A 56,589-nucleotide genomic window follows, 5' to 3' on the forward strand; every position below is an offset into this window, starting at 1 on the left:
TTAGCGACGCGGTGAACCTAGCGGGGGTGGATGGTCACCGAGAGTCTGCCCTGCGCCTGGGCCTGGGCGAGCCCGGCGGCCTGGGCGGGAGTGGTGGCCAGCACCAGCAGTCCGCCGCCGTCCGCGGAATCCGGCGGCCGGGCGATCACCCGCACTTCCTGGGCGACCGTCCGGGCCTCGAAGGGGCCGTCCTCGTAGGCCGCCAGGACGTCGATCACATCTCCTGGCGACAGCAGGCGGGCGGCGCCCGGGTCCGCGATCCGGACCGGCGTCGCGACCGACTCCGGTGATCCGGAGAAGCGGAACAGGCCCGGGCCGAGGAGGCGCGCGTCGGTGAGCGGCTCGCCCCGGCGCAGCGGGCCCGCGACCACCCTGCCGGTCACCGGGGAGCCGGCCGCGTACGCCCCGGCGGGCACGGCGTCGGGCGGCAGCCGCACGACCATCACGTCGGAGGCGGCGAGCCTGCCTCCGGCGAGGTCGCGGGCGGCGGCGAGGACCTCCACGCCCCGCGGCGCCCGTACGGCCGAGAGCGCGCACGCCGCCGCGAGCCCGGCGAGGACCGCGGCGACCGCGCGGCGCCGGCGCACGGGAAGCCGTTTCAGGGCGCGCATGACGACCTGACCATCAGGGGAGATCGATCGGGAGCTTGATGCCGTCGAGGGCGTTGCCGCAGGGGCAGGTTCGGTCCTCCGGCAGGGCCTCGACCACCTGGGAGACCAGCGTGCGCATCCGCTCCACATTGGCCGCGAAGAAGGCCAGCACCTCGTCGTGGGTGACCCCCTCGCCCGCCTCGACACCGGCGTCGTGGTCGGTGACGAGGGAGAGCGTCGTGTAGCAGAGAGCCAGCTCACGGGCGAGGACGGCCTCGGGGTGCCCGGTCATGCCGATGATCGACCAGCCCGCGCCCGCGTACCACTGCGACTCGGCGCGGGTGGAGAAGCGGGGGCCCTGGATCACGACCAGCGTGCCGCCGTCGACCGTGTCCCAGCCTGCCTCGCGTGCCGTGGCTGTCGCGGCGGCCCGGCCGGAGGGGCAGTAGGGGTCGGCGAACGACACGTGGACGGCGCCCGCGTCGAAGAAGGTCTGCTCGCGTCCCTGGGTGCGGTCCACGATCTGGTCGGGGATCACGAGGGCGCCCGGGCCGATCTCGGGGCGCAGGGACCCGACCGCGCTGGGCGCGAGGATCTGCCGGACACCGAGGGACCGCAGGGCCCACATGTTCGCCCGGAAGGGGATGCGGTGCGGAGGGTACGTGTGGCCGCGGCCGTGCCGCGGGATGAACGCGACGGATCTGCCGCCGATGCGGCCCACGGAGATCGAGTCACTGGGCGGGCCGTACGGCGTCGTCACGTCGACCTCGTGGGCGTCCTCCAGCAGGGAGTAGAGCCCGGATCCGCCGATGACCCCGATGTCTGCGCGATTGACCATGGGGCCGACCCTAGCGAACGGCGCCGTGCCTCCGGCGCGGTCCGGCGGCCCCTGTGGACAACATCAGACCCCTGTGGACGACCTCAGTGACCTCAGGCGGCGGCGGTCGATCCCGACGAGGAGGTGCTCGTCGACGTGCTGGTCGAGGCGGTCTCCTTCTTCCCGGAATCGCCGGAGCCGTTGGAGCTCCCCGAGCCGGCGGAGTCGGCCGACTTCGACGGCGTCGTCGTGGTCGACGTGGTCGTCGACGAGCTCGACGAACGGCTGTCGGTCCGGTAGAAGCCGGAGCCCTTGAACACGATGCCGACGGCGGAGAACACCTTGCGCAGCTTGCCCTGGCAGGCCGGGCACTCCGTGAGCGGGTCGTCAGAGAACTTCTGAACGGCCTCCAGCTGCTCCCCGCAAGCGGTACAGGCGTACTGGTAGGTGGGCACTCGCTCCTCCTGGGACTGGCACTCGACCGGGTCGACTGCTAATGGTAGTCAGTCAAGAAGCGCAAACGCCACTCCAGCCCGGTTTATTGCCCCCCGGTGTCCCGTTCGCCCGCAACCCCTACAGCAGGTCAGCCGCCGCGTTCGCCGTACCAGCCGGCCAGCTTGCCCTTGCGGCTGACCGCGCGCAGGCGGCGCTCGACCGTCTCCCGCTGCGCGGCCGTGGTGACGACGAGAAGCTGGTCGCCCACCAGAAGCTGGGTCGTCGGCCCGGGCACGAACGACCGCCCGTTCCGTACGACGAGGGTGACCATGGTGTCGGTCGGCAGCCGCAGCTCGAAGATCTCCACGCCGTGCATGAGCGACCCGCGCGGGATGCGGACCTGCAGCAGGTCGGCCTTCAGCTCCTCCAGCGGCGCGGCCTCCACGTCGAGGTCGCGCGCCTCGCCCTCGGCGGCCAGGCCGAGCACCCGCGCGAGGTACGGCAGCGTCGGCCCCTGCAGCAGCGTGAACACGATCACGATGACGAAGACGTCGTTGAACAGGCCCTTCGCCCCCGGCACCCCCGCGCTCCAGGGGATCGTGGCGAGCACGATCGGGACCGCGCCGCGCAGCCCGGCCCACGACAGGAAGATCTGTTCCCGCCACGGCATCGACCCGAGACGCAGCAGCCGTACGACCACGCTGGACACCAGGACCGACGCCGGCCGGGCGACCAGGACGAGCAGCACCCCCGACACCAGGGCGGGCACGATCACGACGGGCAGTTCCGCGGGGTCGGCCAGGATGCCGAGCATCACGAACAGCCCGATCTGGGCGAGCCACGCAGCGCCCTCCGCGAAGCCGCGGGTCGCGGCGCGGTGGGGGAGGCGGGTGTTGCCGAGGATCAGCGTCGCCACGTACACCGCGAGGAAGCCGCTGCCGTGCAGGAGCGCCGCCCCGCTGTAGGCGACGAACGCCAGCGCCAGCACCGCGATGGGATAGAGGCCGGAGGCGGGCAGGGCCACCCGGCGCAGCGCGTACGCCCCGGCCGGGCCGACCGCGAGGCCGACGGTCGCGCCGATGGCGAGTTCGGCGGTGGTCTCCAGCAGGGTGACCGGCAGCGAGGGCGTCAGCGTCGTGCCCACGCTCAGCGTCATCACGAGGATGACGGCGGGCGCGTCGTTGAAGCCTGACTCGGCCTCCAGGATCCCGGCGAGCCGGGGTGGCAGCGGCAGCCGCCGCAGCACCGAGAACACGGCCGCCGCGTCGGTGGAGGCCAGCACGGCGCCGAGCAGGAACGCCGACCGCCAGTCCAGGCCGAGCAGGGGCGCGACGGTCGCGGCGAGCACGGCGACGCTGACCGCGATGCCCACCGTGGCGAGCACGAGCGCGCTCGGCACGGCGTCGCGTACGTGACTCCAGTTGGTGGTCAGGCCGCCTTCGGCCAGGATCACCGCGAGTGCGATCAGGCCGAGTTCCTGGGCGAGGTGCGCGTTGCCGAAGTGGATGCCGCCGAGGCCGCGCTCACCGAGCAGCAGGCCGAGGCAGAGGTAGATGAGCAGGGTGGGCAGGCCGGTGCGGTGCGCGATCCGTACGGACGCGATGGCCGCGATGACGACGGCGGCGGACAGCAGCAGCCAGACGTTCAGACCCACCGCTCCCTTCGCCGCGCGTGCGCCAATCTTGTCACATCTGCACCAACCGGACGATTCCGCTTGGAAGGGCAGCGAACCGTACATGCTGATCGTGTGGCTCCGCGGGCACGCCCTCCATCAGCTCGCCCTCGTGCAGCAGCGCCACCGTCGGGACGTTCGGTCCGACGCGGGTCAGCGCCCGGTCGTAGAAGCCGCCGCCCCGGCCGAGCCGTACGCCCGTCACCCGGTCGACGGCGAGGGCAGGGACGAGGACCAGCGCGGCCGTCCTGATCGCGTCCACCCCGCGCCGGACGTCGACCGGCTCCATCACCCCGTACGGCCCCGGGGCGAGCGAGTCCGGGCCGTCGTACACCGCCCAGTCGAGCTCGCCGTCGGGCCGCTGCACCGGCAGGATCACTGTCGCGCCGTGCTTCCACATGGCCAGGATCAGCCCGTGCGTGGACGGCTCGGCCCCGATCGACCAGTAGCAGGCGACGAGCCCGGCCATCTGCACCCACGGCTGGTCGAGGAGCGTCTCACGGACCGCGGCCGAGGACGCGCGCAGCGTGCGTTCGTCGAGCTCCGACCGGTCGCGGAGGATACGGCGACGCAGGTTCAGCTTGTCCACAGCCCGCTCCGTTAGTGTTCAACCATGGCTGACTTCGATCCCGTGACCAAAGCCGTTGTGCCCGCCGCGGGTCTGGGCACCCGCTTCCTTCCCGCGACGAAGGCGACCCCCAAGGAGATGCTGCCCATCGTCGACAAACCGGCCATCCAGTATGTGGTGGAGGAGGCCGTCTCCGCCGGGCTGCTCGATGTCCTGATGGTGACCGGCCGCAACAAGCGTTCGATCGAGGATCACTTCGACGTAGCGTACGAGCTTGAGGACGCGCTGCGCGCCAAGGGCGACGAGGAGCGGCTCAACCAGGTGAAGGAGCCGGTGGACCTCGCCACCATGCACTACGTGCGGCAGGGCGAGCCGAAGGGCCTCGGCCACGCCGTCCTGTGCGCCAAGCAGCACGTCGGCGACGAGCCGTTCGCCTGCCTGCTCGGCGACGACCTCATCGACCCCCGTGACCCGCTGCTCAGGCGCATGATCGAGGTGCGCGCGACGTACGGCGGCAGCGTCGTCGCGCTGATGGAGGTGCCGCGCGAGCACGTCTCCCTGTACGGCGCCGCCGCCATCGAGCCGACCGACGAGGACGACGTCGTCCGCGTCACCGACCTCGTGGAGAAGCCCCCGGCCGACGAGGCCCCCTCCAACTGGGCGATCATCGGCCGGTACGTGATCGACCCGGCCGTGTTCGAGGTGCTGGAGCGGACCCCGCCGGGGCGTGGCGGCGAGATCCAGCTCACCGACGCGCTGCGCACGCTGGCCGCGACGGCCCCCGGCGAGGGCGGGCCGGTGCACGGCGTGCTGTTCCGGGGCCGCCGCTACGACACCGGCAACAAGCTGGAATATCTCCAGACCGTGGTGCAGTTCGCCGCGAACCGGGGCGATCTCGCGCCCGAGTTCCTGCCCTGGCTCCGGCAGTTCCTCGACACGATCGAGTCCTGAGCGACATGAAGCCCGTCGACCGCCATCTCGCCGACATCCTCGCGGTGGTGCGCCCGCTCGCCCCGCTGGAGGTCGAGATCGACGCCGCCCTCGGCGCCGTGCTGGCCGAGGACGTCGCCTCGCCCGTGCCGCTGCCGCCGTTCGACAACTCGGCGATGGACGGCTACGCCGTACGGGCCGAGGACGTCGCCGGCGCGCCCGTCACGCTGCCCGTGATCGGGGACGTGGCGGCGGGCGACGGCGGGCTGAACGCCGTCGGGCCCGGCCTGGTCGCCCGCGTCATGACCGGGGCGCCGATGCCGGCCGGGGCCGACGCCGTCGTCCCGGTCGAGTGGACGGACGGCGGCACCGCCCGCGTACGGATCGACAGGCCGGCCCCGCCGGGCAACGCGATCCGGCGGGCGGGAGAGGACGTCCTCGCGGGGGAGACGGTGCTCCGCGAGGGCGCCCGGATCGGCGCCGCCCAGGTCGGGATCCTCGCCGGAGCCGGCCGGCGGCGGGTGCGGGTGCGGCCCCGGCCGAGGGTCGTCGTGCTGTCCACGGGTGCCGAGCTCGCCGAGCCCGGCACCCCGCTGGGCGCGGGCCAGATCTGGGAGTCCAACAGCTTCATGCTGACGGCCGCCGTACGGGAGGCCGGAGCGGAGGCGTTCCGGGCCGGTTCGGTCTCCGACGACCCCAAGGAGTTCCTGGACGTCCTGGACGCCCAGCTCCTGCGGGCCGACGCAGTGATCACCAGCGGCGGCGTCTCGATGGGGGCGTACGAGCCGGTCAAGGAGGCCCTGTCCCCGCTGGGCACGGTCGCCTTCGAGAAGGTCGCGATGCAGCCGGGGATGCCGCAGGGCTTCGGCGTCGTCGGGCCCGACCGCGTGCCGATCTTCACGCTGCCCGGCAACCCGGTGTCGTCGTTCGTGTCGTTCGTGCTCTTCGTGAGGCCGGCCCTGCGGGCCATGCAGGGGCTCCCGGTGGGGCCGCCGGAGGCCGTGCGGGCCACCGTGACGGCGCCGCTGCGGTCGCCCGCCGGGAAGCGGTCCTATCTGCGGGCCGTGCTGACCGGGCGGACCGTCGCGCCGGTCACCGGCCAGGGCTCGCATCAACTGGCCGCGCTGGCCGCGGCGAACGCGCTGATCGTGGTTCCGGAGGACGTGACCTCGCTGCCCGAGGGCGCCGAGGTGGAGGTGATCCCGCTGTGAAGCTGACCCACGTCGACGAGACCGGCGCCGCCCGGATGGTCGACGTCTCGGAGAAGGACGTGACCGCCCGTACGGCCGTCGCGACCGGCCGCGTCCTGCTGTCGCCGGAGGCGGTGGCGGTGCTGCGGGCGGGCGACGTGCCCAAGGGCGACGCGCTGGGGGTGGCGCGCATCGCCGGGATCATGGGGGCCAAGCGCACCCCCGACCTGGTGCCGCTCTGCCACCCGATCGCCCTGACCGGCGTCAAGGTCGACCTGTCCGTCGTGGACGAGGGCGTGGAGATCACCGCCCGGGTCCGTACGGCCGACCGCACGGGCGTCGAGATGGAGGCCCTCACGGCCGTCACCGTTGCGGCGCTCGCCCTGGTCGACATGATCAAGGCGGTGGACCCGGCGGCGGTGATCAGCGACGTCCGGGTGGAGGAGAAGATCGGCGGCAAGACCGGCCACTGGGACCGCGACACCGGTGACACCCGCGATGCCCGCGACGCCCGTGACAGTCTCGACCGGAAGTGAGGGCGGCGTGCGCGCGCTGGTGGTGACCGTCTCCAACCGGGCGTCCGCGGGCGTGTACGAGGACCGATCCGGGCCGCTGCTGGCCTCCCTCCTCGAGGAGGCGGGCTGCGACCGGGTGGACGGCCCGCGGGTGGTCCCGGACGGCGAGCCCGTCGAGGCGGCGCTGCGCGAGGGAGTCGGCGAGGGGTACGACGTGATCGTGACCACCGGCGGCACCGGCGTCACACCCCTGGACCTCACGCCCGAGATGACCCGCCGCGTCCTGGACCGGGAGATCCCCGGCATAGCCGAGGCCGTACGGCAGGTGAACCGCGAGAAGGTGCCGACGTCGATCCTGTCCCGCGGCCTCGCCGGGCAGGCGGGCCGGACGCTGGTGGTCAACCTCCCGGGGTCGTCCGGCGGCGTACGGGACGGCATGGCCGTGCTGGCCCCGATCCTGGCCCATGTGGTGGACCAGATCCGCGGCGGCGACCATGCCCGCTGACCGCTCGATATCGGGCGCCCCCACGTGGCGCGTTGACCGTTCTCCGGTGGATGATTGACGGATGGATCGACTTCGCGGCTGGCCGGTGTCCCTGACCGAGGGGCCCGTGGGGCTGCGGCCGCTGCGCCTGCGTGACGTCCGTGACTGGCGCGACACCCGGCTGCGCAACGCCGAGTGGCTCCGTCCGTGGGAGCCGAGCAACCCGGAGACCCCGCTGTTCCGCACCGGTCTCGGGCCGTACGTCTCGATGGTCGGCACGCTGCGCCGCGAGGCCCGCCAGGGGATGGCCATGCCCTGGGTCGTCACGTACGAAGGGCGGTTCGCCGGGCAGCTCACCGTGGGGGCGATCGTGTGGGGATCGGCCCGGTCCGCCCAGGTGGGCTACTGGGTGGACGGCCGGCTGGCCGGGCGGGGCATCATCCCGACCGCGCTCGCCATGGCCGTGGACCACTGCTTCTTCACCACCGGTTTACACCGTCTGGAGGCCAACATCCGGCCGGAGAACCAGGCCAGCCGCCGGGTCGTGGAGAAGCTCGGCTTCCGCGAGGAGGGCATCCGCCGGCGTCAGCTGCACATCGACGGCGCCTGGCGCGACCACATCTGCTACGCGCTGACCGTGGAGGACGTGCCTCGCGGGCTGCTCGTGCAGTGGCGCCGCACGATGAACTCGGCCGCCCGCCGCAGCGAGCCCAGCCCCGGTTAGGCGCCGGCGGCTGTGCCTCGCCGCCGTCACAACCGAGACACAAGTGGATCACCAGTGGACCCCGTGATGCTTCTTGGCCGTAAGCGAAACCGCATCACGGGGAGACATCCGTATGAGGAAAAAGGCGTTATCCGCCGCGGCGGCCGCCCTGACCGCTCTGGCCGCCTCGGCGGCCGTGGCCGCGGCGGCTCCCGCACCCGCGTCCGCCGCGGCGGTGAAGATCGAGGTCGTGCCCGCCTACAGCGAGACCGTGCTGGAGCCGTGGGACCCGGTCACCTGCCCGACGAACATGGTGCTCACCGGCCGCTCTCACTATGGCGACGAGGAAGCCCTCACCACTTACACCTGCAGCTTCGTCCTCATCAACGGTGAGCAGGCCCGGGTGTACCTCAGCGAATGGAGCGCTCGCCAGAAGGAGAGCAGGGCCGACTTCAGCGCGCCCGACCACCGGGCGGTCGCCGCCAGGTGGCACGAAGGCGACGAGAACGGCTACACGCGATACCGCACCGCCACGATGTACTGGCGAGGGCAGCAGGTGCTGCTGGCCAACGGCGAAGTCAGCGATCCGTACAGGGAGAGCAGCCACGACTGGCAGGCTCCGGCCAACACGGTCATGACCGGCCGTAAGCACACCGGGGACGAGAACGGCACCAGCTACTACCGGTTCGCCACTGTAACCGTCGCGGGCTGACTAGAGAGGCACCGAATACCATGAGAACGCTTGGCAAGGCGTTATCCGTCGTCGCCGTGGCCGCCGCTCTGTCGGCCACCACCATGGCATCTCCCGCTTCGGCGGCCGTGACGATCAAAGTGGAGAGCGTTTACACCCGGACCGTGTGGGAGGGGGCCGGCACCCAGTTCACCTGCCCGACGAACCAGGTGATCACCGGCCGCTCCCACTTCGGCGACGAGGGAGATCAGACCACCTACTACTGCAGCCGGATCCTGATCAACGACGAGGTGGTCGAGGTACACGCCGGAGACTGGACCGCTGCGCAGAGGGAGAGCAGGTCCGACTACAGCGCCCCGGACCACCAGGTGGTCGTCGGCAGGTGGCACAAGGGCGACGAGAACGGCGAGACCCGGTACCGCAGCGCCGCGCTGTACTGGCAGGGGCGGCAGGTATGGCTGGCCAACGGGGACGTGACCGGTCAGTACACGGAGAGCAACCACAAGTGGCAGGCGAAGGCCGGCACGGTCATGACCGGTCGCACGCATTACGGGGACGAGAACGGCAAGACCACGTACCGGTTCGCCACCGTGTACTTCGAGGGCTGATCTCCTCCGGCGCATAGGCCCGCGTACCGTCAGTGCCCTGGTGCGGCTGAGGCACTGATCGTCCGGGCCGGGACGGCCGGCCGGGAACGCCGCGAAACCACCGCGACCCGGTCGGCGGGCCAGGAATCCGCGTGGTCCGTCGGGACCACGCGGCTTCCGCGGGATCGAATTACATGAACAGCTTTGACGATCTCGCGACACACCGGACCGAATGCTCGTCATTCATCGACACGCGGTCCTACGGTGCGTGACGTGAACACCTCTCAGACGACACGAGCGCAGGGACGTGTTCACCATGCCCCCGGACCCGCCCGAACGGCGTTCCGGAGGCTGATCCGGAGGTGGGCGCGTGGGTAGCGCCGTGCTCTACCTCGCCATCGTCGTCATGTGGCTCAGCGTCCTGCTGCCCATGTGGCTGCGCCGCGACCGGTACAACGACGACGACCTGTTCGAGGACCAGGCGGCGGAGGCGACGACGCTGTCCGAGCGGCCCGCCGCCGGCCCCGAATCCGAACTCGAAGCCGGCCCCGAAGACGACTCCGCTTCGGGCGCCGCGATCGAGGACGGTTCCGCTCCGGGCGCCGAGGAGACCGACGCCGACACGGTCGTCACCCCGCCTGCAAGGGTCACCTCGACCGCCTCGGCATCCGCGGCTCCCGCCGGCTCCGCGGACCAGGCCACCGCGGACCAGGTGGCGGCCGAAAGGCACGCGCGGGCCCGCAGGATGGCCGCTCACCGCCGCGCCCGGATCCTCGCGCGGCGCCGCAGGCGCCTTTTGTGGAGCGTTCTGCTCGTCCTGGCCTCCGTGGTCACCGCAGCCGTCCACGTGATGCCCTGGTGGGCGGTCGCGCCCTCCGGCGTGCTCCTCGTCGGCTACCTCGCCGTGCTGCGCGTGGCCGTCCGCGCGGACCGGGAGCAGCGGGAGAAGGCCGCGCGTGCACGGGCGGCGTACCTGCGTCGGCAGCGGGAGCGCCGCCGCGCCCTGGCCGCCCTGACCCGCGAGGCGGAGATCATCAAATTCGAGGCGCGCAAGCGTTCGCAGGTCTTCGACCAGTACGCCGACGGGCGGCGCGCGGCCGGAGACTGATCCGGTGGCGCGAACACCCCGCGGAGTTTGCTAATCTAGTCGAGGTCGTTGGGGCTATAGCGCAGTCCGGTAGCGCACTTCGTTCGCATCGAAGGGGTCTGGGGTTCAAATCCCCATAGCTCCACCACGACGAGGGCCCGTCAGGTGATCCACCTGGCGGGCCTTTTCGCTGCTCGCAGACGTTTCGCTACGTGCCGGGCCGTTCGCCGTCGAGTCCGGTCGGTGCGGACACCGTGGCGCGCTGGCTAGTCTGCCGTCCATGATCCCCCTCGCGAGGCAGCGCCTGACCCCCGCCGAAACCGGTCCGGCGCTGCGCGCGCTGTGCGAGTGGACGCCGGGCGACGCCCCGGGCGGCGGCCTCCATCCCGGAGACGTGGGGTGGCACCTGCGGTTCGACGACGCGGCCGTTCTTCTCTGGACCGATGATGTGGCGCCGGTTGCCGTCGGCCTCCTCGACGGCCCTGTGCTGCGCGTGACCGCCGCGCCCGGCGCCGATCTCGGGGCGCTCGCGGCCGACGCCGAGGAACTGCTCGAGCCCGGCAACGATCGGTCCGACGGTCTGCCTGTGCCCGGGTGGGAGCTCGACCAGGAGGAGCCCTGGCTCGTCATGTCGTGGCACCCGCGGCCCGTGTCGAGCCGTGCCGAGCCGGTCGGTGCGGCCGGTGCCGCCGACCGGGTGCTGGTGCAGCGGTCCGCCTTCGCGGGGTCCACGTTCACCGTCGAGCGCTGGCGCACGATGAAGCGGTCGTCGGCCGGCGGGCTGGCCGTGGAGGCGCTCGTACGCACGCCCGCGGGGGAGCCCGCAGCCGCCGCGACCGGATGGTTCGCGGGTGCGGGCAGGTGCGGGCTGCTGGAGCCGGTCGGCACCCATCCGGACCATCGAGGGCACGGATACGGGCGCGATGCCGTGCTGGGCGCGTGCGCGGCTCTCGCCCATCGGGGCGCGAGCGCGGTCGCCGTCGCGACGCCGTCCGCGAACGACGCCGCGGTGGCGCTCTACCGATCGGCCGGGTTCACCGTTGTGCGCGAGGATCGCCACTGGGTTCGTCCTCGACGAGCGTGAACAGCGCCGTCACCTCGCCCGCAAGCGCTCCACGCGCCGTAGCGGGTTGAGATCCCCGGCCGGGAGCTTCGTCGATCGATCAGGACGTGATGGTCAGGAGGAGGCGGCTATCAGGCCGACCACGATCAGCACCAGGGACAGGGCGGCGACCGCCGATCCCGCGATCACGGCGGTCCTGCGGCCCCGTCTGATCTTGAAGACGTACAGCAGGACGTAGGGCAGGAAGGCCAGCGCCGCGAGACCGGTGGCGGGAAGCGCCATGGCCCGCAGGACGCCCTTCGTGCCGGACGGCAGCGCCCGGTCACCCTCGGGGGTGAGCTGGGCCCGCGTCACGTCCCCCGCCTCCGAGTCGGGCGAGGCGGCCACCGCGACCGCGTCTCCGCCGCCGTCGGGGACGAACTCGCCCTTGCAGTCGTACCGTCCCTGGCCGAGGGAGACGCAGGAGACGACGGTGAGGGTGCCGGGAGTGCCGATCTTCCCGGTCGCGAGCCGGAAGTCCGGCACCGCGACCACGAACGGCAGCACGCCGAGTGCGAGCCAGCAGATCAGGAGGATGCCCATCCCGATCTTGCCCGGCATGCGGCGCCCCGGGGTCACGGTCGTGGTGAGTCCCTCGAAAGCCTCGGTCAGGTCCATGACGCCAGCATGGCGCCGCGCACTTGGGACTGACCTGGAACAGGCTTGCCAGGCCGAGCCGACCCGGTACGAGCGACGAGCCGAAAAAACAATTGACGGAGTGAGTGCTCACTCCGCACTATTGATCGCATGACAGAGATGACGACACCACGCCGGAGAGCGCCGGCGATGAGCACGGAGCAACGCAGAGAGATGATCGTGGCCGCGGCGCTTCCCCTGGTCGCCGACCACGGCGCCGCGGTCACCACCAGCCAGATCGCCCGCGCGGCCGGCATCGGGGAGGGCACGATCTTCCGGGTCTTCACCGACAAGGACGAGCTCCTCGACGCGTGTCTCGTCGAGGCGATGAACCCCGGCCACGTGCTGCGCGAACTGGCCTCGATCTCCCTCGACGAACCGCTGGCCGATCGGCTGACGCAGGCGGCGGAGGCGCTGCGCGCCCACCTGGGCCGCATGGGAACCGTGATCGGCGCCCTGCACGGCACCACCGGACACCGCCGTGAGCGAGGTTCCGGAGAGCGGCAGGCGCCCGGCGGCAGGGAGGCGTCGATGAAGGCGACCCACGAGGCGATCGTCGAGTTGATCGAGCCCGACCGGGCGGCGCTGCGCCTGGAGCCCGGAAAAGTCGCATCGGTCTTCCTGGGGATGCTCTTCACCCGGCCCCTTCCCGCGTCCGGCGACCTGGGCTCGTCTCCTGGGGAGCTCGTCGACGTCCTGCTGCACGGCATTCTCGGGGCCCCTGGGAGCGGGGCATGACCATCACGTTGAACCACACCATCGTCCCCGCCGCGGACAACCGCGAGGCGGCCCGCTTCTTCGCCTCGATCATGGGTCTGGAGGAGATGCCGCCCGCCGGCTGCGACGGCCACTTCGCGCCCGTACGGGTGAACGACACGCTGACCCTGGACTTCATGACCGTGGACGACCCCGTCGGCGTGCATCTGGCCTTCGACGTGGACCCGGCCACGTTCGACCGGATCCTGGCCCGGCTGCGGGAGGCCCGGGTGCCCTACGGCAGCGATCCGGCCCATCCCGGCAACGGCCGGATCGACCACCCGCTGTGTCCGCGCGGGCTGTTCTTCGTCGATTCGGCGCGCAACCTCTACGAGGTCATGTCCCCCGCCTGACCGCGGCCGGTGATGCGGACGGGGGACTCCGGATGAAAGTTGCAGGGCCGTGCGCCGTTCGTCCCGCGCGTACGGCCCCACGCGCCCGCGTTTCATTGACCACGAGTCCACATTCGCGGACGATCCGGGGCAAGGGGGCCGGCCGACACGAGGAGTGGGGATGACACGGAGCAGAACGGGGACGGGCGCCTGGATCACGGCGGCCCTGCTGGCGGGGGCCGCGATCGTCGCGCCCGCGGCGGCCCGCGCGACCGCCGGGACCACGGTGGCCTACACGACGTTTCCGCCGAGCCCGTCGCCGACGGCGAGTCCCACTGCCTGCCCGGCGATTCAGCCTCCGTCGGAGCAGAACACGCCGCCGACCGCCCCGGGAGCGCCGACGGACGTCCAGGTCTTCATGACGCAGGTCCTCCTGCGCTGGGCGCCCGCCAGCGACGCGGACGGCATCGCCTGCTACCAGGTCCGCGAGGTGTGGAACGGCGCTGAAAGGGTCGTGGGCACCTTCGCGGGCACGGTCACCTCGGGCTCCGTCTACCTGCCGTGGCCGCCCTACGGGGTCCCGTCCCAGGTCCACCAGCTGTACGTCGTGGCGGTGGACACGAAGGGGGCGGTCAGCCCGCCGTCCGGCTCGGTCTCCGTGACGATCTACAACGACATCGTCACCCCGCCCTCGCCCTCGGTCTCACCGGCCGTGGTCACCTGCCGGGTGGCGGTCAGCTCCTCCGACTGGTGGAGCGGGATGAGCACGAGCATCACGATCACCAACGCGACCGAGACGCCCGTGAGCGGATGGCGCCTCAAGTTCGTCTTCCCCGACCCCGGGCAGAAGCTGACCACGGGCTGGTCGGCCACCTGGTCGCAGGCCGGCTCCGAGGTGACGGCGGTGAACCTCGACTGGAACAAGACCATCGCGCCGGGCAAGTCCGTGACCATCGGCTTCCTCGGCAGCCACACCGGCTCGAACCCGTCGCCGACGAGGTACACCCTCAACGGCGCCTCCTGCGCCTCCTGACCGGCTTCGGGTTCCCGCCGTCCCTCGCCCGAAGGGACGGCGGGAACCCGGGCGAGGCTCAGCCGAGGCCGGCGTACTGGCGGGGGCGCAGCGCCTGCGCGCGCAGCGCGGCCAGCGCGGCGCGGCGGCCCGTGCCGGTGAGCCGCCAGACGTACGCGTCCCGGGCGGCCGGCCCTGAGCCGCCCGAAGCGCCGCCCGAGAGGCCGAGGGCGTCGAGACGGTGCCGGAGCCGGGCCAGCGGATGGGAGAGGTCGACGCCGGTGACACGTCCGCCGTCGGCCGAACGCCAGCCCTCGCCGTTGACCACCTCGGCGACCCGCTCGCGCAGGTCGCCGTCCGGTTCGGCGTCGCCGTCCACCAGGATCATCAAAGCGGACTCGCGGATGGAGATCTCGAAGTCGTGTTCGCCGGGGGCGGGGACGAGCAGGGTGGCCGCGGCGGCCTCCCACAGGGCGGCGGGATCGTCCAGGAGGTTCCGGCCGGTGGTCGTGAGCACCAGCCTCCTCCCACTGCGCCGCAGCGCCCCGAGGTCGTGGACGGCGATCCGCCTGAGCTCGGTCATGGCGGGCACGTCGGCCTCGCCGCGCACCGCCCGCGACTCCGCGCCCGGCCTCGTAGGGGCGGCCCAGCCGAAGCGGTCCGCCGCCTCGGCCGCCACGGCCCGCCCGACGTTGAGCCGTTCGGTCAGGCGGACGCCGGTGCGGGCCAGGTCGAGCAGCCAGCGCAGCGGCTCCAGGTGGGGCTCGGCCGGTGCCTCGATGGGCGCGTGCAGCCGTACCTCGAAGGGCTGGGCGAGCTCGCGGCGGGCGGTGCCGCGCCCGAGCACCCAGCGGTTCAGCCGCTCGCCGTGCACCCGGTGCAGCCAGCAGTCGCCGCCCAGCTCGGCCCGGGGGGCGGTGAGCCAGCGGCGGGTCAGCTCCTCGCGGTCCACCGGATCGCCGGCGACGATGGCGAGCTCCAGCGCGGCGGCGCAGGCGACGTGCGCCCCCAGCTCCTCCGGGCCCATGATGGAGCTCCAGGACAGCTCGGGGACGTCCGGGGGCAGCACCCCCGTCGACTCCAGCTCACGGTGGTAGGCCGAGGTGCCGGCCTCCTCGCCCTCCCTGGCGTACGTGAGCAGGATCCGGGCGGTGGCGGGGGAGTCGCACAGGGCGGCGTACCGCTCCATCCCGGCGAGCCGGAGCAGCTTGCCGAGCGCGCGTGCGATGGTCGCCGGGTCGCCCGGGACCTTGATCGGCAACGTGTACCAGAGGAACTCGCACACGTCGAACTGGCTGATCGTCTCCAGCGCCTCGCCGCCGGCGAGCCATTCCACCGCGACACGGGCGGGCTCGGCGATGTCCGGTTCGGAGCGCTCCAGTTGGACCAGGAGCGCGGCGACGTCAGGTGCGGGCATGACCCGCAGTCTGCCGTATCGACCCCATCGTTGACGACGACCCGGTAACACTGACGACCACCCCCTCTGGGCGCAACGGTACGGCCCAACCATACGGGGGTGTCAGATCCAGGAGTCGAACAGCATCCTCGCGTGCCAGGAGTCGTACGGGATGACCTCGGCCGCGATGACCGGATAGAGCCAGCCGAAGTTCACCAACGCGAGGAGGACGAACGCGCCGACGACGGCGGTGCCGACCACGCGGCGGTTCGGCCGGGCCGGGTCGGCTCGCCCCATGATGAGGCCGCAGCCCAGCACGATCGCCAGGATCATGAACGGCACCATCGGCATCGCGTAGAACGCGAACATCGTCCGGTTGTCGGAGATGGAGAAGTAGAACCACGGCAGCCATCCGGCGGCGTAGCCGAGCAGCACCGAGCCCGCGCGCCAGTCCCGGGTCGCGACGTACCAGGCGATCATGCCGATCAGCGCGAGGAGCCCGGCGAACCAGATGATCGGCGTGCCGGTGCCGAGGATCGAGTAGGAGCAGCTGGGCGCGCCGCACGTGGTGGGCGACTCGTAGAAGAACGCCACCGGGCGCAGCAGCATCGGCCACTGCCAGGGCCTCGACTGGTACGGGTGGGTCTGTGCGAGGCCGGTGTGGAAGCTGAGCACCTGGTGCTGGTAGTCGAACCACGACCGGAGCGAGTCGATGACGAAGTAGGCGGGGCCGTTGGCGGTGGCCTGCTCCCAGTTGCGCCCGTAGCCCTTGTCGGTGACGAACCATCCCGTGAACGAGACGAGGTAGGTGAGGGCCGGGACGACGGCCATCCAGGCCGCCGCGAGCGGCAGATCGCGCACGACGACGCCGCGGAAGGGGCGAGGCACCCCGGCGGTCCGCCGCGCGCCCAGGTCCCACAGCAGCACCATGACCGCGAACGCGGCGATGTAGAAGGCCGCGGTCCACTTGGTGGCGAGGGCCGCGCCCAGGCAGAGCCCGGCGCCGAGGAGCCAGGGCCGCAGGCCCGTCCGCGGGCCGTCGTCCGGCGAACCCGCCTCGTGCCAGGAGACCAGCCGGGAGCGGAACCAGTCGCGGTCGGCGACCAGGCAGGCGAACCCGGCGACCACCCAGAACATCAGGAAGATGTCCAGCAGGGCCGTACGGGACAGCACGAAGTGGAGGGCGTCGAGGGAGAGCAGCAGACCGGCCACGCAGCCGAGGAGCGTCGAACGGGTCATCCTGCGGGCCGTGCGGGCGAGGATCAGGATCGACAGCGAGCCGAGCAGCGCGGCGGCGAACCGCCAGCCGTACGGGTTCGGGCCGAAGAAGACCTCGCCGAGGCCGATCATCCACTTGCCGAGGGGCGGATGCACCACGTACGAGGCGCACTCGCCGACGGTCGGGCACTGCTTGAAGATGTGGTCGTTCCCGGCGAGCAGGAGCTTGTCCGCGCCGTCCACGAACTGCCGCTCGGCGCCGTACCTGACCGTCGCCCAGGAGTCCTTGGCGTAGTAGGTCTCGTCGAAGACGACCGCGTGGGGCGTGCCCAGCCGGAAGAAGCGCAGGAACGCGCCGAACAGGGCGATCACGATGGGGCCGACCCAGCCCCACATGACGCTGCCGGGCATGGGCGGCACCAGCCGGTCGCGAAGGGACACCGCGGGAGCTTCGCCCTCAGGTTCCTCTTCCGGCTGCTCGAACGCCTTGTGGGAATAGTCGGTCACGGCCACCCCGACAGATTACTGGTGAGTCCCCGCGGAGGACACGATTCGCGCTGGGATCGGGGCCTGCGAGCCTCTCACCGTGAATGTTTCACACCCTGGGCGGACGAGGGACGTCGCGGGGCCGCCGCGCGCCGGTCATAGGGTGGACGGGTGCTCGTTCTCGCCGCGGCGCCCATCGGCCAGCCCAAAGACGCCTCCCCCCGGCTCCGCGAGGTGCTCGCGACGGCCGACGTGATCGCGGCGGAGGACACCCGCCGGCTGCGGCGGCTCACGGCCGACCTGGAGGTGACCCCGGCGGGCCGGGTGGTGTCCTACTACGACGCGAACGAGAGCGCGCGGGCCGCCGAACTGCTGGAGGCGCTGCGCGAGGGGCGCACCGTCGTCGTGATCACCGACGCGGGCATGCCCGGGGTGTCCGACCCCGGCTACCGGCTGACCCGCCTCGCGGTCGAGGCCGGCCTGCCGGTGACGGCGCTGCCCGGTCCGTCGGCGGTGACGACGGCACTCGCCGTGTCCGGGCTGCCGAGCGACCGGTTCTGCTTCGAGGGCTTCCCGCCGCGCAAGCCGGGGGAGCGGGCCCGGCGGCTCGCCTCGCTGGCCGCCGAAGAGCGCACGATGGTCTTCTTCGAGGCGCCGCACCGCCTGCGGGCGACCCTGGAGGCGATGGCGGAGGCCTTCGGCCCCGGACGGCCCGCCGCCGTCTGCCGCGAGCTGACCAAGACGTACGAGGAGGTGCGGCGCGGCGGCCTGGGCGAGCTGGCCGGATGGGCGGCCGGCGAGGTCAGGGGAGAGATCACGCTCGTCGTGGCCGGACGGACGGCCGAGGAGGCCGCGCCCGGCATCGACGAGCTGGTCGAGGAGGTGGCCCGGCGCGAGACCGCGGGAGTCCCCCGCAAGCAGGCCATCGTCGAGGTGGCCAAGGCCGCGGGCGTCTCCAGGCGCGACCTCTACAACGCCGTCCACACCTCCTCCCCCTGACCGCTCTCCCCCTGGTCGCTCCGCCGCTCCGCCCGCGCTCCGGCCCGGCGCCGTACGAGGTCACGCACGGTTATGGCGGCGGCGAGGCAGGCGAGCGGGACGGCGGGCAGCAGGTAGCGGTAGTCGAACTCGGCGGTCGCCGCCGGCGCCAGGATCAGACCGGCCGACGCCAGCCAGGGCAGCAGCACGGGCCCGCCGAGCTCGCGCCAGCGCCGCACCACGCCGTACAGGCCGAACAGCAGCAGCAGCCCCAGCACGAGGCCCGGCAGCCGGACGACCTTCTGGTAGGCGATCATGAAGTTCGACCAGGGCGAGACGATTCGCGTCGCGGCAGGCCCGTTCTCGTACGCCTCGGCGTCCTTGTCGGTGGTGCTGTGGTAGGAGCTCCACTTGGGCAGCTTGCGCGTGTACTCGTTGGAGAACTCGTACTGCTTGTAGGTCTTGGCATCCGGGAAGCGCGGGCGGCCCCAGTGGAAGGCGCGGAAGAAGTCCTTGGCCACCGCCGCGAGGTAGTCGCCGGGCTGCGACAGGATCGCCTTCTTGGCGAACGCGCTCGCGTTCGCGTTGATCTCCGGGGTGAACTTCATGCCCGAGCCGAACACGTGGAGCTGGTTCTGGTCGTCCCACCACAGGTACGCCTGGGAGTAAGGACCGCGTTTGTCCGGCGGCGTGTTGATGCACAGCAAGGCCAGTTCCAGCTCACGCCGCTCGTCGAGGTCCATCTTGTGGCAGTCGGCGAACAGTGACGTCCGCATGTAGAGGATGACCCCGTCGCTGTTGGTCATCGCGAACTGCCCGTTCACCGCCTTGAACCAGCCCATGTACGCCAGGACGGGCAGCGCGCAGGCGACGACCATGGCGGCGATCGGCCGCCACCCGGCCCGCTTGATCACCAGGTACGCGACGACGAGCGCGAGGATCGGCAGGCCGATGCTCCGGGTCAGCGCGGTCACCGCGAGCAGCAGCCCGACGGCGGTCCCGCCGCGCCAGGTCATCCTCTCCCGCCACAGCACGAGCGTCACCACGCCCACCACGAGCAGGATGAACATGCCGTCCGACATGACCAGCTGTTCGAGCTGGATCTGGTAGGCGTCGAACAGCACCGGGGCCGCCGCGAGCGTGGCGCCCCAGCCCGGCATCCCGAATCTCCTGGTCAGCAGCGCGTAGATCAGGACCGCCGCGGCCAGTCCCATCAGGTGCTGGGTCAGGATGACGAGCGAGAAGCTGTGGAACGGCCTGAGCAGGAGCAGCCAGAAGCTGTATCCGTCCGGGCGGATCGGGTGCGGCCGGGGGCGCAGCGCCACCGACACGTAGTCGTAGGAGTCGTTGAACCACATCGCCGGGCCGAAGCCGAGCATCGTGACGATCCGCAGCACGAAGCCCACACCGAGGGTGACCGCGAAGACCCGGTGCCGGCGCAGCAGGGCGGCCGCGCGGCCCCATCGGCCGAGCGGGACCGCGTCCACCGAGGGAGGATCCGCGATCGCGACCATCAACGTCGCGCGGGGGCGACCGGCTGCCTGAGCAGGCGGGCGGGTCCCCGCTTCCTCCCCTCGGATCTCGTCGGTGATGTCTTCCGATTTCCGGTGCCGGGCCCGTCCTCTGCGTCGCCGTCCGGGCGGTGACGCGGGCCGCCCGCCGCTCCGGCGGTGGGTGGAGTCACGGTTACAGAATGCCAGCCGTTTCGCCGACTTGACTCGGACGCTACCGGGAAGCAGGCATCATTGGTGTCCTGCCGTCATATGCAAGGAGTTGCGACGTGGAACTTACCGTTGTCATGCCATGCCTCAATGAGGCCGAGACCGTTGAGATCTGTGTCCGCAAGGCTCTCACCTGCATGCGGGAGAACGGTGTCGACGGCGAGGTGGTCATCGCCGACAACGGCAGTACGGACGGCTCGCAACAGCTTGCCCGCGACGCGGGCGCCCGGGTGGTCCACGTCGACGCGAAGGGCTACGGCAACGCACTGATCGGCGGCATCCGCGCCGCCCGTGGCAGGTACGTCATCATGGGCGACGCCGACGACTCCTACGACTTCACCAACCTGATGCCCTTCGTGGAGCAGCTCCGGGACGGCGCCGAGCTGGTCATGGGCAACCGGTTCCGCGGCGGCATCGCGCCGGGCGCCATGCCCCCGCTCCACCGCTACCTGGGCAACCCGGTCCTGTCCTTCATCGGCCGGCTGTTCTTCCCCAGCGAGATCGGCGACTTCCACTGCGGCCTGCGGGGCTTCCGCCGCGACTCGATCCTGCGGCTCGGGCTGCAGACCGGCGGCATGGAGTTCGCCTCCGAGATGGTCGTCAAGGCGACCCTGCAGGGGCTCGACGTCCGCGAGGTGCCGACGACCCTGTCGCCCGACGGCCGCTCCCGCCCGCCGCACCTGCGCTCCTGGCGGGACGGCTGGCGCCACCTGCGCTTCCTCATGCTCTACAGCCCGCGCTGGCTGTTCTTCATCCCCGGCCTGGTGCTGATGACCCTCGGCCTCGTGGCCGGCGCCGCGCTCACGTTCGGCCAGGTGCGGATCGGCAAGCTCGCCTTCGACGTCGACACGCTGGTCGGCGCGTCCGCGATGGTGGTGATCGGCTTTCAGGCCGTGCTGTTCGCGCTGTTCACCAAGGTGTACGCGGCCGAGGAGGGCTTCCTCCCCGAGGACCGGCGGGTCAGGAAACTGGTCGACATCGTCACGCTGGAGCGTGGCCTGCTGGCCGGTGGCGCGCTCGCGGTGGCCGGTCTCGCCGGCCTGGTGGCCTCGCTGTCCCACTGGGGCGGCCGCGGCTTCGGCGAGCTGATCCCGGCCGAGTCGCTGCGTCTCGTCGTGCCGTCGGCGACCGCGTTCGTCATGAGCTTCCAGACGATCTTCGCGTCGCTGTTCATCAGCATCCTCGGCATCCGCCGCTCGCGGGAGACCCCGGCCGACATCGCCGCGTCCGCCGCGGAGGAGGCCGCCGAGGCCGTCAACCAGGACGTCAACCGCGAGTCCGTGGCCTGATCCCGGCCTTGGTCCCGGCCTGATCCCAGCCTGATCCGGGGCCTGATCGGGCGCTCGCGCGGACCCGTGTGCCGCCCCTGTTATCCAGGGGAGGCACCGGTCGCGGACCGATAGGATTTGCGCATGGCGGCTACAGGAACGACAGCATCCGGGGAGTCGGCGTACTACGTGACGACGCCGATCTACTACGTCAACGACGCCCCGCACCTGGGCCACGCCTACACGACCGTCGCGGGCGACGTGCTCACCCGCTGGCACCGCCAGCGCGGCGAGAAGGTGTGGTACCTCACCGGCACGGACGAGCACGGTCAGAAGGTCATGCGCACGGCCGAGGCGAACGGCGTCACACCCCAGGAGTGGTGCGACAAGCTCGTCGAGGACGCCTGGAAGCCGCTCTGGGAGCACCTCCAGATCGCCAACGACGACTTCATCCGTACCACCGAGCCGCGCCACACCGACCGCGTGCAGGAGTTCGTGCAGGACCTGTACGAGAAGGGCGAGATCTACAAGGGCGGCTACGAAGGGCCGTACTGCGTCGCGTGCGAGGAGTACAAGTCGCCCGGCGACCTGCTGGAGGGCGACCTGTGCCCGATCCACAAGCGCCCGGTGGAGTGGCTGAAGGAGGAGAACTACTTCTTCCGGCTCTCCGCGTACGGCGAGCGGCTGCTGGAGTTCTACGAGCGCAACCCCGACTTCATCCGGCCCGCCTCGGCGCGCAACGAGGTCGTGTCGTTCGTGAAGCAGGGCCTGCAGGACCTGTCGATCTCGCGGTCCACCTTCGACTGGGGCGTCCCGATCCCCTGGGACACCAAGCACGTCATCTACGTGTGGATCGACGCCCTGCTCAACTACGCCACGGCCGTCGGGTACGGCTCGGACCAGGAGAAGTTCGACGCCACCTGGCCGGCGAACATCCACCTGGTCGGCAAGGACATCCTCCGCTTCCACGCGGTGATCTGGCCCGCCATGCTGATGGCGAACGGCCTGTCGCTGCCGCGCGGGGTCTTCGCCAACGGCTGGCTGATGGTCGGCGGCGAGAAGATGAGCAAGTCCAACCTGACCGGCATCTCGCCGCGTGAGCTGACCGAGCACTTCGGCGTGGACGCCTACCGCTACTACTTCCTGCGGGCGATCCCGTTCGGCCAGGACGGCTCGTTCTCCTGGGAGGACTTCTCCGCCCGCTACACCTCCGAACTCGCCAACGACTTCGGCAACCTGGCGTCCCGGGTGGCCGCGATGGTCGGCAAGTACTTCGAAGGCACGCTTCCCGAGGCGACGGACGCCGGTCCCGCCGAGCAGGCGATCGCGGACGGCCTGGCCGCCGCGGCGGCCCAGGCGGACACCCTGATCGGCGACAACCTGGACTTCTCCGCCGGGATCGGCGCGATCTTCGAGTTCGTGAAGCAGGTCAACGGCTACCTCAGCGACCAGGCGCCCTGGAAGGTCGCCAAGGACGAGTCGCCCGAGGGGCAGGCGCGGCTCGCCACGATCCTCTACACGGCGGCCGAGTCGCTGCGCGCGATCGCGGTGCTGCTGCACCCGGTCATGCCGGGCACGAGCGCCAAACTGTGGGCGTCCCTCGGGGCGGAACCCCACCTCGGCGCGCTCGCGGACCAGCGGATCGCCGACGTCGCCACCTGGGGCGGGCTTCCCGCCGGGGCGCAGGTCGTCAAGGGAGAGATCCTCTTCCCGAGGCTGGAGAACGCCTGACCATGTCGCGAGAGCGTCCGGCGCCGCCCGAGGCGCTGCCCGCAGAGGTGTTCGACAGCCACTGCCACCTCGACATCATGGTCGGCAACCGACAGGCGTCCTCGGGCGACCAGGTCGCGCTGGCGGCGCAGGCGGCCGGGGCGAACGTCGAGTCGATTCTGGCCGAGGCGCGAGCGGTCGGCGTGACCCGCCTGGTGACCGTCGGGTACGACCTGCCGTCCTCCCGCTGGAACGCCGCGGTGGCCGCCGGGCACCGCGACGTGTACGCCGCCGTGGCCATCCACCCCAACGAGGCGCACGCGTCCACGCCCGAGGTCCTCGCGGAGATCGAGGACCTCGCGCGGCGGCCGGACGTGCGGGCGGTGGGGGAGACCGGGCTCGACTACTTCCGCGACTGGGCCTCGAAGGAGGACCAGCACGCGAGCTTCCGCGCGCACATCGAGATCGCCAGGCGGACCGGGAAGGCCCTGGTGATCCACGACCGGGACGCGCACCACGACGTGCTCGCCGTGCTCGCCGACCAGGGCGCCCCGGACGTGGTCGTCTTCCACAGCTTCTCCGGGGACGCCGAGATGGCCAAGCGGTGCGTGGACGCCGGCTACTACATGTCGTTCTCCGGCCCGGTGACGTACAAGAACGCCGGGTATCTCCGCGAGGCGGCGGCGGTGGCCCCGCCCGAGCTCGTGCTGGTCGAGACCGACGCGCCCTACCTGCCGCCGACGCCGCACCGGGGCAAGCCCAACGCGCCCTACCTGATCCCGCTCACGCTCCGCTGCCTCGCCGAGGTCAAGGGCATGGACGTCGCCGATCTCGCGGCCCGGGTCTCCGCGAACGGCGAGGCGGCGTTCGGCGCCTGGTGAAGGCTCCCGGTGACCGGTGCCGGTCGTCGGTGCCGCTGACCGGTTCCGGGTGGCGGCACAGGTCGTCGGCATAAGTGGGAGGCACGGGCCGGCGGCGCCCGCCGGTGGTCCGGGCCGGCGCGGGGATGCCCGACACTGGAGTCATGAGTCTGCTCGGGCCGGTCGAAGTGCGCGTGTTGGCGGAGAAGCTGGACCTCCGCCCGACGAAGAGGCTGGGGCAGAACTTCGTGATCGACGGCGGCACGGTCCGCCGGATCGTCCGGGTCGCCGAGGTCGCCCCGCAGGACGTGGCGATCGAGATCGGCCCCGGGCTCGGCTCGCTCACCCTGGCGCTGCTGCCGGAGGTCGCCCAGGTCGTCGCCGTGGAGATCGACCCGGTGCTGGCCGGGCAGTTGCCGCTGACGGTCGCGCAGCGGGCTCCCGAGGTGGCGGACCGGCTGACCGTGGTGCACGCCGACGCGCTCAAGGTCGGCCCCGCCGACCTCCCGGCCGAGCCGACCGTGCTGGTGGCCAACCTGCCGTACAACGTGTCGGTGCCGGTCGTGCTGCACCTGCTGCGGGTGCTGCCGTCGCTGCGGCGCGGGCTGGTGATGGTGCAGGCGGAGGTCGCCGACCGCCTGGCCGCCGCTCCGGGCTCGCGCGTCTACGGAGTGCCCTCGGTCAAGGCCGCCTGGTACGCCGACGTGCGCCGGGCCGGCCCGGTGGGCCGCAACGTCTTCTGGCCCGCGCCGAACGTCGACTCCGGCCTGGTCTCCCTCGTACGGCGCGAGCCGCCGGCGACGACGGCGACCCGCGAGGAGGTCTTCGCCGCCGTCGACGCGGCCTTCGCCCAGCGCCGCAAGACGCTGCGGGCCGCGCTCGCCTCCTGGGCCGGTACGCCCGCCGCCGCCGAGGAGGCACTCGTCAGGGCCGGAGTCGACCCGTCGGCCCGTGGCGAGCAACTGCGCGTCGAGGACTTCGCCCGCATCGCCGAGCAGCGCGCCGCCAGATCCCCCCGCCCAGCGACCACCCCCTGACCCGCCGGGCGGCCTCTCGGCTCGACGAGGGCCCGCCGCAGTGGGCGTCAGCCCGCGACGGCGGCGCCGAAGTCGAGGGTGTCCGCGCCGTCCGGCCCGGGGAGCACCGTCCGCCCTCCAGACCCGGGAGAGGGTTCGGAGCCGGGTGACGCCCCGGCGCGGGAGACCGTCGTATAGATCACCGCGCCCGTCACGCCGCCGTCCGGAGCCCCGGCCAGCACGCGGCCGTCCGCGGTGCCGCTCACGCTCCACCCCAGATGGTCGTACGGCGCGGGGCTGTCCTCCCGGAGCACGACGCGGCCGGGCGGGCCGGTGAGCCCGATCACGTGGACCGCCCCCGCCTCCGGCACGCCCGGCAGCGCCTGCCCGGGGGCCCCGGCGAGCAGGGACGGCCCGGCCAGCGCCAGGGAGAAGCCGAACCGCCCGCGTTCGCCCGCCTCGGCCTGCGCGCCCAGCAGCCGGACGAATCGCGGCCCGGGACCGGCCGCCTGGAGGAGCAGCACCGCCCCGGCGTCACGGGTGTCGTAGGGATCGGCCCCGGGGGCGCCCACCGCCAGGTACCCCGCGCCGTACGCCAGGGAGTAGCCGAGGCGGTCGCCGGGATGGGACGGCAGGTCGGCGGTGAGGCCCGAGACGCTCCACCCGGCCCCCTGGTAGGCCCACGGCCGGGTCGCCACGTCGTAGATCACCGTGACGGCGCCGGTGTCCGCCTGGCCGTTCTCCTCCTGGTCCTCGAACGGCGCGCCCACGGCGAGGTCGAGCGGCCCGGCGGCCCCGCCGAGCCGCCCGAGGGCGAGCGACCAGCCGAACATGTCGCCCGGCTGGGACCCTCCCGGCACGCCGGGCGAGTCCTGCGTGACGCGCTGGGGCGTGCCGGGGCTGCGGCCGGTGAACCGATAGACGTAGACGGCTCCGGAGTCGACCTCGCCGTCGGCGTCCTCGTGCGGCGCGCCGACCACGACCACCCCCGGCGCGGCCGTCCCGGTGCCGACATCGGTCGTGCCCGTGCCCGTGCCGGTGTTCGCGGGGGCCGGGGCGGTGAGGCCGTCGGAGTGCCCGCTGCCGGGAGACGTGTCGCTCACGGCGAGCGACCAGCCGAAGTGGGCGTCGGTCCTGGCCTCGGGGGCGCGCAGCTCGGTCCGGGGCGCGCCGGGCGTGCCGAAGCCGCGCCCGCCCCAGTAGACGTACGCCACCCCCGCCCCGTGCGCCTGCACCTGCCCCGCGCCCCCGTACGCGTACGGGGTCGAGACCACGAGATCCAGGCACCGGTCGCCGTCGATGTGCGCGGCGCGGGCCGTCCAGCCGGGGGCGGCGGCGTCGAACGCGGTGACCACGGGCGCCGGCTTCGACGGAGGCCCGCCGCGCAGGAGGAACACGCGGCCGGATCCCACCGCCGTGCTGTCCGGGCTCGGGGCCAGCGGGTCGGTGACCACCGCGTCGTCGTAGCCGTCTCCGTCGAAGTCGGCCGCGCCGGCCCGCGCGCAGTCGCCGCCTCCGGCGTCGCCCGGGGGCGTCGCCGTCGTCGCGCCGCTCGCCTCCCGGGCGGCGTCCGGCGTCCCTCCGGGGGCAGGACTTCCGGTAGTAGGACTTCCGGGGGCAGGACTCCCGGCGGTGGGACTCCCGGGGGACGGGCTCGCGGGAGCCGGTTCCGGCGCGGCCCGCCGGGGCGCCTCCCCGGGCACCTTCCCGTACGCGCTCCCGGGCGGGGGAAGACGCACGTGGACGGCTGGCGCGTGGGCCACGAACGAGCCGTCGAGGCGGGCGGCCGTACGGCCGGAAGGCAGGGCGTACTCGGCGCTGAGCGTGACCATCGCCCCCGGCGCGAGCGTGCCGGGCGCGGGATGGGAGGCACGGGGGTGGTGCGGCACGTTCCGGTCGTCGAGAAGGTCGGGCGGGCCGGCCGGTTCGGCGTCCGCGCCGCCCATGTTGAGCATGATCCAGTCGATTCTGCACACCAGGCCGTCCCTGACCACGTCACCGCCGGCCACGCTCGCTCTGACCACGTCGGCTCGCGCCGCGCCACCGTCGACCGCGCCGGAGCCGGTCGAAGCGTGGCAGGCCGGGGGCTCGACGACGACCTGGACGTCCCCGATCTCGATGCGGCGGCCCACGTCGCTCGCCCGGGCGGCGGGCGGAGCGCCGCCGGAGCGGGAGGTGAGCAGCCCCACCGCGAGGCCCGCGACGATGGCGAGAGCCACGGCGGAGGCGACCAGCGCGAGCAGTCTCCCGGTCCGCCGCCGCGGGCGCGGCCCGGACGGATGCGGTGACGGCGCGTCCCACGGGCCCTCGATCACCTGGGTCGTCGGGTCGGGCCGGCTGCCGACGAGGTCCAGCAGCAGTTCCTGCGACGTGGGCCGGTTACGCGGCTCCCGGTCGAGCGCCCGGCGGACCAGGCGGTCCAGCGGCGCGGGCAGCGTACCGAGATCGGGCGCGCTCTCCAGCAGGCGGTGGGCGAGGACCATCGGGTCGCCCTCCCCGAAGGGGTGACGCCCGCCCGCGGCGTACGCCACCAGGCAGCCCCAGGTGAAGACGTCGGCGGCGGGGGTGACCGGGAGGCCCCGGAGCTGCTCGGGCGCCCACCAGCCGGGGGTGCCGACCAGTTCGTCGGTCCCCGTGTGGCCGTGGGTGGCGTCCACGGCCCGCGAGATCCCGAAGTCGATCACACGGGGCCCGGACATCGACAGGATCACGTTCGAGGGCTTGAGGTCCCGGTGGACCAGCCCGGCCGCGTGGATCGCGGTCAGCGCCGCCGCCACGCCGAACGCGACGCCGTGCAGCGTGCCCGGCTCCAGCGGGCCGTCCGTCGCGATGTGCCGGTCGAGCGGCGTGCCGGGAATGTACTCGGTGACCATGTACGGCCGTCCGTCCGGCGTCTCGCCGTGACCGAGCACCTGGGCGGTGCAGAACGACGCGACGGCGCGGGCGTGCTCGACCTCCGAGGCGAACCGCGCCGTGAAGCCGGGGTCGCCCGAGCGGCCGGCCCGGATCACCTTGACCGCGACGTGCCGCCCCTCCGGGGAGACGCCCATGTAAACCGTGCCCATGCCGCCCGAGCCGATCCGGCCCACCAGCCGGTAGTCGCCGATCGCGCTCGGGTCGCTCGGTGAAAGGGGGGTGGCGGCGTCGGAATCGATCAGGGCTCCCAGGGGGCGGTGCCGGGGACGGCATGACGGGAGGGCGTCACGGGAGGCCGGCACGGGGGCGGATCTGAGGTCACCGTACCGGGACGTGTACGGCTTTCGCCCTCGTTTATGAGCTTCTCTTGGCCGGACGGAGAACGGGACCACGTTAGGCTCGGGTCCCATGTCTGGAGCGAACCCGCAGGCCGCCCGCAGGGCCGGCCGCCAGGACGTCCCGCGGGCGGCGGCCCGATGAGCGCGATCACCGTACGCGTGCCCGCGAAGGTCAACCTGCAACTCGCGGTCGGGCCGCTGCGCGAGGACGGTTACCACGACCTCGTGAACGTCTTCCACGCCGTGTCGATCTTCGACGAGGTCACGGCCGCCGAGCCCGGCGACGTGTCGGCGGCCGCGCCGCCGCTGACCGTGCGGATCGAGGGGGAGTCGGCGGGCGAGGTCCCCGCGAACGACGACAACCTGGCCGTACGGGCGGCCCGCGCGCTGGCCGGCCACGCCGGTCGCTCCTACCGGGCCGATCTGCTGATCCGCAAGTCGATCCCGGTCGCCGGCGGCATGGCGGGAGGCAGCGCCGACGCGGCCGCCGCCCTGGTGGCCTGCAACGAGCTGTGGGGCCTCGGCCTGCCGGTGGAGGACCTCATGGAGATCGCCGCCGACATCGGCAGCGACGTGCCGTTCGCCCTGCTCGGCGGCACGGCCGTGGGCACCGGCCGGGGCGAGCGGCTGTCGCGCCTGGAGACGTCGGGCGCCTTCGACTGGGTCTTCGCGCTCGCCGACGGCGGCCTGTCCACTCCCCGGGTGTACGGCGAGTGCGACCGCCTGCGCGAGGAGGCCGGGACGGACCCCGGCCTTCCGGGGGCGAGCGAACCCCTGCTGGCCGCGCTGCGGGAGGGGGACGCCGCGGCCCTCGGCCGGGCGCTGACCAACGACCTGCAGCCCGCGGCGCTGTCCCTGCGGCCGTCGCTCGCGCACACGCTGCACGCCGGCGCCGAGCTGGGCGCCCTGGGCTCGCTCGTCTCGGGATCGGGCCCGACCTGCGCGTTCCTCGCCGCGTCGGAGACGCACGCCGCGGAGATCGCCGCCGGGCTCAAGAACGCCGAGGGCTGCCGGGCCGCCGTCACGGCCACCGGCCCGGTCCCCGGAGCCGTGGTCGTGGGCTGAGGCCCGCGTGCTCGCCGAATAGGTTCGAGGGTCGCGGGGCGGATAGGCTTGTCGGACGATGAACCTGGTCAATTTGGAGTCGGTCTCCCACGCCTTCGGTCTCAAGCCCCTGCTGGCCGATGTCTCCCTCGGCATCGAGCAGGGCGACCGGATCGGCGTCGTGGGCCGCAACGGCGGTGGCAAGACCACGCTCATCTCCATCATCTCCGGCACGCTGCGGCCCGACAGCGGGCGCGTGACGCACACGCGCAACCTGCGGGTGGGCATGCTCTCCCAGCGCGACGAGTTCGACCCGGACATGCCGGTGAAGGACATCGTCCTGGCCGGGCGGGCCGAGCACGAATGGGCCGGCGACGCGGCGATCAGGGAGATCCTCGCCCGGCTGCTCGGTGACGTCGACCTGGCGTCCCCGGCCGGCGCCCTGTCCGGCGGCGAGCGCCGCCGTACCGCACTGGCCAGGCTGCTGATCGGCGAGCACGACCTGATCGTCCTCGACGAGCCGACGAACCACCTGGACATCGAGGCCATCGCCTGGCTGGCCGGGCACCTGTCCCGGCGCAGGTCGGCGTTGCTGGTCGTCACGCACGACCGGTGGTTCCTCGACGCGGTGGCCACCCGGACCTGGGAGGTCGTGGACGGCACGGTCGAGCGGTACGAGGGCGGCTACGCCGCCTACGTCCTCGCCAAGGCCGAGCGCGCCCGGCTCGCCCAGGCGGCCGAGGAGCGCAGGCAGAACCTCATGCGCAAGGAGATCGCCTGGCTGCGGCGCGGCCCGCCGGCGCGCACGTCCAAGCCGAAGTTCCGGATCAACGCCGCCGAGGCGCTGATCGCGAACGAGCCGCCGGCGCGTGAGACGGTCGAGCTGCTCAACTTCGCCTCGGCGCGGCTGGGCAAGACGGTCTTCGACCTGGAGGACGTGACGCTCCACGCCGGCGGCCCCGGCGCCGGGCCGCTCGTGCTCGACCACAGCACTTACCAGTTCGGCCCGGGTGACCGGATCGGGCTGATCGGGGTCAACGGCTCGGGCAAGTCGTCGGTGCTGCGCCTGTTGTCGGGCACGGTCACGGAGGACAGCGGCCGGGTCATGCGGGGCAGGACCGTACGGCTCGCGCACCTGTCGCAGGAGCTGCACGATCTCGATCCGTCGCGGCGGGTGCTGGAGACGGTCGAGGAGGTGCGCAAGTACGTCCAGGTAGGCAAGAAGGAATGGTCGGCCTCCCAGCTGCTCGAACGCCTCGGCTTCCGGGGCGAGGCGCAGTGGAAGGTCGTCGGCGACCTGTCCGGCGGTGAGCGGCGGCGGCTCCAATTGCTTCGGCTGATCATGGACGAGCCGAACGTGCTCCTGCTCGACGAGCCGACCAACGACCTCGACATCGAGACCCTCACCGAGCTGGAGGACCTGCTCGACGGCTGGGCCGGCACGCTGGTCGTGGTGAGCCACGACCGCTACTTCCTGGAGCGGGTGGCCGACCGCTGTGTGGCCCTGCTCGGGGACGGCAGGCTCTCCATGCTCCCCGGTGGCGTGGACGAATACCTGGAGCGCCGGGCCTCGGGGACCGCGCTGTCCGCCCGCGCCGCGGCGTCTTCGGCCGCTCCGGCCGCCGTACCGGCGGAGCAGAGGCAGGGCGGGGACGGGCAGGGTGCGGACCAGGCGGCCACGGGCGGGCTGTCGGCCAAGGAACTGCGGGAGCTGCGCAAGGAGCTCAACCGGCTGGAGCGGCAGCTCGACAAGCTCGGCGAGCGGGAGGCGGCGCTGCACGCCGACATGGCCGGGGCTGCCGGCGACTTCACCCGCCTGGCCGCTCTCGACGCGGACCTTCGCGAGGTCGGCGCGCAGAAGGAGACGGTCGAGCTCGAATGGATGGAGCTCGCCGAACGCCTCGAAGGCCAGTGACCCCGGTCTCTGTGGCTCGCGCCCAGGACACGGAGACCGGCCACAGGGCTCACATCTCCACCAGGACGCGGGACAAGGCGGCGCGTGGCCCGGGAGGGCCGCGCGCCGCTGCCTTGTGACGGTCCTTGTGACGGTCACCGCCGCGCCGTGTACGGTCCGCGGGGCCACTCGGACGTATTCACGACGGGTATGGGTTCCACCTCTGGGATGTGACCTTCGTCACAGCGCCTCCTGACCCGCTGGCTGACAACCATCCCGTCAGGTCCCGCATGATCAGCGCAAACACGGCTGACATTCAGGAACTGCGCTGACATGGCGCCACGTATGTCGCGCTTGCCGGCTAATGGCGCCGCAGGATTACCACTTTTCCCCTCCTTTCTTCGTATAACTTTCTCCTCGTTCCTTCACTGACGCATGGGGCGCAAGTGACGCCTCACGACAGACCAGGGAGAATTTCCATGAAGCGCACGCTTGCTCTGGGTGGCATGGCGGCCGGTCTGCTGGCCACCGCCGTTGTCGCCTCCCCGGCCGCTCACGCCGGGAACGATGTCGCCGCCGACTCGCTGGCCAAGACCAACCTTGCCGCCCAGCAGGTCGCGGCGTTCTGGTACGGCGAGAACGCGGCCAACCTGATCAACGCCACGCCGTACGGCGTGGAGACCAAGGTCGTCGCCAAGCACGTCTCCAAGGGCGGGCCGGCGGCCGACAGCAAGCCCGGTGTGGTTCCGGCGATCGGCGACGAGAAGAAGTCGGCCGCGAAGTCGAAGAACGTGAACCTGCCCAAGACCACGGGCAAGGTGTTCTTCATCGGCGGCGACGGCAAGCCGCACTGGTGCACCGCGACCTCGGTGCAGTCGGCGTACCACAACCTGGTCGGCACGGCCGGTCACTGCGTGTACGACACCGAGTCGAACAAGGCCACCCTCGACAAGTGGGTGTTCGTCCCGGGTTACTACCAGGGCAAGACCCCGTGGGGCATCTACGTCGGTAAGACCGCCTACACGCACTACGACTACGACGTGTACGAGGACGGCGACCGCGACTACGCGTTCGTCACCGTGTACAACGGCGTCAAGGTCGACCGTGCTCACCTGTCCGGCGCGCACAGCGACGCGGGCAAGGACTGGGGCACCTTCGAGACCATCTGGGACGCGCAGAAGAAGGTCAAGCAGCTCCAGGACGCCAAGGCGTCCGGCGCGTCCGACCTGAAGATCACCCCGGTCGTGGACTGGGCCCACAAGGTGGTCCTGGGCACCCCGGGTTCGCAGAAGGTCGCGGCCAGCGTCGCCCAGCTCGCGGTCATCCCGTCCACGATCCCCACGGCTCGGACCACCCTGGAGAACTGGGCCAAGGGTCACCTCGGTGCGTCCACGTTCACCGACAACACGTGGGGCTCCGTGGTCACCGAGACCGTCGGGTGGGCCAACACCGGCTGGAACTCGAACGACGCCACGAAGCAGACGACCTACGTCTTCTCCCAGAACAACAAGAAGTACAAGGCCACCTTCTGGGGTAACTTCGACACCGACTACCAGGTCACCGGCAAGGTGCTCTGGATCGGCCTGTCGGACGTCGGCCGCCTGGGTGACAACGTCGGTGGTCAGGGTCTGGCCTACAACCAGAAGATCGGCCAGCCGGTCTTCGTGTTCGGCTACCCGAGCGGGTCGCACCCGGACGGCAACTACGCCTTCTCCGGCCACACGCTCAAGTGGACGTACGGCAAGACCTTCGCCGCGACCGCTTCGGCGATCAAGGCTGAGGAGCTGCAGGGCGTCAGGTCCTCCTTCACCGGTGAGGGCTCGCTCGGTTCGGCGTGGCTGCTCAAGTACAACAACAGCCGCCGTCTCGGCTACCTGAACGGCGTGACCATCGGTGTCTCCGACACCGACGGCAACGACCGCTACGACACCTCCGTCTCCCCGTACTTCGACGGCGAGACCTACGGCGTCTACAAGGCCGCTGCCAGCAAGTGGTCCGGCAAGATCGTCTGATCTGCCCAAGACTGATCGAGAAGGGGCCCGGCATCCAGCCGGGCCCTTTTTCCGTTCCCACAGCGCCCCTGCTCACAGGTCCCCACGGTCATGGGGGCTGTGTTCACAGCGACGGTGGTCACGGGAAGCGGCGGCGACGGCTGTGGCGGTCACGTGGCCGTGGTCGTCAGAGGACCGTGAGGTCGGATGGCTGTGTTCGGGGGGCGGCGGTCCGGGGGCGGTGGTCTGGGGGCGGCGGTCTGTGGGGCTGTGGGTCGGCCCGGCCTACGGACCTGCAGGGCTCCCGCCACGCTCGGGGCGTCCTGCTTCAGGTTCATCGTCGGTCATCGTCGCCGACGGGTGCTTGCTCGCCGGCCCGCCGCGCCGCCCGCTGTCGGCCCGGCAGGACACGCGGCGCATCGGCCGCGCATCGGCCGCGCATCGACAGGGCAGGGGCCGGTGCGGCCTCCGCGCCTCTTCAGCCGTCCGGCGGAGAGACTCACGGAGTGGCCGGTAGCGGCGGAGGGGCTGTCCGGGTGACCGGGACGACGGAAAAGGGCCCGGCATGAAGCCGGGCCCTTCTCGTCAGGCGTACGGAGATCAGGCGATCTTGCCGGACCATACGTTGGCGGCCGCCTTGTAGACGCCGTAGGTCTCGCCGTCGAAGTACGGGGAGACGGAGGTGTCGTAGCGGTCGTTGCCGTCGGTGTCGGAGACGCCGATGGTCACGCCGTTCAGGTAGCCGAGACGGCGGCTGTTGTTGTACTTGAGCAGCCACGCCGAGCCGAGCGAGCCCTCACCGGTGAAGGAGGACTTGACGCCCTGCAGCTCCTCAGCCTTGATGGCCGGGGCCTTGGCGGCGAAGGTCTTGCCGTAGCTCCACTTGAGGGTCTTGCCGGAGAAGGCGTTGTTGCCGTCCGGGTGCGAGCCGCTCGGGTAGCCGAACACGAAGACCGGCTGGCCGATCTTCTGGTTGTAGGCCAGACCCTGACCACCGACGTTGTCACCCAGGCGGCCGACGTCCTTCAGGCCGATCGACAGCACCTTGCCGGTGACCTTGTAGTCGGTGTCGAAGTTGCCCCAGAAGGTGGCCTCGTACTTCTTGCCGTCCTTCTCGAAGGTGTAGACCGTCTGACGCCTGGCGTCGTTGGAGTTCCAGCCGAGGTGGGAGGAGTGGTGCCTCCGGCTCGGGCGGGCCTCCTTGACCACGGCGCCCCACGTCTTGTCGTCGTAGGTGGACTCGCCGAGGTGACCCTTGGCCCAGTTCTCCAGGGTCGTCCGGGCGGTGTCGACGGTCTTCGGGTCGACCGCGATCTGGGCGACGCTGGCGGCGACCTTCTTCGAGCCGGGGGTGCCGAGGGCCACCTTGTGGGCCCAGTCCACGACGGACTCGACCCGCAGGCTGGAGTAGCCCGTGTCCTTCTGCCCCTGCAGCTTCTTCAGGGCGTAGAGGGCCTGGCCGTAGCTCTCGTACGCGGCCGACTCGTACTTCTTGCCGCCGGAGACGGACGTCGGCAGCACGCCGTTGTACACGGTGACGAACGCGTAGTCGCGGTCGCCGTCCTCGTACACGTCGTAGTCGTAGTGCGTGTAGGCGGTCTTACCGACGTAGATGCCCCACGGGGTCTTGCCCTGGTAGTAACCCGGGACGAACACCCACTTGTCGAGGGTGGCCTTGTTCGACTGGGTGTCGTACACGCAGTGACCCGCGGTTCCGACCAGGTTGTGGTACTTCGACTGCACCGAGGTGGCCGAGCACCAGTGCGGCTTGTGGTCGGCGCCGATGAAGAACACCTTGCCCGTGGTCTTGGGCAGGTTCACGTTCTTCGACTTGGACGTCGACTTCTTCTCGTCGCCGATCGCCGGCACCACGCCGGGCTTGCTGTCCGCGGACGGCCCGCCCTTGGACACGTGCTTCGCGGAGACCTTGGTCTCCACGCCGTACGGCTTGGCGTTGACGAGGTTGGCCTTGTTCTCGCCGTACCAGAACGCCGCGACCTGCTGGGCGGCCATGTTGCTGCTGGCCAGCGTGTCGTGGGAGACGTCGTTCCCGGCGTGGGCGGCCGGGGAGGCGACAACGGCGGAGGCCAGCAGACCGGCCGCCATGCCACCGAGGGTGAGGGTGCGCTTCAAGAGGGTTCTCCCTTGGTCTGTCGTGGGGCGCCACCTGCGCCCCATGCGTCAGTAAAGGACTGATAAGCAAAGTTATAAGAGAAATGAGGAGGATCAACGGCCTTTGGGTGAGCGCACCGTCGCACTCCGTGAAGTTGAGCCTCGGAGTGCCCTCGGACCGTTTCTGAGAATTTGCTGTGTTTCACCTGTTGGGGGCGTGAATCTTCGGCCGCGCCCGGCGTTGCTCGCAAGATCCATTAGGCTCTCTCAATGTGACCTAAATCACACCAAAGAGACGAAACCAGAAAGCATGGTGATCACGTCTGAGTTGCCCGTCGCGGTGATGCCGGGGTCCGGACGAGGCTCGGACCGTCCCGGAGGGAATGGGCGGCGCCGCTGAGTCGCGACGAGCCCCGAGGGGGTGTCCGCACGGGGGGAAGGGCGCGTACGGCCGCCAGGGGCGAGCACAGAGCGGCGAGAGCAGCCGGAAACACGAAAAGGGCCCGGCTGGATGCCGGGCCCTTTCGGGATCAGTCTGGGACAGATCAGACGATCTTGCCGGACCAGTTGCCGGCCGCGGCCTTGTAGACGCCGTAGGTCTCACCGTCGAAGTACGGGGAGACGCTGGTGTCGATCCGGTCGTTCTTGTCGGTGTCGGCGAGGCCGATGGTCACACCGTTCAGGTAACCGAGGCGACGGGCGCTCTTGTACTGCAGCAGCCAGGACGAACCGATGGCGCCCTCACCCGTGAAGGAGGACTTGACGCCGACCAGCTCCTCGCCCTTGACCGCGGCGGCCGAGGCGGCGAAGGTCTTGCCGTAGCTCCACTTGAGGGTCGCACCCGAGAAGGCGTTGTTGCCGTCGGGGTGGTATCCGCTCGGGTAGCCGAAGACGAAGACCGAGCTGCCGATCTTCTGGTTGTAGGCCAGGCCCTGACCACCGACGTTGTCGCCGAGGCGGCCGACGTCCTTCAGAACGATCAGCGGGCCGTGACCGCCGCCCCGCAGGCTCTTCACGTAGAAGGTCCGCTTGAAGTAGCGGTACTCCCGGCGCCCGGGCCAGCTGGGGGTGGGCGTCGCGGACGGGGAGGCCGAAGGCGTCGCGCTGGGCGAGGTGCTCGGCGAGGCGCTCGGCGACGGGCTCGGCGAGGGGGACTGGTGGTGGCCCTGGCCGAAGCCGGCCATGTCACGGTCGCCGTACTGGCCGTGCCCGTGGTGGTCGTCACCGTGGTGGTCGTCACGACCGCGCACTTCCTTGCGGAAGTACAGGGTCTTGCCGTCCTCGCTGATGTACCAGTCGCGCCGGCTGTCGTACTCGCGGCCGCTGATGTCCTTGGTCACGACACTCGTGCCCTGGGCCCAGGGGCCGTTGCCCGTGAGGTCCTTGCCCCTGTTCTTGGCCTGGAACTCGCGGACGCTGATCTGGCGGACCAGGGTGCGGTCGTCGTGCCCGCGCCCGCGGTGGTCGTCGCGTCCGTAGCGGTCGTCGCGCCCATGGTGGTCGTCACGGCCGTGGTGGTCGTCGCGCCCGTGGTGGTCGTCACGGCCGTGGTGGTCGTCACGCCCGTAGCTGTCCGTGACCACGGTGGGCAGCACGCCGTTGTACACGGTGACGAACGCGTAGTCGCGGTCGCCGTCCTCGTACACGTCGTAGTCGTAGTGGGTGTAGGCCGTCTTGCCGACGTAGATGCCCCACGGGGTCTTGCCCTGGTAGTAACCCGGGACGAACACCCAGCGGTCCAGCGTGGCCCGGTTCGACTCGGTGTCGTACACGCAGTGCCCGGCCGTGGCGACCAGGTTGTGGTACGACGACTGCACCGAGGTCGCGGTGCACCAGTGCGGCCTGTGGTCGGCGCCGATGAAGAACACCTTGCCCGTGGTCTTGGGCAGGTTCACGTTCTTCGACTTCGACGTCGACTTCTTCTCGTCGCCGATCGCCGGCACGACGCCGGGCTTGCTGTCCGCGGACGGCCCGCCCTTGGACACGTGCTTGGCGACGACCTTGGTCTCCACGCCGTACGGCGTGGCGTTGATCAGGTTCGCCTTGTTCTCGCCGTACCAGAACGCCGCGACTTCCTTGGCGGCAAGGTTGGTCCCGGCGAGGGTGGCGGAGCGATGGTCGGAGCCGGCATGAGCGGCGGGGGCGGCGATAGCGGCGGAGGCCAGCAGGCCGGCCGCGACGCCACCGAGAGCGAGCGTGCGCTTCAAGAGAAACTCCCTGGTCTGTCGTGAGGCGTCACCTGCGCCCCAAGCGTCAGTAAAGGAACGAAATGGAAAGGTATCTGAGAGAATGCTGGGAAAGGGGGTATTTCAGGTGACCAGATCGCGGGCGCCCCGGCGTCGCGCCGGTGTCCGAAGGGCTCTGGCGTGGTCGTTTCCGCTGATCATGACGGGTGGACCCGCCTTCTGATCACGCTCGGTGATGGACCGGTCCAGTAATTGATGTGACGAACATCACACTCGGTGATGAAACCGGTGATCGCCGAAGACCCGTCCGAGATTGCCGCGTCGGCGCCCAGAGGAGTGGTGCCGCCTACCGGAGCCCGTTGTCGAGCGCGTCGGAGGGGGCGTCGAAGGGCACGAGGAGCGTGCGCAGCAGCCGGGCGAGAGCCTGCTGCTCGTGCTGGTCGAGGCCGGCCAGTAGTTCGCGTTCCCGCCGTAGCAGGTCGGCGAAGGCGGCGTCCACCCGGTCCATGCCGGCGTGGGTGAGCCGCACCAGCACGCCGCGCCGGTCCTCGGGATCGGGGCGCCGGGTGACCAGCCCGGCGGCGGCGAGCCGGTCGATGCGGTTCGTCATGGTGCCCGACGTCACCAGGGTGGCGCGCAGCAGTGCGCCCGGGCTCAGCTCGTACGGCTCGCCGGAGCGGCGCAGCGCCGTCAGCACGTCGAACTCCCACGACTCGATGTCGTGGGAGGCGAAGGCGGCCCGGCGCTCACGCTCAAGATGCCGGCTCAGGCGGGAGACCCGGCTGAGCACCTCAAGCGGTGTCACGTCCAGGTCCGGGCGCTCCTGCTTCCAGGCCGCGACCAGCCGGTCCACCTCGTCCTCGGCGGGCCTCGAGAAGGTCATGGGCCGAGTCTAGCTTTTCTTGACATCGAGATATCTCACGCGATATCGAGTTATCTTGACATCAAGATAATCAGGAGGTGGGCATGCCTGCGGACATCTGGGACCCGGAGGTCTACGAGCGTTACGCGGCCGAACGCGGAAGGCCCTTTCACGAGCTTGTCAGCCGGGTGGGTGCCCGGTCGCCCGAGTACGTCGTCGACCTCGGCTGCGGCACTGGGGAGCTCACCGCGACGCTCCTCGCCCGCTGGCCCGGTGCCCGGGTCCACGGCGTGGACGCCTCACCCGCCATGATCGCCAAAGCGCCGCCGGGCCCCGACTTCGAGGTGGCCGACGTACGCGACTGGCGTCCGTCGCGGCCGGTCGACGTGATCGTCTCGAACGCGCTCCTGCAGTGGCTCCCCGAGCGCCGCGACCTGCTGGCCCGGTGGAGGGGCTGGCTCGCCGAGGACGGGTGGCTCGCCTTCCAGATGCCCGGCAACTTCGACGCGCCGAGCCACGCCGTCGTGCGCGAGCTGTGCCGTACGACCTGGCGGGCGGAGCTGGGCGACGTGCCGCGCGGCGCGACGGTGGGGGATCCCGAGGAGTACGTGGACCTGCTCGCCGGTCTCGGTCTCACGGTGGACGCCTGGGAGACCACCTATGTCCACGTCCTGCCGGGGGAGGACCCGGTGCTGAACTGGATCAAGGGCACGGCGCTGCGGCCGATGCTCGACCGGCTGCCGCCCGAGCGGCACGCCGCCTTCCTCGCCGACTGCGCGCGCGCCCTGCGGGAGGCCTACCCTCCCCGCCCGTACGGCACCCCTTTCCCCTTCCGCCGCATCTTCGCCGTCGCCCACTCATGAGGCCACACCCGAGCGATCCGGAGGGGCGCGCCGCCGGTCTGGACTGAGGAGCGAGGAACGAGCGACGAGGGAAGACGGCGGGAGTGAGCGCCCCGATGGTGAGCGGGAAACACTGTTCATTTTGGCGTGGCACTATGACGGCCCGACCGGGAGGAACTTGGGGGAACGGTGGCGCTTGAGATCGAGGACAAGTTCGACGTCCAGGACGACTTCACCCTGCCCGACCTGGGCGGAGTGCCGGGGTGCGCGCGGGTGGCGGAACCGCTGTCACACCGCCTGACCGCGGTCTACTTCGACACCGCCGACCTGCGCCTGGCCGCCCGGGGCGTCACGCTGCGGCGCCGGCGCGGCGGGGACGACGAGGGCTGGCACCTCAAGCTGCCCAAGGCCGCGGGCGCCCGCGAGGAGATCACCCGGCCGCTCACGCGCAGCGCGAAGACCGTCCCCGCCGAGCTGGCGAGCCTCGTCCTCGCGTACACGCGGGGCGCGCCGCTGGCGCCGGTGGCCCAGCTGGAGACCCGCCGTTCCATCGCGCTGCTGCTCGGTCCCGGGGACGCGCCACTGGTGGAGGTCGCCGACGACCGGGTCAAGGGCACCGTCCTCGGCGACGAGCCGGTGGTGCGGCGCTGGCGGGAGGTCGAGGCCGAGATCAAGGAGGGCGACCGCGAGATCCTCAAGAAGGTGGGCAAGCGGCTGCGCGGGGCGGGCGCCGTCCCCGCCACCAGCGGGAGCAAGCTCGCCCGGGTCCTCGGCGACCGCCTGCCCGCGCCGCGCCCGGCCACCCGGCCCGAGCCGGGCTCCGTCGGCGAGGTCGTCATCGGCTACCTCCGCGCCCAGGTCGCCGCGCTCGCCGCCCAGGACCCGCGCGTACGGCTCGCCGGGGAGGACGCCGTGCACCAGGCCCGGGTGGCCTGCCGCCGGCTGCGCAGCGCGCTCAAGGCGTTCAAGCGGATCGTCGTGGAGACCGAATCCGTGCAGGAGGAGCTGAAGTGGCTCGGCGAGGTGCTGGGCGAGGCCCGTGACCTGGAGGTCATCCGGGCGCGCTTCGCCGCCCGCCTCGACGCGCTCGACCCCCGGCTCGTCAGCGGTGACGCGCGCCGCAGGCTGGGCGACGACCTGCTCGCCAGGGAACACGAGGCGTACGACCGCATCCGGGCCGCGCTGGGCGGCGAGCGTTACTTCGCGCTGCTCGACGCCCTCGACGCGTTGGCGGCCGACCCGCCGCTGACGGCGGCGGCGGGCAAGGACGCGGGCAGGGCGCTGCCGAAGGTCGTGGACAGGAACTGGCGGCGGGTGGCCGACGCCTACGACGCGGCCCTCCGGGCGGAGGAGGGCGAGGAGCGCGAGACGGCCATGCACGAGGTGCGCAAGGCCGCCAAGCGCGCCCGCTACACCGCGGAGGCGGCCGGCCTGTCCGGGCCGGCCAAACGGGCCAAGGAGGTGCAGAAGGTGCTCGGCCGCCACCAGGACGGCGTGGTCGCCCAGGACACGCTCCTGGAGGAGGCGGGCCGGGCGAGGGAGGCCGGGGAGGACACCTTCACCTATGGCGTGCTCGCGGGCGTCGAGAGCGCCGAGGCGGCCCGCGCCCACGAGGAGTTCCCCGCCGTCTGGGCCTCCGTCACCGGATGATCCACCGGCCGGTCAGGTGACGTAGCGCTCCAGCGTGACCGCCCGGCCGGCCGCGTGGTGGAGGACGGCGAAGCCGCCCTTGGCGAGGGCGAGGTCGGCGGACCGCGTGCGGTGCAGCGCCTCGCCCGCCATGCCCAGCAGTGCGGGCAGCACCTTGCCGTGGCTGCACAGCACCGCCGCCTCCGCCGCGGCGAGCGAACCGCGCACCAGCCGTTCCGCCTCCCGGGGGTCGTAGCCGCTCTCCGACAGCGCCTTCTCCCCGCGCACCTCCAGGCCGTGCCGTTCCGCGTACGGCCCGATCGTCTGCGTGCAGCGCCTGCTGTGCGAGCTCACGAGCCGCTCCGGCCGGTACGCCCCGAGCACCGTGGCCAGGATCTCGGCCTGGGCGAGACCGCGCTCGTCCAGCGGGCGGTGGTCGTCGTCGCCCTGCCACTCCTGCCGCGAGCCCGCCAGGGCGTGCCGCAGGAAGACCAACGGGGTGGTCGCGAGGGGCGCGGCGCCGACGGCCCGCAGCAGGCGCCTGTCCCAGCCGTAGGTGAGGCGCCGCGCCGCCTCCTCGATCGGCAGCCAGACGACCTCGTCGACCTCCTCGCCGTCGCCGCCCGCAGCCCGCCCGTCGCCGGGATCGCGGGCGAGCCAGTAGTCCACCCGCTTGAGCCGGCCGTCCTTCAGGTAGTGCACGGGCGGGAGCGCGCGGCCGAGCACGACCCGGAGGCCGGTCTCCTCCCGCACCTCGCGCAGCGCCGCGGCGATCACGTGCTCGCCGTGCCTGAGCTTGCCCTTGGGCAGGCTCCAGTCGTCGTACGCCGGCCGGTGGACGAGCGCGATCTCCGGATCGGCCTCCTCGCCCCGCCACACGACCGCGCCGGCCGCTCTGATCACGCGGGCCTCCCTGAGCACACCGGTCGTCGTCACTCGGCACCGTCGTCCACGGTCCGCCAGCGGCGGCTCGCGATCAGGTGGTGCTGGAGGTCGGTCTCGCCCCGGTGGCGCAGCCACTTGCCGTCGGAGTGCAGCGTCCAGGCGGTGGCGTTGTCCTCGAACGCCAGGTCGAGCAGGTGGGCGAGGTACCTCCGGTGCTCCGGGCTGCTGACCTTGACCAGCGCCTCGACCCGCCGGTCCAGGTTGCGGCGCATCAGGTCGGCGCTGCCGATCCAGATCTCCGGCCGCCGTCCTCCGCCGAACTCGAACACGCGGGAGTGTTCGAGGAACCGGCCGAGCACGCTGCGTACGCGGATGGTCTCCGACAATCCCGGCACACCCGGCCGGAGCGTGCAGATGCCGCGGACCCACAGGTCCACCGGCACGCCCGCCTGCGAGGCGCGGTACAACGCGTCGATGACCGGCTCGTCCACCATCGAGTTCGTCTTGATCCGGATGCGGGCCGTGCGGCCGGCCGCGCGATGGGCGATCTCCTGCTCGATCCGGTCGAGCAGGCCCTGGCGCAGCGAGTCCGGCGCGACCAGCAGCCTGCGGTAGTCGGACTGGTGGGAGTAGCCGGTCAGGTGGATGAACAGGTCGGTCACGTCCTCGCCGACCTGCGGGTCGGCGGTGAGCAGGCCGAAGTCCTCGTACTGCCGGGCCGTCTTCGGGTTGTAGTTCCCGGTGCCGATGTGGCAGTAGCGCCGCAGTTCGCCGCCCGCCTCCTGGCGGACCACCATGGCGAGCTTGCAGTGCGTCTTGAGGCCGAGCACGCCGTAGACCACGTGGCACCCGGCCGTCTCCAGCTTGCGGGCCCAGGAGATGTTCGCGTGCTCGTCGAACCGCGCCTTGATCTCCACCACGACCACGACCTGCTTGCCCGCCTCGGCCGCGTCGATCAGGGCGTCCACGATGGGCGAGTCGCCGCTGGTGCGGTAGAGCGTCTGCTTGATGGCCAGCACGTCCGGGTCGGCCGCCGCGTCCTCCACGAACCGCTGCACGCTCGTCGCGAACGAGTCGTACGGGTGGTGCACCAGGATGTCGTGCTCGCGCAGGGTGGCGAAGAGGTCGTCCGCGATGCTCACCGCCTCCGCCGGCACGAACGGCCGGTAGCTGAGCTCGGGGCGGTCGAGATCGGCGATGGCGTGCAGCCCGGTGAGGTCCAGCGGGCCGGGCAGGCGGTAGATCTCGTGGTCGCCCACCCCCAGCTCGTCGACCAGCAGGTCGAGCACCTCGGGGGTGATGGTGTCCTCGACCTCCAGCCGCACCGGCGGCCCGAACCTGCGCCGCAGGAGCTCGCGCTCCAGCGCCTTCATCAGGTTCTCCGTGACGTCCTCGTCGATCTCCAGGTCCTCGTTCCTGGTGACCCGGAAGACGTGGTGCTGCACCACCTGCATGCCCTTGAACAGCTCGCCCAGGTGCGCCGCGATCACGTCCTCCAGAGGGACGAACCGGTCCTTCGACGCGTTCACGAAGCGGGGAAGCTGCGAGGGCACCTTCACCCGCGCGAACACCGTGTGGCCCGTCACCGGGTTGCGCACGGTGACCGCCAGGTTCAGCGAGAGCCCCGAGATGTACGGGAACGGGTGGGCGGGGTCGACGGCCAGCGGCGTCAGGACCGGCCGGATCCGCTCGCGGAAGAGCTTGCGCAGCGCCGTCCGCTCCTCCCTCGCGAGGTCGTCCCAGCGGACGATCGCGATGCCCTGCTCGGCCAGCTCCGGGCAGATCCGGTCGTGGAAGACCGCCGCGTGCCTGCGGGCGAGGTCGTCGGCGACCGACGCGATCCGGGTCAGCGCCTCGCTCGGCTTGAGCCCGCCCGGAGCCCGCAGCAGCAGCCCGGTCGCCATCCGCCGTTTCAGCCCGGCCACCCGTACGCGGAAGAACTCGTCCAGGTTGCTCGCGAAGATGGCGAGGAACCGCACCCGTTCGAGCAGCGGCACCGAGGGGTCCTCCGCGAGCTCCAGGACCCGTTCGTTGAACTGGAGCCAGCTCTCCTCACGATTGAGGAACCGGTCGTTCGGCAGCGGGGCGGGCACGGGGAGGTCGGCCTCCTCCGGCTCAGGCGAGGGGGAGCTTTGGGCGGACATATAACGAAATATGCCCCACTACGTTGAACAGAACGTTAACTTCGCAGCAACGAAACCGTCAGGCCGGTTCACCCCCGCCGGCCATGTCACCGGCCGTCCCGCCGGTCGTCTCGCGGGGGCGCCCCTCAGATCTCCCCGGGCTGCTGCCGTTCGAGGCTCCGGCCCCGCTCGCGCTGCTCGCGTTCCTTGGCCTTCTCCAGCTCGCGCTGGCGGCGTTCGAGCTCCTTGGCGCGTTCGCGCTGCTCGCGTTCGCGGGCCTTCTCCTGTTCGCGGCGGAGCTTCTCCTGCTCCTTGAGCTGCCGTTCGAGCTCCCTGGACCGCTCGCGCTGCTCGCGTTCCTTGGCCTTCTCCAGCTCGCGCTGGCGGCGTTCGAGCTGCCTGGCGCGTTCGCGCTGCTCGCGTTCGCGGGCCTTCTCCTGTTCGCGGCGGAGCTTCTCCTGCTCCTTCGCCTCGCGCTCGGTGGGCCGTGGCGTACGGGTCTCGGCGGCGGGGGTCAGGATCATCCCGCGGGTCGCGCCGGTGAGCCCGGGGTTGGCGTCGAGGCCCTTCAGGCCGTTCCAGGACAGGTTCACCAGGTGGGCGGCGACCTCCTCGCGGGCGGGCCTGCGCACGTCGAGCCACCACTGGCCGGTGAGGGCGGTCATCCCCACGAGCATCTGCGCGTACATCGGCGCGAGCTTGGGGTCGTAGCCGCGTTCCCTGAACTCGTCCGCGAGCACGTCCTCGACCTGGCTCGCGATGTCGCTGATCAGGCTGGCGAAGGTGCCCGTCCCCGACGCGGCGTGGGAGTCGCGGACCAGGATGCGGAAGCCCTCGCTGCTCTCCTCGATGTACTGCAGGAGGGCGAGCGCGGCGCGCTCCAGCTTGACGCGGGCGTGCGAGGCGGAGAGCGCCTGGGTGACCAGGCTCAGCAGGCGCTGCATCTCCCGGTCGATCACGACGGCGTAGATGCCCTCCTTGCCGCCGAAGTGCTCGTACACCACGGGCTTGGAGACCTTCGCGCTGGCCGCGATCTCCTCGACCGACGTGCCGTCGAAGCCCTTGTCCGCGAACAGGGCCCGGCCGACCTGGATCAGCTGCTCGCGCCGCTCCGCGCCGGTCATGCGTCTTCGCGTTCGGGAGGACTCGGTCACAGGTTCCATGATGGCGGTTGCCCCGGCCGGAACCCGGCCCGGGACGGATAAGGGGAGCGGCGCCGGTGCGGCCGTCATCGCGGCGGACGCCACCGGTGTGGCCGTCATCGCGGCGGACGTCACCGGAACGGACGTCATGGGAGAGGTGGTGGGAGACAGGGCCGCCGCCTGTGCGAAAGCGGCCCCGCCATCCGCGCCGACGGGAACGTCAGGCAATGCGCTTCGCCGCCAGCCGCTCCGGTGTCGGCCAGCGCACGTCGCGGGCCCAGCCGGCCTTCTCGAACCAGCGGATGAGGCCGGCGCTCAGGTCGATCTGGCCCTTCAGCGCGCCGTGCCGGGCGCAGGTGGGGTCCGAGTGGTGCAGGTTGTGCCACGACTCGCCGAACGAGGGGATCGCCAGCCACCACACGTTGCGGGACTTGTCACGCGACTCGAAGACCTCCTCGCCGAAGACGTGGCAGATGGAGTTGATCGACCAGGTGACGTGGTGCAGCAGGCCGATGCGGATGACCGTGCCCCAGAAGAACGCGGTCACCGCGCCCTGCCAGGACCACGTGATCAGGCCGCCCAGGATCGCCGGGAGCAGCAGGGAGGTGATCGCCAGGGCCGGGAAGGCCCGGTGCAGCTTCATCACGTCCGGGTCCTTCATCAGGTCCGGGGCGTACTTGGCGCGGTTGACCCGCTCGGACTCGAACAGCCAGCCGATGTGGGCGTACAGCAGGCCCTTGCACATGGACTTGAAGCCGGGGCCGAAGCGCCACGGCGAGTGCGGGTCGCCCTCCTTGTCGGAGAACTTGTGGTGCTTGCGGTGGGCGGCCACCCAGTCGAGCACGGACATCTCCAGCGAGAGGCTGCCGGCGATGCCGAGGGCGATCTTCAGCGGCCGGTTCGGCTTGAACGATCCGTGCGTGAAGTAGCGGTGGTATCCGACGGTGACGCCCAGGCCGGACACGATGTAGAACACCGTGGCGATCACGACGTCCGTCCAGCCCAGGCCCCAGCCCCAGGCGAACGGCACCGCGGCGAAGACCGCCAGGATCGGCGCGCCGACGACGATCGCGAAGACAACCAAGTCGGCCTTGCTCTTGTCCTGCGGTTCGAAGTCCGGCTTCGGCTGTGGTGCGGCGCGGTCGGTGACGACGGTCATGGGCTACCTCACGGGTGTTGGGAAGATTGTCTAGCTACGCGACCGTAACTTACGCCATCGTAAGTTAGGAACCCCTAAGAGCGAATGTGTGGAAGGTGACGCGCGGGGCCACATCTGGTGGCGAATCCAGGTCTTGCACCAACTCTCGGCAATCTGGTAAAGCCCGATGCCCCACCTCAGGGGCTCGTCGCCGGCCGCGCGAGGTCTACGGCGCCCTGCCCGAAATGTGGCCTACATAACATCCCGAGGCCCACTGTCAGGTGGTCCGGCTCCGGTCGCGGACCACGGCTCCGGTGCGGGGGGTCGAGTGGGGTGGGCCGGGCCGATGGGCGTCGCTTTTTGGGGGCGCGCGCGAGGGGTCGGCTCTGTATCCTGAGGTCGGATTCCGGTGCCTGTTGGAATCGGACAAACGGGGCTTTGGCCCATTCCCGGGTCGTCTAGGGGCAAGACTACAGATTTTGGTTCTGTCAACGGAGGTTCGAATCCTCCCCCGGGAGCCAGCCCGTCCGTTCGCCGTGCGCTCCGGGGGGCCTGGTTCCCACTCGGGGGACGGCAGGTAAGCTCACCTTGTCGAGCGGGTGACCGTGCGGTTCCGGGGTAGTGGACGCATGGAAGCCGCGCCACGTTTCGTGTGTAGTAAGCCGCGACGCCGAGGGAGCCTCAGTCCGTGAGTGTGCCGCGCCCGGCAGCCGTGATCGTCCTCGCCGCCGGCGAGGGCACCCGGATGAAGTCGAAAACCCCCAAGGTCCTCCACGAGGTCTGCGGCCGTGCGCTCGTGGACCACATGCTCGCCGCCGCCCGCGGCCTCGCCCCCGAACGGCTGGTCGTCGTCATCGGCCACGCGCGCGAACAGGTCGGTCCCCACCTGGCGGAGACCGCGCCGGACGCCCGCACGGTCGTGCAGGAGAAGCGGAACGGCACCGGCCACGCCGTGCGCACCGCGCTGGAGGCCGAGGGCCCGATCGAGGGCACCATCCTGGTGACGTACGGCGACACGCCGCTGCTGCGCGCCGAGACCCTGGCGGCGCTGCTGGAGCGGCACGCCGCCGACGGCAACGCCGTCACCGTGCTGACCGCCGTGGTCCCCGACCCCACCGGCTACGGCCGCATCGTGCGCGACGGTAGCGGCGCGGTGCTGGAGATCGTCGAGGAGAAGGACGCGTCCCCCGAGCAGCGCGCGATCAGCGAGATGAACTCGGGCGTGTACGCCTTCGACGGCGCGCTGCTGGCCGACGGCCTGCGCCGGATCGGCGCCGCCAACGCCCAGGGCGAGGAGTATCTGACCGACGTGCTGGCCATCCTCCGCGAGGACGGCCACCGGGTCGGCGCCCACGTCGCCGCCGACCACGCGGAGGTCGAGGGCGTCAACGACCGCGTCCAACTCGCCTTCGTGCGGCGGGTGCTCAACGACCGCATCCTGGAGGCGCACATGCGCGCCGGGGTCACCGTCGTCGACCCGGCCGGCACGTGGGTGGACGCCGGCGTCGTCATGGAGCCCGACGTCGTGATCCATCCCGGCACCCAGCTCAGGGGCGCCACGAGGATCGGGGCGGGGGCCGAGGTGGGGCCGGGCAGCACGCTGACCGACACCGTCGTCGGCGAGGAGGCCGTCGTGCGCAACACCGTGGCCGACGGCGCGGAGATCGGCGCCGGCGCCACCGTGGGCCCGTTCGCCTATCTGCGCCCCGGCACCGTGCTCGGGCGGGGCGGCAAGATCGGCGCGTACGTCGAGACCAAGAACGCGCGGATCGGCGAGGGCTCCAAGGTCCCGCACCTCACGTACGTCGGCGACGCGACGATCGGCACCGGCTCGAACATCGGCGCCGCCTGCGTCTTCGTCAACTACGACGGCGTGGGCAAGCACCACACCGTGGTGGGCGACCACGTCCGCGTGGGCAGCGACAACATGCTCGTCGCGCCGGTCACGATCGGCGACGGCGCCTACACCGCCGCCGGCTCGGTGATCACGTCCGACGTGCCGCCCGGGGCGATGGCGGTCGCCCGCGGCAGGCAGCGCAACATCGAGGGCTGGGTGGCGCGCCGCAGGGCCGGCACCCCGTCCGACGAGGCGGCCCGGCGGGCGCTGGCCGCCCCGGAGAGCGGCGCGCCCGAGCAGGGCGGCGGGGACGCCGCCGCGCGGTAAGGACCACCCGCGGCACGCGCCCCAGCGTGCCGCGCGGGGACAGGAAGAGTACGAGGCGCGGTTGCCCGACCGCGTAGCGCCGAAGGGCCAGGCCAGGAGGACACCGTGACCGACCACATCGACGGGGCGAAGGGGTTCGCGGGCCCCGGGCGAGGCGAGGGCACCGCGGACCGGCCGGCCCGGCCACAGCAGGCCCGGCATGGCCGACAGGCTCGACACGCGAGGAGCGCGGCATGAGCGGCAAGAAGACGACCGGCGAGCGGAACCTCATGTTCTTCTCCGGCCGGGCCCACCCCGAGCTCGCCGAGGAGGTCGCGAAGGCCCTCGGTGTCGAGATCACGCCGACCGCGCTGCGCGACTTCGCGAGCGGCGAGATCTACGTGCGCTACCTGGAGTCGGTGCGCGGCTGCGACGCCTTCGTGATGCAGAGCCACACCGCGCCGATCAACCAGTGGATCATGGAACAGCTGATCATGGTGGACGCGCTCAAGCGGGCCTCGGCCAAGCGGATCACCGTGATCATGCCGTTCTACGGCTACGCCCGCCAGGACAAGAAGGGCCGCGGTCGGGAGCCGATCACCGCCCGGCTGGTGGCCGACCTGTTCAAGCAGGCGGGCGCCGACCGGATGATGTCCATCGACCTGCACACCTCGCAGATCCAGGGCTTCTTCGACGGCCCGGTGGACCACCTGTTCGCGATGCCCGTGCTGATCAACTACCTGCGTGGCAAGCTCGACCCGGCGACGACCACGATCGTCTCGCCCGACACCGGCCGCGTGCGGCTCGCCGAGCGCTGGTCCGACACCCTGGGCACCCCGGTGGCGTTCATCCACAAGCGGCGCGACCTCGACGTGGCGAACCAGGTGAAGGTGCACGAGGTGGTCGGCAAGGTCCACGGCCGGACCTGCGTGCTGATCGACGACATGATCGACACCGGCGGCTCGATCTGCAAGGCGGCCGACGCCCTGTACGAGCACGGCGCGACCGACGTCATCGTGGCCGCCACCCACGCGGTGTTCTCCGGCCCCGCCGTGGACCGTCTGAAGAACTCCCGGATCTCCGAGGTGGTCGTGACCAACACGCTGCCCATCGAGGAGGAGAAGAGGTTCGACAGCCTCACGGTGATGTCGATCGCCCCGCTGATCGCCCGGGCCATCACCGAGGTCTTCACCGACGGCTCCGTCACCAGCCTCTTCGAGGGCGACGCCTGACCCGCTCGGGACCCCCGGACGTACCCGGGGGCCCGCGGAGTTCGCCTGGGAGTGGTGGTCAGTAGACGGCGCCCATCGCCGTACGCACCTCCGCGAGGGTCGCGGCGGCGACGGCGGCGGCGCGTGCGTTGCCGTCGCGGAGCACCCGGCGGACGTGGCCGCGATCCCCGGCGAGCTCGGCCCGCCGCGCCCGCAGCGGCGCGAAGTGGTCGTTGATCGCATCGGTGACCAGCGCCTTCAGCGCGGCGGCCCCCCGGCCGCCGATCCCGGCGGCGACCTCGTGCGGGTCCCGGCCGAGGCACAGCGCGGCCAGCAGGACGAGGCTGGACACCTCGGGCCGGGCGACCGGGTCGTAGGTGATGTGGCGCTCGGCGTCGGTCTTCGCGCCGCGGATCAGCCGGGCGGTCTCGTCGGCGGTCGCGGCCAGGGCGACGGCGTTGTCCCGGCTCTTGCTCATCTTGGCGCCGTCGGTCCCGAGCAGCAGGGGCGCCGCGGACAGCAGCGCCTCGGGCTCGGGGAACACCGGGTTCGAGGGGGTGCCGTAGCGGTTGTTGAAGCGGCGCGCGATGATGCGGGCGACCTCCAGGTGGGGCAGCTGGTCCTGCCCGACCGGAACGATCCCGGCCTTGCAGAACAGGATGTCGGCCGCCTGGTGCACGGGATAGGTGAACATCAGCCCGCTGACCGCCGACTGCCGCGAGTGGGCGATCTCGTCCTTGACCGTGGGGTTGCGGCCCAGCTCCGCGACCGAGACCAGGCTGAGGAACGGCAGCAGCAGCTGGTTGAGCGCGGGCACGGCGCTGTGCGTGAAGATCGTGGCCCGGCCGGGGTCGAGGCCGGCAGCCAGGTAGTCGAGCACCAGGTCCTCCACGCGCTCGGTGAGCCGGTCGGCGACGTCCCGGTCGGTCAGGACCTGGTAGTCCGCGACGAGCACCATCATCTCCACGCCCAGGTTCTGCAGGCGGACGCGGTTCTGCAGGGTGCCGAAGTAGTGCCCCAGATGCAGCCGGCCGGTCGGCCGGTCCCCGGTCAGCGCCCGGAACGTCCCGGGCCGCTCCCGTATCGATCTCTCCAGCTCGGCGCCGCGCCGTCGCGCGCCCGCCACGCCGAGGTCGTCGGACGGGCCGCTGTCCAGAGTGGTCGTCATGTGATCTCTCCCTTGGCAGGTGGTCCGCCGCCGGTGGCGACCCCTCGTCCAGGGAGCACGAAAAAGGGCCGTCCATCCGAACGGCCCGGTCGTACGCGTGAGATGGCCGCTCCTACCCGGAGCGCCACCAGCCCTGACACGACGTACGTTGCATCCCGCCAGTGTAACGACCACCTGGCCACTTCGGGAGACACTGAGCAAGCCGGAGGGGCGCGCCGCCGGTCTGGACTGAGGAGCGAGGAACGAGCGACGAGGGCTGTGTTGCTGGCGCGCCTCCGGCACGACCAGGCGGACGTGAGCGCCCCGACGAGCGACGCGGGAAACACGATAGGCTTTAGAGGTTGCGCTCGTAACGCCTTCCGCTAGGGCGGGTGAGGGGGAGCGCGTCATCCGTCGAACATCCCTAGGAGATGTGCCGTGTCCGAAGTACGCATCGCCGCCGAGCTCCGCGACGAGTTCGGCAAGGGCGCCGCCCGCAAGATCCGCCGGGCGAACAAGGTTCCCGCCGTCCTCTACGGCCACGGCACCGACACCAAGCACCTGACCCTCCCCGGCCACGAGCTGCTGCTCGCGCTGCGCACGCCCAACGTGCTCATCCGCCTGCACGGTGAGGGTGTGGACGAGATCGCGCTGCCCAAGGGCGTCCAGCGCGACCCGATCAAGGGCTTCCTGGAGCACGTCGACCTGCTCCTGGTCAAGCGGGGCGAGAAGGTCACCGTCGAGATCCCGGTCACCGTCGTCGGCGAGACGGTCGGCAGCGCCATCGTCGACCAGCCGCTGAACACGCTCTCGGTCGAGGCCGAGGCGACCCACATCCCGACCGGCGTCGAGATCGACGTGGACGGCAAGGAAGAGGGCTACACGGTGCTCGCGGGCGACCTGAAGCTGCCGGAGGGCACGACGCTGGCCGGCGACCCCGAGGCCCTGGTGCTGCACGTGATCGGCGCTCCGTCGGCCGGGCTGCCCGAGGAGGGCGAGGCCGCCGCCGAGGGCGAGACCGCCGAGGCCGCCGAGTAGGACCGATTCGTGAGAGAGTCCTCCGCGGGGTGTCCCGCGGAGGACTCTTCCATATGTGGAGACAGTGGAGGAGACAGCGATGTCCGACACGGCCGCGGAGCGGTGGCTGGTCGTGGGCCTGGGCAACCCCGGGCCGGAGTACGCCGGGAACCGCCACAACGCGGGCTTCATGGTGCTCGACGAGCTGGCGGCCCGGGTGGGCGGGCGGTTCAAGGCGCACCGGTCGCGGGCCGAGGTGGTCGAGGGCCGTCTGGCCGCGCTGCCCGTGGTGCTGGCCAAGCCGCTGTCCTTCATGAACCTGTCCGGCGGGCCGGTCAAGGCGCTGGCCGACTTCTACAAGATCACACCTGACCGGGTCGCCGTGGTCCACGACGAGCTGGACATCCCGTACGGCGCGCTGCGGGCGAAGCTCGGCGGCGGCGACAACGGGCACAACGGCCTGAAGTCGATCACGAAGTCGCTCGGCACGCGCGACTACCCGCGCATCCGGTTCGGCATCGGCCGCCCGCCGGGCCGGATGGACCCGGCGGCGTTCGTGCTGCGCGACTTCGCCACGGCCGAGCGCAAGGACCTGCCGTTCCTGGTGGACCGGGCCGCCGACATGGTGGAGTCGCTGATGACGGCGGGCCTGGAGGCGACGCAGAACCGGTTCCACGCCGACGACCTCAACCCGGCCAAGCCGCCCCGCTGAGGTCCCGCCGCCGGGAGCGCGAGGCTCCCGGCGGGGGCGACCCGCGGTGTTTCAGGGGCGGCCGAGGGCGCGGTACTCCCAGCCCGCCGCCCGCCAGGTGTCCCGGTCGAGGGCGTGCCGGCCGTCCACGATCCGCCGGTGCGCGACGACCTCCGCCAGCGCCTCGGGCTGGATCTCGCGGAACTCGGCCCACTCGGTGAGCAGGACCACCACGTCCGCGTCCCTGGCCACGTCCATCGCGCTGGTGCCGTACCTCAGCTCCGGGTAGGTGCGACGGGCGTTGTCCAGTGCCGCCGGGTCGTAGACCCGTACGTTGGCGCCCAGGCCGTGCATCGTCCGGGCCACGTCGAGCGCCGGGGCGTCCCTGATGTCGTCGGAGTTGGGCTTGAAGGCGGCGCCGAGGCAGGCCACCCGCTGGCCGTTGAGGTGGCCGCCGAGCAGCTCCCTGACCAGGTCGATCGTGCGGGAGCGCCGGCGCCGGTTGATGGCGTCGACCTCCCGCAGGAAGGACACGGCCTGGCCGACGCCGATCTCCTCGGCCCGGTGGGCGAAGGCCCGGATGTCCTTGGGCAGGCAGCCGCCGCCGAACCCGAGACCGGGCTGGAGGAAGCGGCCGCCGATCCGGTCGTCGTAGGCGAGGGCCTGCGCCAGGTCGTGTACGTCGGCCCCGGTGGCCTCGCAGATCTCGGCCATCGCGTTGATGTAGGAGATCTTGGTGGCCAGGAAGGAGTTGGCGGCGACCTTGACCAGTTCGGCGGTGGCGAGGTCGGTGACCACGGTCGGGGTGCCGAGGTCGAGGATCGGCGCGAACGCCGCGGCCAGCCGCTCCCGCGCCCACTCCGTGGCGACGCCGAAGACGAGCCGGTCGGGCCGCAGCGTGTCGTCGACGGCGAAGCCCTCACGCAGGAACTCGGGGTTCCAGGCCAGCTCCACCTCCTCGCCGGCCGGGGCCAGTTCGGTCAGCAGGCCGCTCAGCCGGGCCGCGGTGCCGACCGGCACGGTCGACTTGCCGACGACCAGGCAGCGCCGGGTCAGGTGCTGGGCCAGGCCCCGGACGGCGGCGTCGACGTAGCTGAGGTCGCAGGCGTCCAGGCCGGGCTGCTGGGGGGTGCCCACGCAGATGAAGTGGACGTCGCCGTGCTCGGCGGCCTCGGCGTAGGAGGTGGTGAACCGGAGCCGTCCCGACTCCAGGGTCTTGGCCAGCAGCTCGGGCAGGCCCGGCTCGAAGAACGGCACCTCCCCGGACTGCAGTTTGCGGATCTTCCCGGGGTCCACGTCGAGCCCGACCACGTCGTAGCCCAGCGAGGCCATGCAGATGGCGTGTGTCGCCCCGAGGTAACCGGTCCCGATCACCGTCAGCCGGGGGAGTTCGGCGTCGCTCATGTCAGTATCCCAATGAGTGTCGGCGAGTCGCCGTCCGGCGGACTCGGTGCCTGGTGACCGCCGGCGGGGTGTGCCGGACGGCCGGAGAGTCGGTCTCCGGCGGGGGGTTCCGCCGGGCCGTGGTCAGGAACAGCCGCCCTTCTTGGTCAGCGCTCCGCCGGTGACCTTGTTGTCGCAGGAGATCGTGTTGCCGCCGGCGGTGTCGTTGACGCCGTAGCCGCCCGATCCGCCGAGGTCGATGACGTTGGCCCGGAACACGTTGCCGGTGCCCCAGCCGTCCACGATCCTGTGGGTCTGGAAGCCGTCCTCGCTGGTGCCGCTGCCGGTGTTGCGCTCGATGACGTAGCCGTTGCCCTTGACGTCCACCCAGGAGTCGTTGTGCTTGGACCCGCCCAGGGTGGAGCCGTCGAAGACGTTGCCGACGATCCGGCCGTCGGAGGTGCCCTCCTTGACGTCCACGGCTTCGGCGGTGGCGCGGATGACGTTGCCGCGCACGACGTTGCGGTCGCTGCGGTCCATCTTCCCGCCGGAGAAGGACGCCCAGTTGCTCTCGGCGGTGCCGAGGTAGACGCCCTCGCCGTACCTCTCGCGGCGCAGGCCGGTCGCGTAGACCGTGTTGTACTGCACGGTGTTGTCGCTGCTGAAGTTGCGCAGGTGGATGGCCTCGTCCCCGATGTCGTGGACGGTCAGGCCCTGGACGATCGTGTGTGAGGTCTGGTCGGCCATCACGCCCTTCTGGCCGTTGCGGACGTCGAAGCCGATCAACCGCCAGTGGCTCACCTGGTTGAGGTGGAAGGCGTAGCCCTTCTTCACCCCGCCGCCGTCGAGGACCGCGTCGGCCGGGCCGCAGACGAAGATCGGCTCGGAGGCGGTGCCGGAGACCGTCGCCACGAACCTGCCGACGTACACGCCGGGCTCCAGCGTGATCACCGCGCCCGGCTCGGCGGTCTTCAGCGCCTCGGTCAGCCCGGCCGCGTCGCCGACCGTCACCGTGGCCTCGGGGCAGTCGATCTTCCCCGGTCCCTCGGGGACCGGGACGGCGGGCGGGTCCTGCGTCGGGACGAACGGCACCGCCTCGTCCCCGTCCAGCGGCGCGTCCTGGTCCTCGTTTTTCCCTCCGTCGTCCGGCCGGGAGTTCTGGAGGTCCTGGGAGCCGTCGTCCATCGCCCCCGGGGGCTGGGTGTTCCCGCCCACCGGGCGGATGTCCTCGACGGGCGGCTCCGAGCCCCCGCCGAACAGCCCGCGCAGCAGCACCACGACGACTATCGTGAGGGCCGCCCCGACGAGCATCCCCACCAGGGTCCTGCGGTCGATGTAGCGGTCCACCGCTCAGTCCCCCTTCCCGGCGGCCGCGACGGCGGCGGTCCGCAGCTCGCTGGCCGGCCGTTCCTCCAGCACCGCCTGCTTCTCGTACGGGTCGACGAAGCGGCGGCCGGCCCGGGGGCCGTCGCCGTTCAGCGCCCGGATCGCGGCGATCACGATGAGGAGGATCACGCCGAACCAGATCAGGTTCATCGGCTTGGCGATCCGCTTGACCATGGTCCAGAAGCCGGCCGTGTCCTGCCAGCCGCCGGTGTTGTTCCGCGCGACGGTCAGCGACCCGGTGGCCCGGGCGGTGTCCAGCGCGCTGCGGCCGGCGCCGCCCAGGGTGTTACCGGTGATCTCGCTGCCCCCGGCCGCGCCGAGCACGGAGATCGCGTGCAGCGAGGCCGACTGCACGGTGTTGGCCGTGACCGTGACCCGGGAGTTCCTGACGTAGATCGCGGTCGGGACCTCCCTGACGATGTTGCCGCTGACGCGGGCCGACACGACCCCGTCGCGCAGCACGATGCCCTGGCTGCTCTGGCCCCTGACCCGGTTGCCGGAGACCTGCGCGCCGGTGGCGTCCTTGCTCACGACGATGCCCATCTCCCCGCCGACGACCTCGGTGGTCTGCACGACCGGCCGGATGCCGCCCTGCACCTCCACGCCGTACCGGCCGTTGTCGCGGGCGGCGCTGCTGAGCAGCGAGTCGCCGCCGAAGCTGCGCAGGGACTCGCCGGACGCGGAGGGGCCCTGGGCCAGCGGGAGGCCGCTGATCGTGAAGCCGTTGCCCGCGTTGCGTTCGGCCGTCGAGCCCGTGATCGTGACGTTCTGCGTCCCCCGGGACAGCACGAAGCCGTCGCCCCGGCTGCCGGTCACGGTGGTGTTCTCGATGGAGGCGTTGCGCGCGAACCGGTGCAGCAGCACGCCGTGGATCAGGCTGTCGCCGATCGTGACGTTGGTGATGCGGGTCTGGTCCGACGCGCTGATGAAGATTCCGTACGCGTTGCCGACGACCGAGGTGTCACTGATCTCACCGGTGACCAGGTTGGCCTGGGGCATCTGGTAGGCGACCTTGCTGCCGCCCGCGCTGTCGGTGATCTCGACCTCGTCGTCGCCGCCCCGGCTCGGCACGAGCAGGCCGTTGGGCAGGAGCGTCTTCCGCTCGGCGTCCTCCCTGTCGGCCGGCTTCCTGCCGGACCCCGAGGTGCCGGGAGCGGCGGTGGCCGCCACGCCCGGGCGTACGGGGATCCGCTCGGCGGTCTCGGCGGGCCGGTCGGTGCCCGTCAGCGCCAGCCCGCCGGTCGGGCCGCTCCAGAAGCCGAGGTACTCGACCCTGGCGTGACTCATCCTGAGCTCTCCGCCGATGGCCCGCAGGTACGCGCGGCCGTCGGAGACCTGCGTGTCCGCCGTCCTGGTGTGGGGGTTCCAGCTGGTGATCCGCACCGGGTTCTGGGCCGAGCCGTTGACCCGGATGCTCGCGTCGAAGCCCACGATCGAGACGAAGGCGCCGGGTTCGCTGCGCATCCGGATCACGAGCGGGCCCTGCGCGTTCTGCAGCACCAGCTTGGCCCCGGGACCGAGGAACACGTTGATGCCGAGCACGAAGGAGCCGTCCGACTGCTTCTGGAACTGCTCCAGGCCGAGGCGCTCCAGGTCGGCGATGCGGTACGGGTCACGCCGCTGGGGCAGCACCAGCGTCTGGCCGTTGGCCGAACTGGAGATGTGCGGCACCCGGGCCTGCGCCGCGGCCGGCCCGCCCCGCGCGAGCGCCGAGGACAGCGTCGCCCGGGTCTGCATGACCCGCAGTGA

Annotated in this window: 48 protein-coding genes, 2 tRNA genes and 1 pseudogene (2 of these 51 running past the window's edge); 30 read left to right on the top strand and 21 right to left on the bottom strand. The window is 71.6% G+C overall.

Annotation, left to right across the window (positions count from 1 at the left end):
* On the top strand, positions 1-4 hold the 3' portion of the coding sequence (locus HHX33_RS17675; protein WP_310741420.1) for a D-alanyl-D-alanine carboxypeptidase family protein. 1,109 nt of this gene lie to the left of the window's left edge; 4 of the gene's 1,113 nt are visible here — the last part of the coding sequence; the start codon falls outside the window, past its left edge; its stop codon occupies positions 2-4.
* A gap of 13 nt (positions 5-17) precedes the next feature.
* Here the strand turns inward: HHX33_RS17675 and cpaB are convergent, their stop codons facing one another.
* Positions 18-611, bottom strand: a complete 594-nt coding sequence (gene cpaB, locus HHX33_RS17680; RefSeq protein ID WP_182875566.1) for a Flp pilus assembly protein CpaB — start codon at positions 609-611, stop codon at positions 18-20.
* Positions 612-624: 13 nt separating this feature from the next.
* Positions 625-1,428 (bottom strand): S-methyl-5'-thioadenosine phosphorylase, encoded by an 804-nt coding sequence (locus tag HHX33_RS17685; protein ID WP_182875567.1) that lies wholly within the window; start codon positions 1,426-1,428, stop codon positions 625-627.
* Between the two features lie 123 nt (positions 1,429-1,551).
* Here HHX33_RS17685 and HHX33_RS37250 point away from each other — a divergent pair, with 123 nt between their 5' ends.
* Complete coding sequence (locus tag HHX33_RS37250) at positions 1,552-1,707, top strand: hypothetical protein (RefSeq protein ID WP_310741433.1); 156 nt, start codon at positions 1,552-1,554, stop codon at positions 1,705-1,707.
* A 14-nt stretch (positions 1,708-1,721) separates the two neighbouring features.
* Here HHX33_RS37250 and HHX33_RS37255 read toward each other — a convergent pair.
* From HHX33_RS37255 to HHX33_RS17700, 3 genes and pseudogenes are all read right to left on the bottom strand, one after another.
* Positions 1,722-1,862, bottom strand: a pseudogene (locus HHX33_RS37255) (FmdB family zinc ribbon protein); the annotation flags it as partial.
* A gap of 128 nt (positions 1,863-1,990) precedes the next feature.
* Positions 1,991-3,496 (bottom strand): potassium/proton antiporter, encoded by a 1,506-nt coding sequence (locus tag HHX33_RS17695; protein ID WP_310741421.1) that lies wholly within the window; start codon positions 3,494-3,496, stop codon positions 1,991-1,993.
* A gap of 31 nt (positions 3,497-3,527) precedes the next feature.
* Positions 3,528-4,103: a 5-formyltetrahydrofolate cyclo-ligase gene (locus HHX33_RS17700; protein ID WP_182875569.1), complete on the bottom strand. Its 576-nt coding sequence runs from the start codon at positions 4,101-4,103 to the stop codon at positions 3,528-3,530.
* Between the two features lie 24 nt (positions 4,104-4,127).
* Between HHX33_RS17700 and galU the strand changes: the two genes are divergently transcribed.
* The 10 genes from galU to HHX33_RS17750 all read left to right on the top strand — a co-directional run bounded on the left by galU (position 4,128) and on the right by HHX33_RS17750 (position 11,353).
* Positions 4,128-5,033: a UTP--glucose-1-phosphate uridylyltransferase GalU gene (galU, locus tag HHX33_RS17705; RefSeq protein ID WP_111701425.1), complete on the top strand. Its 906-nt coding sequence runs from the start codon at positions 4,128-4,130 to the stop codon at positions 5,031-5,033.
* Positions 5,034-5,038: 5 nt separating this feature from the next.
* Positions 5,039-6,223: a gephyrin-like molybdotransferase Glp gene (gene glp / locus HHX33_RS17710; RefSeq protein ID WP_182875570.1), complete on the top strand. Its 1,185-nt coding sequence runs from the start codon at positions 5,039-5,041 to the stop codon at positions 6,221-6,223.
* Positions 6,220-6,738, top strand: coding sequence for a cyclic pyranopterin monophosphate synthase MoaC (gene moaC, locus HHX33_RS17715; protein WP_182875571.1), 519 nt, complete (start codon positions 6,220-6,222; stop codon positions 6,736-6,738). Before glp ends, moaC begins: the two co-directional genes overlap by 4 nt.
* Positions 6,701-7,222: a MogA/MoaB family molybdenum cofactor biosynthesis protein gene (locus HHX33_RS17720; RefSeq protein WP_182875572.1), complete on the top strand. Its 522-nt coding sequence runs from the start codon at positions 6,701-6,703 to the stop codon at positions 7,220-7,222. The genes moaC and HHX33_RS17720 overlap by 38 nt, the downstream gene beginning before the upstream one ends.
* A gap of 61 nt (positions 7,223-7,283) precedes the next feature.
* Complete coding sequence (locus HHX33_RS17725) at positions 7,284-7,925, top strand: GNAT family N-acetyltransferase (RefSeq protein WP_111701422.1); 642 nt, start codon at positions 7,284-7,286, stop codon at positions 7,923-7,925.
* Between the two features lie 112 nt (positions 7,926-8,037).
* Entirely contained in the window at positions 8,038-8,616 is a 579-nt protein-coding gene (locus HHX33_RS17730; RefSeq protein ID WP_182875573.1) for a hypothetical protein, read from the top strand.
* A gap of 20 nt (positions 8,617-8,636) precedes the next feature.
* Positions 8,637-9,203, top strand: coding sequence for a hypothetical protein (locus tag HHX33_RS17735; RefSeq protein ID WP_182875574.1), 567 nt, complete (start codon positions 8,637-8,639; stop codon positions 9,201-9,203).
* A 349-nt stretch (positions 9,204-9,552) separates the two neighbouring features.
* Positions 9,553-10,290, top strand: a complete 738-nt coding sequence (locus HHX33_RS17740; protein ID WP_182875575.1) for a hypothetical protein — start codon at positions 9,553-9,555, stop codon at positions 10,288-10,290.
* A gap of 50 nt (positions 10,291-10,340) precedes the next feature.
* Positions 10,341-10,417, top strand: a tRNA-Ala gene (locus HHX33_RS17745).
* 132 nt (positions 10,418-10,549) lie between these two features.
* A complete protein-coding gene (locus tag HHX33_RS17750) occupies positions 10,550-11,353 on the top strand; it encodes a GNAT family N-acetyltransferase (protein ID WP_182875576.1) in 804 nt (267 codons plus the stop codon).
* A 93-nt stretch (positions 11,354-11,446) separates the two neighbouring features.
* On the opposite strand, the gene HHX33_RS17755 is transcribed toward HHX33_RS17750, so the two are convergent.
* Complete coding sequence (locus HHX33_RS17755) at positions 11,447-11,989, bottom strand: hypothetical protein (RefSeq protein WP_182875577.1); 543 nt, start codon at positions 11,987-11,989, stop codon at positions 11,447-11,449.
* 168 nt (positions 11,990-12,157) lie between these two features.
* On the opposite strand from HHX33_RS17755, the gene HHX33_RS17760 reads away from it, so the two are divergent.
* From HHX33_RS17760 to HHX33_RS17770, 3 genes are all read left to right on the top strand, one after another.
* Entirely contained in the window at positions 12,158-12,745 is a 588-nt protein-coding gene (locus HHX33_RS17760) for a TetR/AcrR family transcriptional regulator (RefSeq protein WP_220501912.1), read from the top strand.
* Positions 12,742-13,116: a VOC family protein gene (locus tag HHX33_RS17765; protein ID WP_182875578.1), complete on the top strand. Its 375-nt coding sequence runs from the start codon at positions 12,742-12,744 to the stop codon at positions 13,114-13,116. The genes HHX33_RS17760 and HHX33_RS17765 overlap by 4 nt, the downstream gene beginning before the upstream one ends.
* Positions 13,117-13,276: 160 nt before the next feature.
* Positions 13,277-14,128, top strand: coding sequence for a cellulose-binding domain-containing protein (locus tag HHX33_RS17770; protein ID WP_182875579.1), 852 nt, complete (start codon positions 13,277-13,279; stop codon positions 14,126-14,128).
* 58 nt (positions 14,129-14,186) lie between these two features.
* Here the strand turns inward: HHX33_RS17770 and HHX33_RS17775 are convergent, their stop codons facing one another.
* Positions 14,187-15,524 carry a hypothetical protein gene (locus HHX33_RS17775; protein ID WP_182875580.1) on the bottom strand — a complete coding sequence of 446 codons (1,338 nt, stop codon included), beginning with the start codon at positions 15,522-15,524 and terminating at the stop codon, positions 14,187-14,189.
* 102 nt (positions 15,525-15,626) lie between these two features.
* Positions 15,627-17,132 (bottom strand): dolichyl-phosphate-mannose--protein mannosyltransferase, encoded by a 1,506-nt coding sequence (locus HHX33_RS17780; protein WP_259402600.1) that lies wholly within the window; start codon positions 17,130-17,132, stop codon positions 15,627-15,629.
* 246 nt (positions 17,133-17,378) lie between these two features.
* Between HHX33_RS17780 and rsmI the strand changes: the two genes are divergently transcribed.
* Positions 17,379-18,206 carry a 16S rRNA (cytidine(1402)-2'-O)-methyltransferase gene (rsmI, locus tag HHX33_RS17785; RefSeq protein WP_111701407.1) on the top strand — a complete coding sequence of 276 codons (828 nt, stop codon included), beginning with the start codon at positions 17,379-17,381 and terminating at the stop codon, positions 18,204-18,206.
* On the opposite strand, the gene HHX33_RS17790 is transcribed toward rsmI, so the two are convergent.
* On the bottom strand, positions 18,176-19,672 hold the full coding sequence (locus HHX33_RS17790) for a hypothetical protein (RefSeq protein WP_310741423.1): 1,497 nt from the start codon (positions 19,670-19,672) through the stop codon (positions 18,176-18,178). The genes rsmI and HHX33_RS17790 overlap by 31 nt on opposite strands.
* A gap of 293 nt (positions 19,673-19,965) precedes the next feature.
* Here HHX33_RS17790 and HHX33_RS17795 point away from each other — a divergent pair, with 293 nt between their 5' ends.
* The 4 genes from HHX33_RS17795 (at position 19,966) to rsmA (ending at position 24,781) form a co-directional block, all read left to right on the top strand.
* Positions 19,966-21,195 (top strand): glycosyltransferase family 2 protein, encoded by a 1,230-nt coding sequence (locus HHX33_RS17795; RefSeq protein ID WP_208759110.1) that lies wholly within the window; start codon positions 19,966-19,968, stop codon positions 21,193-21,195.
* A gap of 123 nt (positions 21,196-21,318) precedes the next feature.
* Positions 21,319-22,905 carry a methionine--tRNA ligase gene (gene metG / locus HHX33_RS17800; RefSeq protein ID WP_111701405.1) on the top strand — a complete coding sequence of 529 codons (1,587 nt, stop codon included), beginning with the start codon at positions 21,319-21,321 and terminating at the stop codon, positions 22,903-22,905.
* Positions 22,906-22,907: 2 nt separating this feature from the next.
* Positions 22,908-23,765 carry a TatD family hydrolase gene (locus tag HHX33_RS17805; protein WP_182875582.1) on the top strand — a complete coding sequence of 286 codons (858 nt, stop codon included), beginning with the start codon at positions 22,908-22,910 and terminating at the stop codon, positions 23,763-23,765.
* Positions 23,766-23,908: 143 nt separating this feature from the next.
* A complete protein-coding gene (gene rsmA, locus HHX33_RS17810; RefSeq protein WP_182875583.1) occupies positions 23,909-24,781 on the top strand; it encodes a 16S rRNA (adenine(1518)-N(6)/adenine(1519)-N(6))-dimethyltransferase RsmA in 873 nt (290 codons plus the stop codon).
* Between the two features lie 47 nt (positions 24,782-24,828).
* Here rsmA and HHX33_RS37260 read toward each other — a convergent pair whose 3' ends face one another.
* A complete protein-coding gene (locus HHX33_RS37260; protein WP_396785054.1) occupies positions 24,829-27,978 on the bottom strand; it encodes a protein kinase domain-containing protein in 3,150 nt (1,049 codons plus the stop codon).
* A gap of 174 nt (positions 27,979-28,152) precedes the next feature.
* Between HHX33_RS37260 and HHX33_RS17820 the strand changes: the two genes are divergently transcribed.
* The 3 genes from HHX33_RS17820 (at position 28,153) to HHX33_RS17830 (ending at position 32,964) form a co-directional block, all read left to right on the top strand.
* A complete protein-coding gene (locus HHX33_RS17820; RefSeq protein ID WP_182875585.1) occupies positions 28,153-29,079 on the top strand; it encodes a 4-(cytidine 5'-diphospho)-2-C-methyl-D-erythritol kinase in 927 nt (308 codons plus the stop codon).
* Between the two features lie 58 nt (positions 29,080-29,137).
* Positions 29,138-30,973, top strand: coding sequence for an ABC-F family ATP-binding cassette domain-containing protein (locus tag HHX33_RS17825; RefSeq protein ID WP_182875586.1), 1,836 nt, complete (start codon positions 29,138-29,140; stop codon positions 30,971-30,973).
* Positions 30,974-31,431: 458 nt separating this feature from the next.
* Positions 31,432-32,964, top strand: a complete 1,533-nt coding sequence (locus tag HHX33_RS17830) for a trypsin-like serine peptidase (protein WP_182875587.1) — start codon at positions 31,432-31,434, stop codon at positions 32,962-32,964.
* 579 nt (positions 32,965-33,543) lie between these two features.
* Here the strand turns inward: HHX33_RS17830 and HHX33_RS36170 are convergent.
* The 3 genes from HHX33_RS36170 to HHX33_RS17845 all read right to left on the bottom strand — a co-directional run bounded on the left by HHX33_RS36170 (position 33,544) and on the right by HHX33_RS17845 (position 38,124).
* Entirely contained in the window at positions 33,544-35,076 is a 1,533-nt protein-coding gene (locus HHX33_RS36170; RefSeq protein WP_259402577.1) for a trypsin-like serine peptidase, read from the bottom strand.
* Positions 35,077-35,600: 524 nt separating this feature from the next.
* Positions 35,601-37,262 (bottom strand): trypsin-like serine peptidase, encoded by a 1,662-nt coding sequence (locus HHX33_RS36175; protein WP_259402578.1) that lies wholly within the window; start codon positions 37,260-37,262, stop codon positions 35,601-35,603.
* 325 nt (positions 37,263-37,587) lie between these two features.
* On the bottom strand, positions 37,588-38,124 hold the full coding sequence (locus HHX33_RS17845; protein WP_182875588.1) for a MarR family winged helix-turn-helix transcriptional regulator: 537 nt from the start codon (positions 38,122-38,124) through the stop codon (positions 37,588-37,590).
* An 83-nt stretch (positions 38,125-38,207) separates the two neighbouring features.
* Between HHX33_RS17845 and HHX33_RS17850 the strand changes: the two genes are divergently transcribed.
* Both HHX33_RS17850 and HHX33_RS17855 read left to right on the top strand, forming a co-directional pair.
* The gene (locus tag HHX33_RS17850; RefSeq protein WP_182875589.1) at positions 38,208-38,966 is read left to right on the top strand and encodes a trans-aconitate 2-methyltransferase; all 759 of its coding nucleotides are present in this window, start codon (positions 38,208-38,210) and stop codon (positions 38,964-38,966) included.
* 168 nt (positions 38,967-39,134) lie between these two features.
* The gene (locus HHX33_RS17855; protein ID WP_182875590.1) at positions 39,135-40,595 is read left to right on the top strand and encodes a CYTH and CHAD domain-containing protein; all 1,461 of its coding nucleotides are present in this window, start codon (positions 39,135-39,137) and stop codon (positions 40,593-40,595) included.
* A gap of 12 nt (positions 40,596-40,607) precedes the next feature.
* On the opposite strand, the gene HHX33_RS17860 is transcribed toward HHX33_RS17855, so the two are convergent.
* The 4 genes from HHX33_RS17860 to HHX33_RS17875 all read right to left on the bottom strand — a co-directional run bounded on the left by HHX33_RS17860 (position 40,608) and on the right by HHX33_RS17875 (position 45,883).
* Positions 40,608-41,477: an NUDIX hydrolase gene (locus HHX33_RS17860; protein WP_182875591.1), complete on the bottom strand. Its 870-nt coding sequence runs from the start codon at positions 41,475-41,477 to the stop codon at positions 40,608-40,610.
* 29 nt (positions 41,478-41,506) lie between these two features.
* Complete coding sequence (locus tag HHX33_RS17865) at positions 41,507-43,603, bottom strand: RNA degradosome polyphosphate kinase (protein WP_182875592.1); 2,097 nt, start codon at positions 43,601-43,603, stop codon at positions 41,507-41,509.
* Between the two features lie 125 nt (positions 43,604-43,728).
* A complete protein-coding gene (locus HHX33_RS17870; protein ID WP_220501913.1) occupies positions 43,729-44,706 on the bottom strand; it encodes a TetR/AcrR family transcriptional regulator in 978 nt (325 codons plus the stop codon).
* A 238-nt stretch (positions 44,707-44,944) separates the two neighbouring features.
* Positions 44,945-45,883, bottom strand: a complete 939-nt coding sequence (locus tag HHX33_RS17875) for an acyl-CoA desaturase (RefSeq protein WP_182875594.1) — start codon at positions 45,881-45,883, stop codon at positions 44,945-44,947.
* 426 nt (positions 45,884-46,309) lie between these two features.
* On the opposite strand from HHX33_RS17875, the gene HHX33_RS17880 reads away from it, so the two are divergent.
* From HHX33_RS17880 to HHX33_RS17890, 3 genes are all read left to right on the top strand, one after another.
* Positions 46,310-46,383, top strand: a tRNA-Gln gene (locus tag HHX33_RS17880).
* 167 nt (positions 46,384-46,550) lie between these two features.
* Positions 46,551-48,026, top strand: a complete 1,476-nt coding sequence (gene glmU, locus HHX33_RS17885; RefSeq protein ID WP_182875595.1) for a bifunctional UDP-N-acetylglucosamine diphosphorylase/glucosamine-1-phosphate N-acetyltransferase GlmU — start codon at positions 46,551-46,553, stop codon at positions 48,024-48,026.
* Between the two features lie 233 nt (positions 48,027-48,259).
* Entirely contained in the window at positions 48,260-49,237 is a 978-nt protein-coding gene (locus HHX33_RS17890) for a ribose-phosphate diphosphokinase (protein ID WP_182875596.1), read from the top strand.
* 58 nt (positions 49,238-49,295) lie between these two features.
* Here the strand turns inward: HHX33_RS17890 and trpS are convergent, their stop codons facing one another.
* Complete coding sequence (trpS, locus tag HHX33_RS17895; RefSeq protein WP_182875597.1) at positions 49,296-50,384, bottom strand: tryptophan--tRNA ligase; 1,089 nt, start codon at positions 50,382-50,384, stop codon at positions 49,296-49,298.
* Positions 50,385-50,801: 417 nt separating this feature from the next.
* Here trpS and HHX33_RS17900 point away from each other — a divergent pair, with 417 nt between their 5' ends.
* Positions 50,802-51,401: a 50S ribosomal protein L25/general stress protein Ctc gene (locus HHX33_RS17900; RefSeq protein WP_182875598.1), complete on the top strand. Its 600-nt coding sequence runs from the start codon at positions 50,802-50,804 to the stop codon at positions 51,399-51,401.
* Between the two features lie 79 nt (positions 51,402-51,480).
* On the top strand, positions 51,481-52,092 hold the full coding sequence (pth, locus tag HHX33_RS17905) for an aminoacyl-tRNA hydrolase (RefSeq protein ID WP_182875599.1): 612 nt from the start codon (positions 51,481-51,483) through the stop codon (positions 52,090-52,092).
* A gap of 51 nt (positions 52,093-52,143) precedes the next feature.
* On the opposite strand, the gene HHX33_RS17910 is transcribed toward pth, so the two are convergent.
* The 3 genes from HHX33_RS17910 to HHX33_RS17920 form a co-directional block, all read right to left on the bottom strand.
* Complete coding sequence (locus HHX33_RS17910; protein WP_111701387.1) at positions 52,144-53,475, bottom strand: UDP-glucose dehydrogenase family protein; 1,332 nt, start codon at positions 53,473-53,475, stop codon at positions 52,144-52,146.
* A gap of 123 nt (positions 53,476-53,598) precedes the next feature.
* Positions 53,599-54,801 carry a NosD domain-containing protein gene (locus tag HHX33_RS17915; protein WP_220501914.1) on the bottom strand — a complete coding sequence of 401 codons (1,203 nt, stop codon included), beginning with the start codon at positions 54,799-54,801 and terminating at the stop codon, positions 53,599-53,601.
* 3 nt (positions 54,802-54,804) lie between these two features.
* Positions 54,805-56,589 carry the 3' portion of a right-handed parallel beta-helix repeat-containing protein gene (locus HHX33_RS17920; RefSeq protein WP_182875600.1) on the bottom strand. Its footprint extends 177 nt past the window's final position, so the window shows 1,785 of its 1,962 coding nt (coding positions 178-1,962); the start codon falls outside the window, past its right edge — the gene reads right to left on this strand; its stop codon occupies positions 54,805-54,807.

Origin of the sequence: Microbispora sp. H10670, from assembly GCF_014161385.1 — a bacterium.
Taxonomy (GTDB): Bacteria; Actinomycetota; Actinomycetes; order Streptosporangiales; family Streptosporangiaceae; genus Microbispora; species Microbispora triticiradicis.

What these genes read in the sequence shown, in the direction of transcription:
- HHX33_RS17890 (WP_182875596.1), top strand. Translation starts at nt 48,260, where the DNA reads ATGAGCGGCAAGAAGACGACCGGCGAGCGGAACCTCATGTTCTTCTCC.
- glp (WP_182875570.1), top strand. Translation starts at nt 5,039, where the DNA reads ATGAAGCCCGTCGACCGCCATCTCGCCGACATCCTCGCGGTGGTGCGC.
- HHX33_RS17780 (WP_259402600.1), bottom strand. Translation starts at nt 17,132, where the DNA reads ATGCCCGGCAGCGTCATGTGGGGCTGGGTCGGCCCCATCGTGATCGCC.
- HHX33_RS17765 (WP_182875578.1), top strand. Translation starts at nt 12,742, where the DNA reads ATGACCATCACGTTGAACCACACCATCGTCCCCGCCGCGGACAACCGC.
- HHX33_RS17755 (WP_182875577.1), bottom strand. Translation starts at nt 11,989, where the DNA reads ATGGACCTGACCGAGGCTTTCGAGGGACTCACCACGACCGTGACCCCG.
- HHX33_RS17685 (WP_182875567.1), bottom strand. Translation starts at nt 1,428, where the DNA reads ATGGTCAATCGCGCAGACATCGGGGTCATCGGCGGATCCGGGCTCTAC.
- HHX33_RS17730 (WP_182875573.1), top strand. Translation starts at nt 8,038, where the DNA reads ATGAGGAAAAAGGCGTTATCCGCCGCGGCGGCCGCCCTGACCGCTCTG.
- HHX33_RS17910 (WP_111701387.1), bottom strand. Translation starts at nt 53,475, where the DNA reads ATGAGCGACGCCGAACTCCCCCGGCTGACGGTGATCGGGACCGGTTAC.
- HHX33_RS17735 (WP_182875574.1), top strand. Translation starts at nt 8,637, where the DNA reads ATGAGAACGCTTGGCAAGGCGTTATCCGTCGTCGCCGTGGCCGCCGCT.
- HHX33_RS17850 (WP_182875589.1), top strand. Translation starts at nt 38,208, where the DNA reads ATGCCTGCGGACATCTGGGACCCGGAGGTCTACGAGCGTTACGCGGCC.
- HHX33_RS17770 (WP_182875579.1), top strand. Translation starts at nt 13,277, where the DNA reads ATGACACGGAGCAGAACGGGGACGGGCGCCTGGATCACGGCGGCCCTG.
- HHX33_RS17725 (WP_111701422.1), top strand. Translation starts at nt 7,284, where the DNA reads ATGGATCGACTTCGCGGCTGGCCGGTGTCCCTGACCGAGGGGCCCGTG.
- HHX33_RS17830 (WP_182875587.1), top strand. Translation starts at nt 31,432, where the DNA reads ATGAAGCGCACGCTTGCTCTGGGTGGCATGGCGGCCGGTCTGCTGGCC.
- rsmA (WP_182875583.1), top strand. Translation starts at nt 23,909, where the DNA reads ATGAGTCTGCTCGGGCCGGTCGAAGTGCGCGTGTTGGCGGAGAAGCTG.
- cpaB (WP_182875566.1), bottom strand. Translation starts at nt 611, where the DNA reads ATGCGCGCCCTGAAACGGCTTCCCGTGCGCCGGCGCCGCGCGGTCGCC.
- HHX33_RS17865 (WP_182875592.1), bottom strand. Translation starts at nt 43,603, where the DNA reads ATGTCCGCCCAAAGCTCCCCCTCGCCTGAGCCGGAGGAGGCCGACCTC.
- galU (WP_111701425.1), top strand. Translation starts at nt 4,128, where the DNA reads ATGGCTGACTTCGATCCCGTGACCAAAGCCGTTGTGCCCGCCGCGGGT.
- HHX33_RS17805 (WP_182875582.1), top strand. Translation starts at nt 22,908, where the DNA reads ATGTCGCGAGAGCGTCCGGCGCCGCCCGAGGCGCTGCCCGCAGAGGTG.
- HHX33_RS17760 (WP_220501912.1), top strand. Translation starts at nt 12,158, where the DNA reads ATGAGCACGGAGCAACGCAGAGAGATGATCGTGGCCGCGGCGCTTCCC.
- HHX33_RS17750 (WP_182875576.1), top strand. Translation starts at nt 10,550, where the DNA reads ATGATCCCCCTCGCGAGGCAGCGCCTGACCCCCGCCGAAACCGGTCCG.
- HHX33_RS17820 (WP_182875585.1), top strand. Translation starts at nt 28,153, where the DNA reads ATGAGCGCGATCACCGTACGCGTGCCCGCGAAGGTCAACCTGCAACTC.
- HHX33_RS17720 (WP_182875572.1), top strand. Translation starts at nt 6,701, where the DNA reads ATGCCCGCGACGCCCGTGACAGTCTCGACCGGAAGTGAGGGCGGCGTG.
- HHX33_RS17775 (WP_182875580.1), bottom strand. Translation starts at nt 15,524, where the DNA reads ATGCCCGCACCTGACGTCGCCGCGCTCCTGGTCCAACTGGAGCGCTCC.
- HHX33_RS17845 (WP_182875588.1), bottom strand. Translation starts at nt 38,124, where the DNA reads ATGACCTTCTCGAGGCCCGCCGAGGACGAGGTGGACCGGCTGGTCGCG.
- pth (WP_182875599.1), top strand. Translation starts at nt 51,481, where the DNA reads ATGTCCGACACGGCCGCGGAGCGGTGGCTGGTCGTGGGCCTGGGCAAC.
- HHX33_RS17825 (WP_182875586.1), top strand. Translation starts at nt 29,138, where the DNA reads ATGAACCTGGTCAATTTGGAGTCGGTCTCCCACGCCTTCGGTCTCAAG.
- metG (WP_111701405.1), top strand. Translation starts at nt 21,319, where the DNA reads ATGGCGGCTACAGGAACGACAGCATCCGGGGAGTCGGCGTACTACGTG.
- trpS (WP_182875597.1), bottom strand. Translation starts at nt 50,384, where the DNA reads ATGACGACCACTCTGGACAGCGGCCCGTCCGACGACCTCGGCGTGGCG.
- HHX33_RS17870 (WP_220501913.1), bottom strand. Translation starts at nt 44,706, where the DNA reads ATGACCGGCGCGGAGCGGCGCGAGCAGCTGATCCAGGTCGGCCGGGCC.
- HHX33_RS17875 (WP_182875594.1), bottom strand. Translation starts at nt 45,883, where the DNA reads ATGACCGTCGTCACCGACCGCGCCGCACCACAGCCGAAGCCGGACTTC.